Source organism: Streptomyces iranensis, from assembly GCF_017874715.1.
GTDB classification, from domain to species: Bacteria; Actinomycetota; Actinomycetes; order Streptomycetales; family Streptomycetaceae; genus Streptomyces; species Streptomyces iranensis.
The window spans coordinates 226,882-283,777 of record NZ_JAGGLR010000012.1 but is presented as its reverse complement, the minus strand read 5'-3'; the positions used below and the strand labels follow the sequence as shown (position 1 = coordinate 283,777).

At 69.8% G+C, this 56,896-nt stretch carries 50 protein-coding genes and 1 pseudogene (2 of these 51 running past the window's edge); 20 read left to right on the top strand and 31 right to left on the bottom strand.

The window, feature by feature from the left end; translation table 11 throughout:
• Positions 1-450 carry the 5' portion of a TetR/AcrR family transcriptional regulator C-terminal domain-containing protein gene (locus J2Z30_RS23500; RefSeq protein WP_044582530.1) on the bottom strand. Its footprint begins 108 nt before the window's first position, so 450 of the gene's 558 nt are visible here — the first part of the coding sequence; its start codon is at positions 448-450; its stop codon lies off the left edge, out of view.
• Positions 451-524: 74 nt separating this feature from the next.
• On the opposite strand from J2Z30_RS23500, the gene J2Z30_RS23495 reads away from it, so the two are divergent.
• Positions 525-1,772, top strand: a complete 1,248-nt coding sequence (locus tag J2Z30_RS23495; protein ID WP_044580345.1) for an FAD-dependent monooxygenase — start codon at positions 525-527, stop codon at positions 1,770-1,772.
• Positions 1,773-2,436: 664 nt separating this feature from the next.
• Here the strand turns inward: J2Z30_RS23495 and J2Z30_RS23490 are convergent.
• Entirely contained in the window at positions 2,437-3,837 is a 1,401-nt protein-coding gene (locus J2Z30_RS23490) for a WD40 repeat domain-containing protein (protein ID WP_044580347.1), read from the bottom strand.
• A 340-nt stretch (positions 3,838-4,177) separates the two neighbouring features.
• On the opposite strand from J2Z30_RS23490, the gene icmF reads away from it, so the two are divergent.
• Both icmF and J2Z30_RS23480 read left to right on the top strand, forming a co-directional pair.
• Positions 4,178-7,408 (top strand): fused isobutyryl-CoA mutase/GTPase IcmF, encoded by a 3,231-nt coding sequence (icmF, locus tag J2Z30_RS23485; RefSeq protein ID WP_044580348.1) that lies wholly within the window; start codon positions 4,178-4,180, stop codon positions 7,406-7,408.
• 43 nt (positions 7,409-7,451) lie between these two features.
• On the top strand, positions 7,452-8,312 hold the full coding sequence (locus J2Z30_RS23480; protein WP_044580349.1) for a 3-hydroxybutyryl-CoA dehydrogenase: 861 nt from the start codon (positions 7,452-7,454) through the stop codon (positions 8,310-8,312).
• Between the two features lie 48 nt (positions 8,313-8,360).
• Here J2Z30_RS23480 and J2Z30_RS23475 read toward each other — a convergent pair.
• The 10 genes and pseudogenes from J2Z30_RS23475 to J2Z30_RS23430 all read right to left on the bottom strand — a co-directional run.
• A pseudogene (locus J2Z30_RS23475) lies at positions 8,361-8,643 on the bottom strand (TetR family transcriptional regulator); the annotation flags it as partial.
• Between the two features lie 271 nt (positions 8,644-8,914).
• Positions 8,915-9,760 carry a prephenate dehydratase gene (locus tag J2Z30_RS23470; RefSeq protein ID WP_044580350.1) on the bottom strand — a complete coding sequence of 282 codons (846 nt, stop codon included), beginning with the start codon at positions 9,758-9,760 and terminating at the stop codon, positions 8,915-8,917.
• Positions 9,761-9,883: 123 nt separating this feature from the next.
• The gene (locus J2Z30_RS23465) at positions 9,884-11,857 is read right to left on the bottom strand and encodes a glycoside hydrolase (RefSeq protein WP_245388360.1); all 1,974 of its coding nucleotides are present in this window, start codon (positions 11,855-11,857) and stop codon (positions 9,884-9,886) included.
• Between the two features lie 372 nt (positions 11,858-12,229).
• Positions 12,230-12,700, bottom strand: coding sequence for a hypothetical protein (locus J2Z30_RS23460; RefSeq protein ID WP_044580352.1), 471 nt, complete (start codon positions 12,698-12,700; stop codon positions 12,230-12,232).
• 115 nt (positions 12,701-12,815) lie between these two features.
• Entirely contained in the window at positions 12,816-13,706 is an 891-nt protein-coding gene (locus tag J2Z30_RS23455) for a 3-hydroxybutyryl-CoA dehydrogenase (protein ID WP_044580353.1), read from the bottom strand.
• Positions 13,707-13,776: 70 nt separating this feature from the next.
• A complete protein-coding gene (locus tag J2Z30_RS23450) occupies positions 13,777-15,276 on the bottom strand; it encodes a purine-cytosine permease family protein (protein ID WP_209468801.1) in 1,500 nt (499 codons plus the stop codon).
• A gap of 80 nt (positions 15,277-15,356) precedes the next feature.
• A complete protein-coding gene (locus J2Z30_RS23445) occupies positions 15,357-16,115 on the bottom strand; it encodes an enoyl-CoA hydratase/isomerase family protein (RefSeq protein WP_044580354.1) in 759 nt (252 codons plus the stop codon).
• A gap of 161 nt (positions 16,116-16,276) precedes the next feature.
• Positions 16,277-17,449 (bottom strand): acyl-CoA dehydrogenase family protein, encoded by a 1,173-nt coding sequence (locus tag J2Z30_RS23440; protein ID WP_044580355.1) that lies wholly within the window; start codon positions 17,447-17,449, stop codon positions 16,277-16,279.
• Positions 17,450-17,503: 54 nt separating this feature from the next.
• Positions 17,504-19,579: an acetate--CoA ligase family protein gene (locus tag J2Z30_RS23435; RefSeq protein WP_044580356.1), complete on the bottom strand. Its 2,076-nt coding sequence runs from the start codon at positions 19,577-19,579 to the stop codon at positions 17,504-17,506.
• Complete coding sequence (locus J2Z30_RS23430; protein ID WP_044580357.1) at positions 19,576-20,439, bottom strand: SDR family NAD(P)-dependent oxidoreductase; 864 nt, start codon at positions 20,437-20,439, stop codon at positions 19,576-19,578. Before J2Z30_RS23430 ends, J2Z30_RS23435 begins: the two co-directional genes overlap by 4 nt.
• A 237-nt stretch (positions 20,440-20,676) precedes the next feature.
• Here J2Z30_RS23430 and J2Z30_RS23425 point away from each other — a divergent pair, with 237 nt between their 5' ends.
• The 3 genes from J2Z30_RS23425 to J2Z30_RS23415 are packed head-to-tail and all read left to right on the top strand — an operon-like array spanning position 20,677 to position 21,786.
• On the top strand, positions 20,677-21,297 hold the full coding sequence (locus J2Z30_RS23425; RefSeq protein ID WP_044580358.1) for a TetR/AcrR family transcriptional regulator: 621 nt from the start codon (positions 20,677-20,679) through the stop codon (positions 21,295-21,297).
• A 12-nt stretch (positions 21,298-21,309) separates the two neighbouring features.
• Complete coding sequence (locus J2Z30_RS23420; protein ID WP_044580359.1) at positions 21,310-21,570, top strand: hypothetical protein; 261 nt, start codon at positions 21,310-21,312, stop codon at positions 21,568-21,570.
• Positions 21,571-21,600: 30 nt separating this feature from the next.
• On the top strand, positions 21,601-21,786 hold the full coding sequence (locus J2Z30_RS23415) for a hypothetical protein (protein ID WP_209468800.1): 186 nt from the start codon (positions 21,601-21,603) through the stop codon (positions 21,784-21,786).
• Between the two features lie 169 nt (positions 21,787-21,955).
• On the opposite strand, the gene fumC is transcribed toward J2Z30_RS23415, so the two are convergent.
• Positions 21,956-23,434 (bottom strand): class II fumarate hydratase, encoded by a 1,479-nt coding sequence (fumC, locus tag J2Z30_RS23410; RefSeq protein WP_044580361.1) that lies wholly within the window; start codon positions 23,432-23,434, stop codon positions 21,956-21,958.
• Positions 23,431-25,104, bottom strand: a complete 1,674-nt coding sequence (locus J2Z30_RS23405; protein WP_044580362.1) for an NAD-dependent malic enzyme — start codon at positions 25,102-25,104, stop codon at positions 23,431-23,433. The genes fumC and J2Z30_RS23405 overlap by 4 nt, the downstream gene beginning before the upstream one ends.
• Before the next feature lie 299 nt (positions 25,105-25,403).
• On the opposite strand from J2Z30_RS23405, the gene J2Z30_RS23400 reads away from it, so the two are divergent.
• Entirely contained in the window at positions 25,404-26,141 is a 738-nt protein-coding gene (locus J2Z30_RS23400; RefSeq protein ID WP_044580363.1) for an SDR family oxidoreductase, read from the top strand.
• A 42-nt stretch (positions 26,142-26,183) separates the two neighbouring features.
• On the opposite strand, the gene J2Z30_RS23395 is transcribed toward J2Z30_RS23400, so the two are convergent.
• Complete coding sequence (locus tag J2Z30_RS23395) at positions 26,184-26,630, bottom strand: MarR family winged helix-turn-helix transcriptional regulator (RefSeq protein ID WP_044580364.1); 447 nt, start codon at positions 26,628-26,630, stop codon at positions 26,184-26,186.
• A gap of 100 nt (positions 26,631-26,730) precedes the next feature.
• On the opposite strand from J2Z30_RS23395, the gene J2Z30_RS23390 reads away from it, so the two are divergent.
• From J2Z30_RS23390 to J2Z30_RS23380, 3 genes are all read left to right on the top strand, one after another.
• Complete coding sequence (locus J2Z30_RS23390) at positions 26,731-27,147, top strand: nuclear transport factor 2 family protein (protein WP_044580365.1); 417 nt, start codon at positions 26,731-26,733, stop codon at positions 27,145-27,147.
• Positions 27,148-27,436: 289 nt separating this feature from the next.
• Positions 27,437-27,721: a hypothetical protein gene (locus J2Z30_RS23385; RefSeq protein WP_044580366.1), complete on the top strand. Its 285-nt coding sequence runs from the start codon at positions 27,437-27,439 to the stop codon at positions 27,719-27,721.
• Complete coding sequence (locus tag J2Z30_RS23380; protein WP_044580367.1) at positions 27,718-28,008, top strand: hypothetical protein; 291 nt, start codon at positions 27,718-27,720, stop codon at positions 28,006-28,008. Before J2Z30_RS23385 ends, J2Z30_RS23380 begins: the two co-directional genes overlap by 4 nt.
• 7 nt (positions 28,009-28,015) lie before the next feature.
• Here J2Z30_RS23380 and J2Z30_RS23375 read toward each other — a convergent pair whose 3' ends face one another.
• Both J2Z30_RS23375 and J2Z30_RS23370 read right to left on the bottom strand, forming a co-directional pair.
• Positions 28,016-28,975, bottom strand: a complete 960-nt coding sequence (locus tag J2Z30_RS23375) for an alpha/beta hydrolase family protein (RefSeq protein ID WP_044580368.1) — start codon at positions 28,973-28,975, stop codon at positions 28,016-28,018.
• 167 nt (positions 28,976-29,142) lie between these two features.
• On the bottom strand, positions 29,143-29,499 hold the full coding sequence (locus J2Z30_RS23370; RefSeq protein ID WP_044580369.1) for a hypothetical protein: 357 nt from the start codon (positions 29,497-29,499) through the stop codon (positions 29,143-29,145).
• A gap of 183 nt (positions 29,500-29,682) precedes the next feature.
• Between J2Z30_RS23370 and J2Z30_RS23365 the strand changes: the two genes are divergently transcribed.
• From J2Z30_RS23365 to J2Z30_RS23355, 3 genes are all read left to right on the top strand, one after another.
• Positions 29,683-30,663, top strand: coding sequence for a formylglycine-generating enzyme family protein (locus J2Z30_RS23365; RefSeq protein WP_107073450.1), 981 nt, complete (start codon positions 29,683-29,685; stop codon positions 30,661-30,663).
• A 353-nt stretch (positions 30,664-31,016) separates the two neighbouring features.
• Entirely contained in the window at positions 31,017-33,284 is a 2,268-nt protein-coding gene (locus J2Z30_RS23360; RefSeq protein WP_044580371.1) for an arylsulfatase, read from the top strand.
• A gap of 48 nt (positions 33,285-33,332) precedes the next feature.
• Positions 33,333-34,910 carry an amidase gene (locus tag J2Z30_RS23355; protein WP_052701901.1) on the top strand — a complete coding sequence of 526 codons (1,578 nt, stop codon included), beginning with the start codon at positions 33,333-33,335 and terminating at the stop codon, positions 34,908-34,910.
• Between the two features lie 622 nt (positions 34,911-35,532).
• Here J2Z30_RS23355 and J2Z30_RS23350 read toward each other — a convergent pair.
• Genes J2Z30_RS23350 through J2Z30_RS23315 form a run of 8 tightly spaced genes read right to left on the bottom strand, consistent with a single transcriptional unit; the run spans position 35,533 to position 44,217 of the window.
• Positions 35,533-36,330 (bottom strand): SDR family NAD(P)-dependent oxidoreductase, encoded by a 798-nt coding sequence (locus J2Z30_RS23350; RefSeq protein WP_044582534.1) that lies wholly within the window; start codon positions 36,328-36,330, stop codon positions 35,533-35,535.
• Positions 36,331-36,338: 8 nt separating this feature from the next.
• Complete coding sequence (locus J2Z30_RS23345) at positions 36,339-37,832, bottom strand: aldehyde dehydrogenase family protein (RefSeq protein ID WP_078957194.1); 1,494 nt, start codon at positions 37,830-37,832, stop codon at positions 36,339-36,341.
• A gap of 5 nt (positions 37,833-37,837) precedes the next feature.
• Positions 37,838-38,710: an ATP-binding cassette domain-containing protein gene (locus tag J2Z30_RS23340; protein ID WP_078957195.1), complete on the bottom strand. Its 873-nt coding sequence runs from the start codon at positions 38,708-38,710 to the stop codon at positions 37,838-37,840.
• Positions 38,703-39,782: an ABC transporter ATP-binding protein gene (locus J2Z30_RS23335; RefSeq protein WP_044580372.1), complete on the bottom strand. Its 1,080-nt coding sequence runs from the start codon at positions 39,780-39,782 to the stop codon at positions 38,703-38,705. The genes J2Z30_RS23340 and J2Z30_RS23335 overlap by 8 nt, the downstream gene beginning before the upstream one ends.
• Positions 39,779-40,657: an ABC transporter permease gene (locus J2Z30_RS23330; protein ID WP_209468799.1), complete on the bottom strand. Its 879-nt coding sequence runs from the start codon at positions 40,655-40,657 to the stop codon at positions 39,779-39,781. The genes J2Z30_RS23335 and J2Z30_RS23330 overlap by 4 nt, the downstream gene beginning before the upstream one ends.
• The gene (locus J2Z30_RS23325; protein WP_044580373.1) at positions 40,654-41,604 is read right to left on the bottom strand and encodes an ABC transporter permease; all 951 of its coding nucleotides are present in this window, start codon (positions 41,602-41,604) and stop codon (positions 40,654-40,656) included. The genes J2Z30_RS23330 and J2Z30_RS23325 overlap by 4 nt, the downstream gene beginning before the upstream one ends.
• A gap of 16 nt (positions 41,605-41,620) precedes the next feature.
• Positions 41,621-43,138, bottom strand: a complete 1,518-nt coding sequence (locus tag J2Z30_RS23320) for an ABC transporter substrate-binding protein (protein ID WP_044580374.1) — start codon at positions 43,136-43,138, stop codon at positions 41,621-41,623.
• A 5-nt stretch (positions 43,139-43,143) separates the two neighbouring features.
• Positions 43,144-44,217, bottom strand: coding sequence for an isocitrate/isopropylmalate dehydrogenase family protein (locus J2Z30_RS23315; RefSeq protein WP_044580375.1), 1,074 nt, complete (start codon positions 44,215-44,217; stop codon positions 43,144-43,146).
• Positions 44,218-44,366: 149 nt separating this feature from the next.
• On the opposite strand from J2Z30_RS23315, the gene J2Z30_RS23310 reads away from it, so the two are divergent.
• Entirely contained in the window at positions 44,367-45,827 is a 1,461-nt protein-coding gene (locus J2Z30_RS23310; protein WP_209468798.1) for an amidase, read from the top strand.
• The gene (locus J2Z30_RS23305) at positions 45,824-46,591 is read left to right on the top strand and encodes a FadR/GntR family transcriptional regulator (protein WP_044580377.1); all 768 of its coding nucleotides are present in this window, start codon (positions 45,824-45,826) and stop codon (positions 46,589-46,591) included. Before J2Z30_RS23310 ends, J2Z30_RS23305 begins: the two co-directional genes overlap by 4 nt.
• Before the next feature lie 38 nt (positions 46,592-46,629).
• Here the strand turns inward: J2Z30_RS23305 and J2Z30_RS23300 are convergent, their stop codons facing one another.
• Both J2Z30_RS23300 and J2Z30_RS23295 read right to left on the bottom strand, forming a co-directional pair.
• Positions 46,630-47,349 (bottom strand): SDR family NAD(P)-dependent oxidoreductase, encoded by a 720-nt coding sequence (locus J2Z30_RS23300; RefSeq protein WP_044580378.1) that lies wholly within the window; start codon positions 47,347-47,349, stop codon positions 46,630-46,632.
• Entirely contained in the window at positions 47,346-48,161 is an 816-nt protein-coding gene (locus tag J2Z30_RS23295; RefSeq protein WP_044580379.1) for a polysaccharide deacetylase family protein, read from the bottom strand. Before J2Z30_RS23295 ends, J2Z30_RS23300 begins: the two co-directional genes overlap by 4 nt.
• Before the next feature lie 126 nt (positions 48,162-48,287).
• Here J2Z30_RS23295 and J2Z30_RS51005 point away from each other — a divergent pair, with 126 nt between their 5' ends.
• On the top strand, positions 48,288-49,049 hold the full coding sequence (locus tag J2Z30_RS51005) for a FadR/GntR family transcriptional regulator (protein WP_044580381.1): 762 nt from the start codon (positions 48,288-48,290) through the stop codon (positions 49,047-49,049).
• A gap of 7 nt (positions 49,050-49,056) precedes the next feature.
• On the opposite strand, the gene J2Z30_RS23285 is transcribed toward J2Z30_RS51005, so the two are convergent.
• From J2Z30_RS23285 to J2Z30_RS23270, 4 genes are all read right to left on the bottom strand, one after another.
• Positions 49,057-50,403, bottom strand: coding sequence for an amidase (locus J2Z30_RS23285; protein WP_044580382.1), 1,347 nt, complete (start codon positions 50,401-50,403; stop codon positions 49,057-49,059).
• Between the two features lie 149 nt (positions 50,404-50,552).
• Positions 50,553-51,323 carry an SDR family NAD(P)-dependent oxidoreductase gene (locus J2Z30_RS23280; protein ID WP_044580384.1) on the bottom strand — a complete coding sequence of 257 codons (771 nt, stop codon included), beginning with the start codon at positions 51,321-51,323 and terminating at the stop codon, positions 50,553-50,555.
• A complete protein-coding gene (locus tag J2Z30_RS23275; RefSeq protein ID WP_044580385.1) occupies positions 51,320-52,642 on the bottom strand; it encodes an MFS transporter in 1,323 nt (440 codons plus the stop codon). Before J2Z30_RS23275 ends, J2Z30_RS23280 begins: the two co-directional genes overlap by 4 nt.
• Positions 52,643-52,748: 106 nt before the next feature.
• Positions 52,749-53,210 carry an Lrp/AsnC family transcriptional regulator gene (locus tag J2Z30_RS23270; RefSeq protein ID WP_044580386.1) on the bottom strand — a complete coding sequence of 154 codons (462 nt, stop codon included), beginning with the start codon at positions 53,208-53,210 and terminating at the stop codon, positions 52,749-52,751.
• Between the two features lie 179 nt (positions 53,211-53,389).
• Here J2Z30_RS23270 and ilvN point away from each other — a divergent pair, with 179 nt between their 5' ends.
• The 4 genes in view from ilvN to J2Z30_RS23250 are tightly spaced (at most 32 nt apart) and all read left to right on the top strand, a layout consistent with a single transcriptional unit that may run on beyond the window.
• Complete coding sequence (gene ilvN, locus J2Z30_RS23265) at positions 53,390-53,932, top strand: acetolactate synthase small subunit (RefSeq protein ID WP_209468797.1); 543 nt, start codon at positions 53,390-53,392, stop codon at positions 53,930-53,932.
• Entirely contained in the window at positions 53,929-55,020 is a 1,092-nt protein-coding gene (locus J2Z30_RS23260; protein WP_044580388.1) for a thiamine pyrophosphate-dependent enzyme, read from the top strand. Before ilvN ends, J2Z30_RS23260 begins: the two co-directional genes overlap by 4 nt.
• 32 nt (positions 55,021-55,052) lie before the next feature.
• Entirely contained in the window at positions 55,053-56,051 is a 999-nt protein-coding gene (locus J2Z30_RS23255; protein ID WP_044582539.1) for an alpha-ketoacid dehydrogenase subunit beta, read from the top strand.
• Positions 56,052-56,080: 29 nt separating this feature from the next.
• Positions 56,081-56,896, top strand: the 5' portion of a protein-coding gene (locus J2Z30_RS23250; protein ID WP_044580389.1) for a dihydrolipoamide acetyltransferase family protein. The gene runs 501 nt beyond the window's last position; only the first 816 of its 1,317 coding nucleotides appear in the window; it begins with the start codon at positions 56,081-56,083; the stop codon falls past the right edge of the window.

Genomic DNA, 56,896 nt, shown 5'->3' with positions numbered 1-56,896 from the left:
GCCACCGGTGTCCGCCTGCTGCTCCAGGACGCAGCCGACCGTGAAGCGGCCGGCGGCCAGCATCGCCATCTGTGCCTCACGCTCCGGGACGCCGGAGGCCACCAGGAAGGCCATCTTGCGGGCGATGCGGTCAAGATCTGCCACGGGGCTGGTTCCGGCGTGCAGCCGTGCACCGTCACGCCGCATCAGCAGGGTGCGGCGGAAGCCGCGCGTGTTCTGTGTGAACCACTCACGCCAGTCCTCGCCGGGCGCTGGCAGCGCAGCCGCCGCATGCGGCGCCATGGCGGCCTCGGCCATCGCGCTGAGCAGCTCCTTCTTGTTGCGGAAGTGGTAGTAGAGCGACGGCTGCTCGACGCCCAGCCGCTGGGCGAGCCGTCTGGTGCTGACGGCGTCCAGTCCGACCTCGTCGAGCAGGTCGAGCGCCTCGCCCACGACGGTCTCGCGGTTCATCTTCACTTTGACAATCTATCGGTGATAGGCCACGCTGGCCAATCTACCTATCACCGATAGAAAAGGCATGCGCGATGGCACACCGAGCAGGAAATGACGCGCTGAAGGTCCTCATCTGCGGCGGCGGCGTCGCGGGACAGGCCCTGGCCTTCTGGCTGGCCAGGGGTGGCCACCGGGTGACCGTCGTCGAACGCTTCCCGGCGCTGCGCGCCACGGGTGCCCAGGTCGACCTGCGGGGCCAGGGCATCGACGCCGTCAAGCGCATGGGGCTGTTGGGCGTCGTGCGGAGCAAGCTCGTGGACGAAGCCGGCGTCGCCTTCGTGAACGCGAAGGGCAAGGCGCGGGCGACGATCATGGCCAATACCTCGGGGCGGGGCCGGCAGACGCTGACCTCGGAGTACGAGATCATGCGCGGGGATCTGGTGCGCATCCTGCACGATGCGGCGAAGGACGATGTGGACTACGTCTTCGGCGTGAGCGTGGAGAGCTTCGACCAGGTCGACAAGCGCGTCACCGCCCACTTCTCAGACGGCTCCTCGGATGATTTCGATCTCCTGGTCGGCGCGGACGGGCAGGGCTCGCGCATCAGGCGGGCCATCCTGCCGCCGGGCACCGCTGACCCGTACTGGCGGCTGGGTATCCACATGGCGTACTGGTTCGTCCCGCGCACTGCGACGGACACCAACATCCGGGACACCTACAACGCCCCCGGCGGCCGGATGATCATGCGCAGGAGTCACAACCCCGCCGAGACCCAGGTCTACTTCGTGCTGCGGGAGGACTCCGCGGAAGCCTCGGCCATCCACCGCGAGCCCGTCGAGCGACAGAAGCAGTTCTGGGCCGACCGCTTCCGCGACGCGGGATGGCAGACCGGGCGGTTCATCGACGGCATGGAGACGACCGGGAGCTTCTTCTCCCAGGAGGTCGTGCAGGTGCGCACCAACACGTGGTCGAAGGGGCGCGTGGCCCTGGCCGGGGACGCCGCGCACTGCGCGTCCCCCTACAGCGGCATGGGCGTCTCCGGCGGCCTGGTCGGCGCCTATGTGCTGGCCGGTGAGATCAACCGGCACGCCGGCGACCTGCCCACCGCGCTGGCGAACTACGACACCACGCTGCGCCCGTTCGTCGACGAGATCCAGGGCGAGGTGAAGCCGCATCTGCTGCGGCTGGGCATGCCCCAGCACCAGCTGGGCATCGACGCCTTTCACTCCGTCACGGCGCTGGCCTGTTTCCTGCGCGTCCCCGGTCTCGTCGCGCGGTTCTCGAAGGAGGACCGGGGCGGCGACTGGCGGCTTCCCGTATACCCGGAGGCCGCCGCCTGAGCGCGGTGGCCTTGTCTGCGGGGCCGCGGGCCGCGGGCCGTGGTGCAGAGAGCTCGACGGGCGGCCCCGGCCGGTCCGCTGCCTGCCCGTGCACGGTGCGAGGCCGTCAAGGGTGCCGTCGAGCATTATGTGTGTGACCGGCCGCTTTCGCGCGCTCGATGACCTGCTCCAGCGTCGGGGCCTGGTCGTTGAGTACGGCGATCCCCCCCCGGGGCTTTGCTCTTGTCCGGGGCCGGGGTGCTGATCCGGCAGACGCGGCTACCTCTGTGACTGAGCACCCTGGTTTGCCAGGCTGAGCCTCACAGTGAGCCGCAGCGGCATCGACCAGCGGCTGCGGCCGCTCGCCTCGATGCCGATCCCGTCTGGCGACAAAAGGGTGAGCGAGCGGGGACTGTGACCGGCGCCCAGCCGGTCCAGGACCGGGCACACACCGTCCTGGATCACCTTGCCGGAACGGTGCGCATCTCGCGAGGCAGGCGTGCCCGTCCGGCGCGTGCGGTCCCGATCGCCCGGCCGTCGCGCGCAGTGGCGATCCGGACAGCAGATGCCCGACCGTCGGCCGCGGCATGGATCAGTACCCGCCGACGGATGTCACTTGGGCGGTGGTCAGCAGGCCCTTTCAGGCCGCCCCGCGCGCACGGGAAAGGGGCGCCGTCCGCGGTCCTCACGCGTCGACCGGGCCCATCGGAAAGATGGCCAGCTCGGCCTTGCCGCGGTGGAAGCCCTTGTCGGAGAGGGGTTCCAGGGCGGCGGCGAGCCAGCGGTCGTCCGGGGACCAGCTGAGGGCGTCGACGTAGGTGCGCATCTGACGGCCCAGGATGATCTTCTTGTCCGCCGTTCGCCAGACGCACAGTTCGTGCGGACGCCTCTCACCGAACTCCAGATAGCTCAGCTTGCGGCTGAAGCTGCCGACGGCCAGATAGCTGCCGTCCTCGTTCGAAGCGAGGGTGAACAGCCGTTCCGAGGCATCGTCGACCTTGTCGATCACCTCGCCCGTCGCCGGGTCGACGACATAGAGGTTCTGCTGCGCGCCGAGGAAGAGCCGCGACGAGCCGCCGGAGAAGGCCGTGCACTGGATCGGGTCCCACTCACCGGCGTGGGAGATGCGGCGGAAGGGCTCACGCTCGTCGCCATGCAGGTCGAAGCCGCCCTCGCCCGCGCGGTTCGGGCTGATCCGGTACGCGCCGTCGCGTGAGCGCAGATGCCCGAGCTGGAATGGAGCCTCGGTCTCCGCCCGCCGGTCGACGTCGTAGGCCCACTGCTTCCGCTCCTCCGCTCCGTCGCCGGTGCTGTAGCCCTTGACCACGAGGACGTGACCGCCCGGTACCCACATCATCAGCGGCACGATCCAGTCACCGGCGTGGGTGTGCACCACCTCGCTCCAGTCGGCGGTGTCATAGACCCACACCCGCCCTTGATCACTGCAGACGGCCAGGTACTTGCCGTCGTCGGAGAAGTCCATCCCGTTGACGTGGTCGTACTTGACGCTGCCGGCCGTGGTCTCGAACGGCCGCAGGGTGACGGCCGGTCGGGCCAGATCGGGTATGTGCGGGGAGTCCTCGGCCGTCCAGCTGTCGCCATTGAGCGGAAAGGCCGCCGAGCCCCAGCCGTCGCCCACGCTCAGCGGCTCCAGCCACTTGCGGTCGGTGACCCGGATCTCGTATTCGGCCTGGATCAGCAGGTCCTCGTCCTGCCAGGCCCCGTCGCGCTCGTAGTAGAAGTCGTGCATGTCCTCCCACCGGTCGTCCGCGAGCGGGTAGTTGCGGAGCTCCACACGCTCGACCCGGGAGATGAACCGGCGGGCGTTGGTATCGGCCCATTCGTAGTCGAGGAGCCGGCTGGTGCTCACGGCGCGCCCGAGCGGGCCCGTGCGGTCGTCGCCGTCGCCCAGATAGCCGGACGCGGCCTCCCAGAGGAAGTGCAGGAAGGTGTTGGGCTCCTCGTCCGGCAGCGGGATGTGCGTGCGCGAGCCGACGTCGTAGTAGACGACGAACACCTTCAACCGGGCGCGGAGCTCATCCGGATCCACGGCTAGAACCCGTACGCCGTACATGTCGGTCGACATTCGTCGTCCCCCTCTGGACATGGTGGTGCGGACCACCTTGGACCCACCGGCCTGGTCGGCCCATCGCTTCGTACCGGAACGCCCCTGATACTTCCAGAGGGGTCTGACAGCGCTACTCCGAGGAACACCTCCGCCGTGCTGATCATCGACCCGTCGGCGTCACCGTCGAAGGGCGAGGAGGCGATGGTGATGTCGGTCATGGCGGACTCGCCCCGATGGCTTTGCGGGATCACTCGCACTGCCTCTGTGCTCCTCTTCACACTCTCCCCGCTTCCAGTAATTTACTAGGACGTCCTAGTATCTCTTCAGTCGGCGCCTCTGACCTGTCTGGAAGGCCCTCATGAGCGATCTACACCGTCCCGTGCACCCCGTCCGCCTGGTTACCGCCTCGGCGCTGTTCGACGGGCACGACGCGTCGATCAACATCATGCGACGGATCTTCCAGTCCCAGGGCGCGGAGGTGATCCACCTCGGTCACAATCGGTCGGTGCGGGAGGTCGTGGACGCGGCGCTGGAGGAGGACGCGCACGGTGTCGCGGTCTCGTCCTACCAGGGCGGCCATGTCGAATACTTCGAGTACCTCGTGGAGTCGCTGCGCGCGCAGGGCGCGGAACACGTCCGTGTCGTGGGCGGTGGGGGCGGTGTGATCGTGCCCGAGGAGATTGACCGGCTGCGCGACAGCGGAGTGACCATCTTCTCTCCCGAGGACGGGCAGCGGATGGGCCTGGCCGGGATGGTCAACTCGGTGGTGAAGGACTGCGACTTCGATCTCTGGGATCGGCAGCCGGCCGATGTCGCCGCCGTGCTGTCGGGCGACCGGTTCGCGATCGCCCGCGCCATCACCGGCGCCGAACTCGGGCGGCTGCCGCAGGACTTCCTGGAGCAGCTGCGCGCCGCGGCCGGGGCGCGGGTCACTCCGGTGCTCGGCATCACCGGCACCGGCGGTTCGGGCAAGTCGTCGCTCACCGACGAGCTGGTGCGCCGCTTCCGCGTCGATCAGCAGGACAAACTGCGGATCGCGGTGATCGCCGTCGACCCGACCCGCCGCCGCGGGGGAGGGGCGCTGCTCGGCGACCGCATCCGCATGAACTCCCTCGACGGCAACCGGGTGTTCTTCCGGAGTCTGGCCACCCGCGGCAGCCGTGAGCTGCCCGAGCACCTGTCCGACGTGATCGATGTGGCGAAGGCCGCCGGGTTCGACCTGGTGGTCGTGGAGACGCCGGGCATCGGCCAGGGCGACGCGGCGATCGTGCCGTTCGTCGACACCTCCATGTACGTGATGACTCCCGAGTTCGGCGCCGCCTCGCAGCTGGAGAAGATCGACATGCTCGACTTCGCCGACGTCGTGGCGATCAACAAGTTCGAGCGGCGCGGCGCCAAGGACGCCCTGCGCGACGTGGGCCGTCAACTGGTCCGCAACCGCGAGGCGTTCGCCATGCGGCCCGAGGACATGCCGGTGTACGGCTCCTCGGCGGCCACGTTCAACGACGACGGCGTCACCGCGCTCCACCAGCACCTGAAGACCGCGCTGGCCGAGAAGGGCCTGCCGCTGTCCGAGGGCACCCTGGCGCCGGTCGACGTGCGTCACTCCTCCGGCATCCGGCGGGTGGTCCCCGCGGAGCGGGCGCGCTACCTCGCCGAGATCAGCGAGACGGTCCGCGGGTACCACGCCGAGACCGGTCAACTGGTCGAAGCGGCAAGGCGCGTGCAGCGTCTGGAGGCGGTCACGGCCGAGCTCGTCGAGGCGGGGTCCGACGCCGGGAACGTGCGGCCGCTGCTCGAGGACGCCCGCAGGCAGCTCCCGTACGACATCACGGAGCGGATCGGGAACTGGCCCGCCGTCATCGCCTCCTACTCCGGCGATGAGCAGGTCGTGAAGATCCGGGACAAGGAGATCCGCACCAAGCTGACCCGCGAGTCGCTCTCCGGCAACAAGATCCCCCGGGTCGCCCTGCCCCGCTTCACCGACCACGGGGAACTGGTGCGGTTCTGGCGCGGGGAGAACCTGCCCGGCCACTTCCCCTTCACCGCGGGGGTGTTCCCCTTCAAGCGCGACAACGAGGACCCGGCGCGGATGTTCGCCGGCGAGGGCGGCCCGTTCCGCACCAATCGGCGCTTCAAGCTGCTCTCCGAGGGCCAGCCGGCCACTCGCCTGTCCACCGCCTTCGACTCCGTCACCCTCTACGGCCGCGACCCCGACGAACGCCCCGACAACTACGGCAAGGTCGGCACATCCGGCGTCTCGGTGGCCACGCTGGAGGACATGAAGGCGCTCTACGACGGCTTTGACCTCGTCGCGCCCACCACCTCGGTCTCCATGACGATCAACGGACCCGCCCCGACCATCCTGGCCTTCTTCCTCAACACCGCCGTCGACCAGCAGGTCGACCGGTTCCGGGAGACCGAGGGCCGCGAACCGTCGCCCGAGGAGACGGCCGAACTCCGTGCCCACGCCCTGGGAAGCGTGCGCGGCACGGTGCAGGCCGACATCCTCAAGGAGGACCAGGGCCAGAACACCTGCCTGTTCTCCACCGAGTTCAGCCTGCGGATGATGGCCGACATCCAGGAGTGGTTCATCGCCCACAAGGTTCGCAACTTCTACTCGGTGTCCATCTCCGGCTATCACATCGCCGAAGCCGGCGCGAACCCCATCAGCCAGCTCGCCTTCACCCTGGCCAACGGCTTCACCTATGTCGAGGCATACCTCGCCCGGGGCATGCACATCGACGACTTCTCCCCGAACCTGTCGTTCTTCTTCTCCAATGGCATGGACCCCGAGTACTCCGTCCTCGGCCGGGTCGCCCGCCGCGTCTGGGCCGTGGGGATGAAGGAGAAGTACGGCGCGAACGAGCGCAGCCAGAAGCTGAAGTACCACGTCCAGACCTCCGGCCGCTCGCTGCACGCCCAGGAGATGGACTTCAACGACATCCGCACCACTCTGCAGGCGCTCATCGCGATCTACGACAACTGCAACAGCCTGCACACCAACGCCTACGACGAGGCGGTCACCACCCCCACCGAGGACTCGGTCCGCCGGGCCCTGGCCATCCAGCTGATCATCAACCGGGAGTGGGGGCTGGCGATGAACGAGAACCCCCTGCAGGGGTCGTTCATCATCGACGAGCTCACCGACCTGGTGGAAGAGGCCGTACTCACGGAGTTCGAGCGGATCAGCGAGCGCGGCGGCGTGCTCGGCGCCATGGAGACCGGCTACCAGCGCGGCCGTATCCAGGACGAGTCGATGCTGTACGAGCAGCGCAAGCACGACGGCACCCTCCCGGTCATCGGCGTCAACACCTTCCGCAACCCGCATGCGGACACCGCCGAGCCCGACGCGATCGAGCTGGCGCGCGCCACCGAGGAGGAGAAGAAGTCCCAGCTTTCGCGCGTACGGGATTTCCAGGCCCGCCACCACGAGACGGCCCACGCCGCACTGGCCGCCCTCAAGGACGCGGCCGTGACCGACCGCAATGTCTTCGCCGTCCTCATGGACGCCGCCCGGGTCTGCTCGCTGCAGCAGATCACCGACGCCTTCTTCGAGGTCGGCGGCCAGTACCGGCGCAACGTCTGACCAGCCCAGGCACACACCACCTACGCACCGGATAGGACCTCAGATGGATCCCGTTAGCCGTCTCGGCGTCGTCGGCTGTGGCCTCATGGGCTCCGGCATCGCCGAAGTCGCCGCCCGCCACGGCATCGATGTCCGTGTCGCCGAAGCCACCCCGGACGCCGTCGAGGCGGGCCGCCGCCGTCTGACCGCCTCCCTCGACGAGGGCGTACGGCGCGGCAAGCTCGGCGAGGAGCAGCGAGACCAGGCCCTCGCCCGGCTTTCCTTCAGCCACGACCTCAGCGACCTGGCCGACCGCCAGTTCGTCATCGAGGCCGTCGCCGAGAACCGCGACATCAAGACCGACGTCCTGCGCGCCCTGGACAAGGTCGTGGAAGACCCGGCGGCGATCCTGGCCACCAACACCTCCTCGATTCCCATCGTCGACCTCGCCGTCACCACGGAACGGCCCACCCAGCTCATCGGCATGCACTTCTTCAACCCGGTGCCCGTGCAGCAGCTGGTCGAGGTCATCCCCGCTCTCACCACCAGCCAGGAGACCGTGCGGCGCACCCGCGATGTCGTCCAGCGGCTCGGCAAGCAGGCCATCCAGGCAGCCGACCGCTCCGGCTTCGTCGTCAACGCCCTCCTTGTGCCCTACCTGCTGAGCGCGGTGCGCATGGTGGAGTCGGGCTCGGCACGGCCGGACGACATCGACCGGGGCATGGAACTCGGCTGCGCCCACCCCATGGGGCCGCTCCGCCTCCTCGACCTCATCGGCCTCGACACCGCCCAGGCGGTAGCCGAGTCGATGTACGAGGAGTTCAAGGAACCCCTGTACGCACCGCCCGCCCTGCTGCGCCGCATGGTGGCGGCAGGTCACCTCGGCCGCAAGAGCGGCCGTGGCTTCTACACCTACGATGGCTGAAAGCAACGCAGGTCAGCCGTAGATATGGAACTCAGTATCACGGGCGAGGGCGGCCACCACGGAGGCGGCGATCACATCGGCGCGCAGCGTTCCCTCGGGTCTGCGCGCGAAGCGTCGCCGCAAGTAGTCGGCGAGGGTGCGTTCGTACCGCCACACCACGGACAAGGCGTGCGGCATCGCAGACCAAGGCCACCGGGTCCTCCGCGTCGTTCCCCTCCTGCAGGAAGGTTGTCATCTCCGCCAGGCAGCCTTCATGGTCGGGGAAGACCACGTCCTCCTTGGAGGGGAAGTACCGGAAGAAGGCGCTCCTGCCCACACCCGCGGCGATCAGGGCGTTCCGCTTCGAGCGCTTCGCGGAGCCGGTGACTGCCGGGCCGGCTCGATCATCTCGGCAAGCTTGTCCGGACGGTCGGCAGCGATGTCATGGGCTTGGCTCCAGTCCCCCGGAGCGTAGAGTTCCCACACATCGTCCTGGTCACAACGACTTCGTCGTCGCCCAGATGCCTCCGCTTCGGCTGACCGCTCGTGTCTTCTCTCCGTTCGCACTGCTGGAAGTGGGGACGGCGGCAAGGGCGATCGAGGTCTGCGGTGAACGCTCCGTGTCAGCGGCTTCGCTCTCGCAGCCGGTGTGGATGAGCCGGATACACGCCGAGGACTCGCACCTCCGAAGAGAAGAAGTGCAGTTCCTGAAGGGCGAGGTCCACACGCGGATCGTCGGGATGTCCCTCGACCTCGGCGTAGAAGCCGCTGGCGTTCAGGCCGGCGCCCATCTGGTAGCTCTCGATCTTGGTGAGGTTCACGCCACTGCTCGCGAACCCACCGAGGGCTTTGTACAAGGCGCTGGGGACGTTGCGCACGCAGAAGAACAGACTCGTCATGGTCGGTTCCTCCGTGTGCGGTGGCACGGTGGAGTTTCGGGAGAGGACGACGAATCGGGTGGTGTTGTCGGGATCGTCCTCGACCTTCGACTTCATGACCTCCAGGCCGTGGAGAGGGGCCGCCGCGGGTGGGGCGAGCGCCGCGTGCCTGGCGTCGCCCAGCTCGGCCACTTCACGGGCCGCGCCCGCCGTGTCGTCACTGACGACAGTGCGCCAACCGCCCTCGCGCAGAACTTTTCGGCACTGCCCCAGGGCATGGATGTGGCTGCGGACGTACGCCACCTCGTCGAGGGGCGTGCCAGGAACGCCCATGAGGTCGAAGCGGATGGGCAGGAAGTACTCAGCGACGATGAAGAGGCCCGACCCGGGAAGCAGGTGATGTACGTCGGCGACACGGCCCGCTGCCGAGTTGTCGATGGGAATCACCGCCATGTCGGCGGTGCCGAGCGTCACGCTGTCCAGGACTTGCTCAAAAGTGGTGCACGCCAATTCCACGGCTCCCGGAAACAGGGTGAGGGTCACGGTCGCAGAGTTGGATCCCGGCTCGCCCTGGTATGCGACGGTCGTCACGTTGTCACTTTCTGCGTGGAGATCGGTTGGTACACCTCAGGCCACATCCTAAGCCACGGCATCGGGCCGTTCCCGCCCAGCGGGAGGAACGGCCCGGTCGACTTCCGCTCTCCACCGATGGTGTCAGCAGGTGGAGTTGGTCTGGGTGAGCAGGCCGAGGCGCCACGGGAGGGTGTTGTAGTCGCCGCTCGCGGCCGGATCCTTGCCCTGGTACAGGTACTGGAGTCTGCAGGAGGGGATGGTCAGCGTCTGGTCGTAACCGGCGCGGAGCATCTCCCCGTGGCTGATGTCCTTCGTCCAGGCGCCGGACGGGAAGGTGGTGTTGTTGGCCCGTGCGAAGGGGTTGCCTTCGGAGGCGGCCAGCGGTGTCCACGAGCCCGCGATGCTCGCGGCGGTCCAGGACCGGAAGTAGCGCCGGCCGTCCGAGCCGATCGCCTCGACCATCAGCAGATACTGGTTGCCGCCCTGCACCTGGTAGACATTGCTCGCTTCGAACAGGGCGTACTTGTTGGAGTCCCGGGCCGCGATGACGGTGTTGGTGAATCCGTTCGGGAACTGGGCCAGGGTCGTCTGCGAACGGTACAGATGGCCGTTGTCGTCGGAGGAGAACAGGTAGCAGTCGGCGCTGTCACAGATCACCCACATGTCCACCCAGTAGCCGTTGCCGATGTTCTGACGGATGATGTCCGGCATCGACGAGTAGAAGTTGCGCGGGGCGCTCCAGCCGTTGGGGTTACTGATGTCGGTGTTCGTGGAGTACGAGGCGTTGCCGGTCTGGTAAACGAGGTACCACGTCTTCTGCGGTGCGAAGTAGAACACCTGTGGCGCCGCCCGGTACCCGGTGCCGATGGCGCCGCGGTCCAGGTAGTGGTGGGTGGCCGAGTTGGCCTGGGACCAGTCGGTGAAGCTCAGATACACCAGACCGTATCCGGAGGAGCTGGCGACACTGGCGAACACGTGGTACTTGCCGTTGTAGTGGACGACCGACGGGTCCTTGAGCCCGGCGATGTTGTGGGTCGAGTCCGGCTTGGGGGACATCAGTACGCCGCTGGAGCTCCAGGAGAAGGCGGACGGCAGCGCGTCGGCCTTGGTGGCGGACGTGGCGGAGGTGGCGGACGTGGCGGACTTGGCCGCCGTGCCGCCCAGCGCGGTCAGTACGGATTGATAGGCCGGCTTCTTGTTGCCGCCGCGGTCGAACAGCAGCGGGTTCTCCCCGGCGCGCCAGGAGTCGCTGTCCCGGATGCCCCAGACGGTGATGCCGGTGCAGCGCGAGACGTTCATACATGCCCTGACCGTGTTCGCGTACGCGGTCGTCGGCGCCTGCGCGATGTCCAGTTCGGTGATCTGCACGTCCACACCGAGGGCGGCGAAGTTGGACAGGGTGGTCTGGAAGCTCGCGGGCGGGCTGCTGGTGCCGAAGTGGGCCTGGAAGCCGACGCAGTCGATGGGCACACCGCGCGTCTTGAAGTCGCGCACCATCCGATAGACGCCCTGGGTCTTGGCGTCGCTCCAGTTCTCGATGTTGTAGTCGTTGTAGCACAGCTTGGCCGACGGGTCGGCCGCCCGAGCGGCGCGAAACGCCTCCTCGATGAAGCCGTTGCCCAGCAGGTTCTGGAACACCGAGGGGCGGTGCTGGCCACTGCCGCCGTCGGCGAACGCCTCGTTCACCACGTCCCAGGCGAGGATCTTGCCCTTGTAGTGGTTCATCGTGGTGGTGATGTGGTTGTTCATCACGCCGCGCAGGGTGCTCGCGTCGGCGATGGAACTGACCCAGCTGGGCAGCTGGGAGTGCCAGACCAGGGTGTGTCCGCGTACGCGCTGTCCATGCGAGGTGGCCTGGCCCACGATCTGATCGGCGGGGCCGAAGTTGAACGAGCCGCGGAACCGCTCGATGGTGTCCCACTTCATCTCGTTCTCCGGGGTGACCGCGTTGAACTCCCGGTTCAGGATCGTCGAGTACGTCGCGTCGCCGAGCTTGCCCGCGGCCACGGCGGTGCCGAAGTACCGGCCGGACTGGGCGGCTTGGGCGCCCAGGGTGGTGGCCCGGGTGGTATCGGGCGCGGCGGTCGCGGCGTTCGCGGTTCCGGGCACCGCCATCGCGACTGCGGCCAACAGCCCGAGCGCCCACGCCCGGGGTCGGCGACGAGGGCCACATCGGCCACATCGGCCACGTCGGTTCGGAAGGTTCATCTCTCTCCTCGGGGATCAGGGCTCCCGTGGGAGCGCTCCCAAAATTGGCCCCATGAGTGCCAGTGCCTGGAGTGCCTGGGTGGTACCGGTGCGGACGGTGCGGGTGCTGTCTGCCGTGGTGGTGCCCGGTTCGTGCGGCACACACAAGCCGCCTCGGCCAAGCCTTCGTTCGGATGGTCGAACGTCAACTGGCCTGTCGGATGCCATGGGATGATAGACGCCTCACGCGGAGCGTCAACGCCTTTGGCGCCATGACGTTTTCGCCGACGGCGCGCGGTATCAGTGGATCAACGCGCGCTTTCTGGCCCGGAGTTCGGTCACATAGCCCGCGCCGATGGCGAGCAACGCACCGGACAGCGCGAGGAGCAGGGCCATCCAGTTCATCCATGCGTAGCGGGGATCGCTGGAGTAGGCCGTGCCGTCGTCGAGGACGCAGTCGAAACGAAGCGGCAGGTAGGAGGACCGGTGATGGGAGAGGTGCTGAACCGTGTCCGGATCGAAGCCCTCGCGGCATGCCGGAGCCGGCACTGAGCCGGCGCCGTCGTTGAACTCCTGCTCGGACGTGAGAACGGCGAAGAGCCCCAGGACATAAATCGCCGCCGCGGAAGCGGCGGCCAGTAACGCGCCACGCTGCATCAGATGCACCGGCCACGGCTGGGGCCGCCCCGGAAGCGCCATCGCGATGACGCCGACCAGGGCGATCAGCGCGCCGAAGGCACATAACGCGGAAATGCCGAGACCCACGATCATGACCTTTGCCCTCCACCTGCCAACCCTGAGACGTCATTGGAGACTACTCGCCTGGGGGATGGGTGTATCCGCCGCCGGTACGGCCATCGCAGATCGCCGTTCTGCCAGCTGCCGTCTATGCGGACTTCAGAGGATGCGTGTGGAATCCGTGTCCCGTCTTCCGGCCGAGGAGCCCGGCTTCGACCATCCGCAGCAAGAGGGGCGGCGGAGCGTACAGCGGCTCCTTGTACTCCTCGTAGAGGGACGTGGCGATGGCCGCGACGGTGTCGAGTCCGATGAGGTCGGCGAGGGCCAGCGGACCCATGGGATGGGCGCAGCCGAGCGTCATACCGTTGTCGATGTCCGCGGCGGTCGCGGCGCCCGACTCCAGCATCCGCACGGCGGCCAGGAGGTAGGGGATCAGCAGCGCGTTGACCACGAAGCCGGCGCGGTCGGTGGCGAGGATGACCTGCTTGCCCAAGGCGCCGGAGACGAATGCGCGGGCGCGTTCCTCCGTCTCCTCTCCCGTGAGCAGCGAGGGCACCAGCTCCACCAGTGGCAGCACCGGCACCGGGTTGAAGAAGTGGATGCCGATGACCTGCGCGGGCCGGGTGGTGGCCGTGCCCAGCCGCATGAGGGGAATGGAGGAGGTGTTGGAGGCGAGGATCGCGTCGGGCCGCCGCACCACCTTGTCGAGCGTCGCGAAGACCGAGGTCTTGACCTCCTCGCGTTCGGCGACGGCCTCGATGACCAGGTCACGGTCGGCGAAATCCCCCAGGTCCGTGGTCAGCCGGAGCCTGGCCAGAGCCGCTTCCGCCTCTTCGGCGGTGAGTTTGTGACGGTCGGCCGCCCGGAGCAGCGAGGTCTCGACGCGGATGCGGGCCGTGGCCGCGGCGTCGGTGCCGGACTCGGCGACGAGGACGTCGAGTCCGGCGCGGGCGCACACCTCGGCGATACCCGAGCCCATCAGCCCGCCCCCGACGACGCCGACGCGCTGGATGTCGTGGTTGCCGTGGGTGCTTGTCATCAGAGAGATCTCCTCGGGACCCGCCGGGCAGGATTCGTGGGAACCCGCCCGGCGGGAGGTGACTTAAGGCTCATGCGTGATGTCCGGGCCCCGCCTGGTCTCCGGTGTGGTCCGGGTCGAGACCGGCGTCGGCGGAGGTGACGATGGCGCGCTCGGCGTCGATGTCGAGTGAGCGGCACAGCACCAGGTAGAGCAGGGACGATACGGCGAGTCCGACCAGCATGGTGACATCGGCGCCCTTGACCCAGTGCGCGAGCGGCCCCTCCAGGCCGCCGATCACGGCGAACGGCAGCATCGAGACGAAGCCGACGCCATAGGCGGTCAGCCCGCGCCAGTTCCAACGGCCGTAGATGCCATAAGGGTTGAAGATCTCGCGGATCGAGTAGCGGCCACGCCGCACCACATAGAAGTCGATCAGGTTGATCGCCGTCCACGGGGTGAAGAGGTAGCCGAGGACGATCAGGAAGTCCCCGAAGGTGGTCAGGAAGTCATCGTTGGCGCTGAAGGCCAGGCCGGTGGAGACCACGCCCAGGGCCACCAGTGTGGCGACACGGGTCCCCAGGGTCAGCGGGATCCGCTTCACCGAGTCGATGCTGGAGAGCAACGTGAGGCTGCCACCGTAGAAGTTGAGGGTGCCGATGGTGAACAGCGGAATCACCGACAACAGCAGGAGCACCACACCGAAGCCGTCGAACAGCTGGTCACCGGCGCCGACCACGGCGTCCACCAGGCCCAGCTTCGGGAACAATCCCGCGGCCACCGCCCCCACCAGCATCATCCACGCGCCGCCGAAGCCCGCGCCGAGATACGTCCACCAGAACGAGGAGCGCACCCCCACCGTCGGCGGAAGGTAGCGGGAGTAGTCGGAGACGTAGATGGACCAGGAGAGCTGGTAGACGGCGGCGTGGAACAGCTGGATCAGGAAGGGGGCGAGGGCGAAGGCGCTCAGATCGAGCTGGTCCGCGCTGAAGGGGGCGGCCACCACGATGCCCACGGAGAAGACGGCCAGGCCCGCACCCGTCAGATACGTAAGCCACCGGGACGCCTTGTGGATGAAGTCGTATCCCACGATGGCGAGCACGATGCCGATCACCGCGTAGGCGATATAGCTGACCGAGGGGGGAGTGTCCGCCAGATGGTCCATCGTTGAGCCGACCAGTACCTGGTTGAAGGCCGTGTAGCCGATGTACGTCACCAGCGCCACCACCCACACCAGCAGCGCGCCGACGAACCCGAACTGCGGCCGGGACTGGACCATTTGGGGCAGCCCCAGCTGCGGGCCCTGCGTGGAGTGGAAGGCCATGAAGAAGGTGCCCAGGGCGTTGCCGAGCACGATGGCGATGGCCGTCCAGATCAGATTGCCGCCGAGCGCCACCCCGATCGCGCCGGTGGCGATGGTGGCGAGATGCGCGTCCCCGGCGAACCAGACGGGGAACAGATGCCAGACCTTGCCGTGGCGTTCGGCGAGGGGCACATAGTCGATCGACCGGCTCTCGATGACCGGCCGGTGGTGCCGAGTGGCGCCCGGCGTGTCCGGTGAACCGGTCGCCTTGGTGGTGCTGACTGCCATGCGGTATCTCCTGGGCGCGAGCGTGGACGGGCGTGTGGTGCGCGGATCCCCCCTGACGGTCGTGGTCGCGGCCGACCGGTTCAGCCGGTCCGGTTGAGCGCGGCGTACGCGAGCTGCTCCAGCAGCAGCGCCGCCTCGCGCGGAGCGTCGGTGGCGGCCGTGATCACCTGCTTGGCGACCGAGACGGCGAGCCGCGGCTGCCCGGCCAGCTCCGCGGCGATCTCCATCGCCTTCTCCCGGACGGTGCCCCCTTCGGCGATCTCCCCGACCAGCCCCCAGGCGTACGCCTCCCGCGCGCCGAAGCGGCGGCCGCGCAGCACCAGATCGCGGGTGCGGGCCGGTCCGACCTCTCGTACCAGCCGGGTCACCCCGCCGGAGCTGGGCAGAATGCCGATGCCCACCTCGGGGAGGCCGAAGACCGTGTCCGGGTCGGCCACCCGGATGTCCGCGGCCAGCGCCAGTTCGAGGCCGCCGCCGAGGCAGTAGCCCGACAGGGCCGCCACCGTGGGCTGGGGGAGGGCGGCGAACGCCTCGTACACCGCGCCGGACGAACGGTAGTAGTCGGCGATCGCCTCGGGGGTCATCTCGCGCAGCTCGCCGGTGTCCGCCCCGGCCGAGAAGGCGCGCGGTACTCCGGTGACGACCACGGCCCGGCTGGTGCGCACCTGCGGGCCGCGCAGGGCGTCGAGCAGGGCGGACTCCATATGGGTGGAGAGCGCGTTGAGCTTCCGCTCCCGCCGCAGCGTGAGGACGGCGATGTCCTGGTGCTCGCCGGTGCGCTCGATCTCCACGGTGCCGGCCTCCGGGGAGGCGGCGGGTGTTGTGTCGGTGACGGTCATGGCGCTGGTGCTTCTCCTGCCTTGGTGCTTGGGGAACGTCGCAGGTCGTTGCCGCGCCGGGTGCCCGGGTGACCGGGTATCCGGGTGGCGCGGCGGTGGGGTGCCCCGGCGGCAGGGGCCGTTCGGCGTGGCCGTACGGCCCCTGCCGCCGGAGGCGCCGGTCAGCTCCCGGCGGTGAAGGACAGCAGGTCGTCCAGGCCGCGCTTGCCGACCTCGTTGGCGATGACCAGCCGCTGGATCTCGGAGGTGCCCTCCCAGATCCGGTCCACCCGCAGCTCGCGCCACAGCCGCTCGACCGGGACGTCCCGCATATAGCCGCGGCCGCCGAAGATCTGCACACAGCGGTCGACGATCCGGTTGGACGCCTCGGAGGCGGCGAGCTTGGCGGTGGCGGCCTTGGCGTGCAGGGTCTTGCGGTCGCCACCCTGGTCGAACTCCCAGGCCACCTGGTGGGTGAAGGCGCGGTTGGTGGCGATCTCGGTCACCGAGTCGGCGATCATGCCCTGGATGAGCTGACGGTTCATCAGCACATCCCCGCCCTGCTCACGCTCCTTCGCCCAGTCGACGGCCAGCCGCAGCGCGCGCTCGGCGGCGCCGATGGTGCGCGCGGCGATCATCAGCCGCTCCTCGGTGAACCAGTCACGGGTCAGGTCGTACCCCTCGCCGATCCTGCCGAGGACGGCGTCCCTGCCGACCCGGACGTCCTGGAAGAGGAACTCGGGGTGTTCGTAGACGAAGGTGTGGGTGTAGCGCGGGGTGCGCTTGACCGAGACACCGGGGGTGTCCTTGTCGACGAGAAACATCGTCGGCTCGTTGTCGGGCTGTACGTAGGCCAGGACGATGAGGAAGTCCGCCGCGTCGCCCACGGTCACGAACCACTTCTCGCCGTTCAGGACATAGCCGTCGCCGTCCCGGGTGGCCGTGGTGCGGATCCGGGAGGGATCGGAACCGGCGTGTTCCTCCGTGATGGCCACGGCATCGCGGCGGCGGCCCTCGATGTCCGGGACGAGGTAGCGCTCGCGCTGCTCGGGAGTGCAGGCACTGAGGCAGTTGGCGGGACGCCACACCGCGTCCCACAGGGCGTTGGTCAGCTTCCCCAACTCGTCCTGGACGACGACCTGTTCGAGGATGGTCAGGCCCGCGCCGCCCCACTCGGCGGGCATGTTGATGGCCTGCAGGCCATGGGCCAGCACCTCCTCGCGGATGGCGGCGTGGGTTTCGGGCGGCAGACCGTTGTTGGCCTCGCACTCGTCCTCGAACTGCATGATCTTGCCGGTCAGGCCGGCGGCACGCTGCTTGAGTTCGAGCAGACGGGGGCTGAGGGCGAATTCCACGGTGTTCCTCCTGTTGACGTGGCGCGGGTGAGTGCTCTTGTGCGATGGGGTGGGTCAGCCCAGGACGATGCGGGCGTCCAGGCCCTGGCATCCGCGCGGAGTGGCGAGCAGCGGATTGACCTCCAGCTCGGCGATCTCCGGGTGGGCCGCCGCCACGTCGGTGATGGCGGCGATGGTGTGGACGAGTGCGTCGAGGTCGACGGCGGGCCGGCCGCGTACGCCGTGCAGCAGGGCGGCGGAGCGCAGCCGGTCCAGCAGCTCACGGGCCTGTCCGGGGGTGAGCGGGGCGAGGGCGAAGTCCACGTCGCGCAGCACCTCGGTGGTGACCCCGCCGAGGCCGAGCATGGTGACCGGCCCGAAGCGGGGGTCGCGCCGGACACCGACGATCAGCTCGACACCGTCGCGCAGATCCGCCATGGCCTCGACGCAGTACCCCGGCGGGGACAGCCGCTCGGCCATGTCGGCGACGGCGGTACGGACCGCCGTGTCGCCCTCCAGCCCGAGCGCGACACCCCCGGAGTCGGACTTGTGCAGCAGGCCGAGCGCCTTGACCACGACCCCGCCGCCGATCTCACGGGCCGCCGCCACGGCCTCGTCCACCGACGTGACCAGGCGCGCCGCCGGGAAGTCCACGCCCGCGGCGCGGATCAGCTCGCGTGCGCTCCAGTAGCCGTCGTCCGTGACCGGTGGCGCCGGGTCGGGGAGGGGACGCAGCGCGGGGTCGGCGGCGGTGCGCCCGGCCAGCATCCCGAGGCTGCGGGCCGCCTCCTCGATGGCGCGGAAGACCGGGACGCCGCGCCGCTGCAGCTCCTCGGCGGCATCGCTGTAGGGATACATGGTGTGCACGGCCACCGGCTTGCAGCGGTCGCGCACCAGCTCGCCCATCTCGGCCGCGGTCTCGACCTCGGCCGTGGCGAGGGCGGCGCTGTACTCGCCGTAGCCGCCGAAGTATCCGGTGATCAGGACCGAGTCGGTGTCCGGCGCGTCGAGCAGATCGCCCAGCACCCGGGCGAAGGAGGTGACGTCCTTCTCTCCCATGCCCGCCAGGTCCACCGGGTTGCCCACCCCCGCCGACGGCGTCAGATGGTCACGCAGCCGCTGTGACAGCCCGGCGTCGAACTCCGGCACGGACAGCCCGTACCGCTCGGCCAGGTCACAGGCGACCGAGGCATGGCCGCCGCCGTCGGCGAGCACCGCCACCCTGCGGGCGGGGGCCGCGCCGAACAGATGCAGCGCCTCCAGCAGGCCGGCCATCTGCCGGGGGCTGGCCACCCGGTCGATCCCGGCGGCCCGGCAGGCCGCGTCGATCACCGAGCTGTCGCTGACCAGCGCCCCGGTGTGCGACTTGGCGCCGCGTACGGACGCCTCGCTGGCGCCGACCGTGAGCAGCACCACGGGCTTGCCCATGGTGGTGGCCTCGGCGGCCGCGGCCACGAAGTCCCGCCCGTCGCCGAAGTCCTCGCTGTACACCGCGATCAGCTTGGTCTCCGGATGCACGGTGTACGCACGGATGAGGTCGGCCACGGTGAGATCGGCCTGGTTGCCGAGCGAGGCGAAGCGGGAGAAGCCGAGCCCCCGCTCGGAGAGGATCCGGCTGAGCTCCAGGGCCATGTTGCCGCTCTGCGAGATCAGGCCCACCGAGCCGGGCGGCAGCGGATTGGAGGACAGATAGAGCTCACTGCCGCTGTCCAGGACGCCCAGGCAGTTCGGGCCCAGCAGCACGGCCCCCGCCTCGCGCACCCGCCGGGCCAGCGCCGACTGCCGCGCCTCGCCCTCCGTGCCGAGCTCCGCGAAGCCCGCGGTGATGCCGACGATGGCGCGCGCCCCGGCGGCGAGCGCGTCCTCGACGGCCGACTCGAACCCGGCCGCCGGGACGGCGATCACCGCGAGGTCGGCGCACTGGGGGAGTTCGGCCATGGAACGGTAGGCGCGTTCGCCGAGTACCGGTTCACCACGGCGGTTGACCAGGTACACCGGGCGGCGCCCCCGCATGCGCAGCGCCTGCACACTGATCCAGTTGCCCCACTTGGTCTGGTCGTTGCTGGCTCCGACGATGGCGACCGCGTTCGGTGCGAAGAGTGGTCCCAGGTCGCGTTCGGGAACGCGCCGCTCAGTGGCGGAGAGGCTCATGGGTTGTCCTTAGGGGACGAGTCCGGCGTGGTGAGGTGGTGGGGTACGTCGGGTACGGGGTGACCGGCACCCCAGGCATCGGCCCCGCCGTCGACGACGACGGTCGTGCCGGTGATGTACGAGCCCTGGGGGGAGGCGAGGAAGGAGATGAGGCCGGAGACGTCCTCGGGCCGGCCGAGCCTGCCGAGCGGCACCGACCTCTCCCAGCGCTCCCGGTCCTCCGGTGTGTAGTGGTCGTCCAGGCCGCCGGTGGCGATGGTGCCGGGGGCCACGCACACGGTACGGATGCCGTACCGGCTCCACTCCAGGCTGAGCCCGGCCGCGAGGTTCTCCACCGCGGCCCGCGCGGAGGCGGCATGGGCGAAGCCGGGGATGCCGCGGCGCGGGGAGAAGGCGATGAAGAACACCGCGCCCGAGCGCTGCGGAATCATCGCCCGGCGGGCGACCTCGCGCGTCATCGCCCACGTGGCGTCGACGGCGAGCCGGTGCACGGCCCGCCAGCCGCCGGGGCTGATCTCCTCGGCGGGCGCGGAGAACTGTCCGCCCGCGTTGTTGACCAGGACGTCGACGCGTCCGTACGCCTCGAGCGCGCGGTCGACGACCGTGGTGACGTGGGCCTCGTCGCGGATGTCCGCGGACACCGTGACGCAGGAGCCGCCGAGGGCCTCGATCTCCTTGGCGGCCTCCGCCAGGGGCTCCGGGCGGCGCCCGCAGATCACGACGCGCGCGCCGCCGGCGGCCAGGTCCAGGGCGGTGGCCCGGCCGATGCCGGTGCCCCCGCCGGTCACCAGCGCGACCTTGCCGGTGTGGACATCCGGCCGTAGTCCGCCGACCGGCGGCACGGGTTGGTCTGTGTGCACAGAGCCTCCTCGATCTGTGGGCGAAGGTATGGGTGCGAAAGGTTTGACTGATGCGTCAGTTAGCCCTCTCGTCGAGACCGACGTCAAGGGGTAACCACTAGAAAATTCCCGTGGCAGAAGGGAGGTCTCACCGTGGCCCCGGGACTTGCCGAGGAACTGACGCTTCAGTCAGAATGGCCGGATGCTGAGCGCCGGCGCAGACAGGGGAACCAGGACCGAGGACCACGGGGAGACGATGTGACCACCGGGACGAAGGCGGAGCCCAGGAGCGATGAGGACCGCAGGGCGAGGATCCTCGACGCCACGTGGCAGCTGATCGCCGAGCGCGGCTTCCATGCCGTGCGCATCGCCGACATCGCCAAGGTCTGTGGCACCAGCACCGGCACGGTGCACTACTACTTCCCGGGCAAGAACGACGTCCTGGCGGAGGCCCTCAAGTACTGCGTCGACCGGGCGTTCGCCCGCCAGTCCACCCAGCTGCGCGCCGTCCACAACGCACACGAGCGGCTGCTGAAGCTGATCGACATGCAGCTGCCGCGGGTCGGCCAGGTCCGGGACGAGTGGGCCATCTGGCTCCAGTACTGGGCCGAGGCCACGATCCGCCCCGAATTCCGCCCGGCCCACAACGAGTACTACGCACGCTGGCAGGAGACCGTCCGCCGGATCGTCCAGCGCGGCCAGCGGCAGGGCATCTTCCGCGCGGACGCCGATCCGCACGTCGTCGCGCTGCGCCTGACCGCCCTCACCGACGGCGCGGCCATCCAGGTGCTGACCGGAGTCCCCGGCATGACCATCGGGACCATGCGCGAACTCCTGGTGGATTTCGTCCACCAGGAGCTGGTGGCAGGCGCGCGCTGAGCCGGACACGGCATGACGCCGCACGGCATCGGCGGGGCGGGATCGGCGGAGGCGGGATCGACCGGGGCGGGATCACCGGATCAGTGTTCGCAGGACGGGAGCGCCGGCGCCCGCGCTGGTCGGTCCGGCAATCACGGCGGCGGGCACCGGCACGCCGGTAAGGGCGGTGAGGCCACCGATGACGAGGCCGATGACGAGCGCGGTGAGCAGGACGACGGTGGTGTGAACGGACAGGAACGGCTCCGCTGGGGCGGCGGAATCGTTCGGCGATGAATGGGCCGGCTGTGGCGGCTGAGTGGTGCCATGCCTCAACTCCGAAGGCGCTCGCCGCCTTCACCGCTGCTCGGATCGCTGGTCGATCACACGGGCCTGTCCCCGCGGGAGGTCATCGGCCAGGCCATCGCCAAGGCGCAGGCCCACCCCGCCGGGCCGTGGTACGTCCGCCGCGATCTCGGGTCCGCGGCGGCAGCCCAGACCGACCTGACGTAAGGGGCCCTCACCGACGGGGGATGCGGTGAGGGCCACCCACAGTGTGGCACGACATAGAGGCGGAAGCGCACGTTCCGAGCGAGACAGGCGCATATATCTACAACCGGAACTCGACGGCCCGCACGACGGCGGCGGTCCCGGCCACTGGTGGTCTGGGGATCGTGTCCCTTCACCCACGCCGCTCGGCCGGGCCGACCATGACGGCCGGGTCGGCGATGCGGTCGAAGTCCTCCGCGGTGACGTCGCCGGAGGCCAGTGCGGCCTCGCGCAGGGTGGTGCCCTCGTCGTCGGCCTTGTGCGCGATGGCCGAGGCCTTGTCGTAGCCGATGACGGGGGAGAGGGCGGTGACCAGCATGAGGGACCGGTTGACGTCATCCTCGATCTGGTATCGGTTGAGCCGGGCGCCCTCGACGCAGTACTGACGCAGCTTGGCGCAGGCGTCGGCGAGGATGGTGGCCGCGTGCAGGAAGTCGTTGATGATGACGGGGCGCATGGCGTTGAGCTCGAAGTTGCCCTGTGAGCCCGCGAAGGCGATGGCCGAGTCCTCGGACAGCACCTGGATGCAGACCATGACCATCGCCTCGCACTGGGTGGGATTGACCTTGCCCGGCATGATCGAGGATCCCGGCTCGTTGGCCGGGAGGTGAAGTTCACCGAGGCCGCAGCGGGGCCCCGAGGCAAGCCACCGGATGTCGTTGGCGATTTTCATCAGCGGCACGGCAAGGGCCCGCAGCCCGGCCGAGGCGCCGACCATGGCGTCAAGGCCGCCTTGCGCGGCGAACTTGTTGGCGGCGGTGGTGAACGGGTAGCCGGTGGCCGAAGCGATCTCGGCGGCGATCCGTTCGCCGAACTCCGGTGGCGCGTTCAGCCCCGTGCCGACCGCCGTGCCGCCCGCGGCGAGTTCGTGCAGTCCTTCCGCGGACCGGGTGGCCCGGTCGGCGGCCTGATCCAGTTGACGGGCGTAGCCGGACCACTGCTGTCCGACCGTGAGCGGCACCGCGTCCTCCAGGTGGGTACGGCCGATCTTCACCACATCGCGCCACTGGTCCGCCTTGGCCTCGATCGCCCGCCGGAGCGCCCGCACGCTGGGCAGCAGACGTTCGTGGACCGCCTTGACCGCGGCCACGTGCATGGCGGTGGGGAAGGTGTCGTTCGAGGACTGCCCCATGTTGACGTGGTCGTTGGGGTGGATGGGCGACTTGCTGCCCAACTCGCCGCCGACCAGCTGGATCGCGCGGTTGCTGATCACCTCGTTGGTGTTCATGTTGGACTGCGTCCCGGATCCGGTCTGCCACACGTACAACGGGAAGTGGTCATCGAGCCTGCCCGCGATGACCTCGTCGGCCACCCGCTGGATCAGGCCGGCCTTCCAGGCCGGCAGCCGCCCGGCCCGCCCGTTGACGATCGCGGCGGCCTTCTTGACGTGGCCGTAGGCGTGGTAGAGGGCCTTCGGCATCCGGTCGTCCCCGATGGAGAAGTGGATCAGCGATCGCTGTGTCTGCGCGCCCCAGTACCGGTCCGCCGGGACGTCGATGGCGCCCATCGAGTCGGTCTCCCGGCGGCTGCCGGCCGCGTGCAGACCGATGGGCAGGTCGAGGATCTCCGGGGTGTCGTCGCCCCCGGCCGAGGCGGGGTGCCGCGCGGTCATGACGCCGCTCCGGCGCCGTAGACGGGCTCCCACATGGCCTGGCGGACGGCCCGGACGGGATCGGCGGGCTTGCTGGTGGCGACACCCTCGCCGACCGCCGCCTTGACCACCGCCGTCGCGGTGGTCGCCGAGGACTCCCGCAGGTTCTCCACCGGCGGCAGCAGGGAAGCGCCCGGTTGCCCGAGGTCGACCTGGTCGGCCACCGCTTGAGCGGCCGCGAGCAGCATGCCCGCGGTCACCGTGGACGCTCCGGAGACGATCGTGCCCAGGCCCAGTCCGGGGTACAGCAGCGCGTTGTTGGCCTGCGCGATCCGGTAGGTCACACCGTCGTGTTCCACGGGTGGGACGGGGATGCCGGTCGCTATCAGGGCCTTGCCCTTCGACCAGGCGATGATGTCGTCCGGCATGGCCTCGATGCGCGAGGTCGGGTTGGAGAGCGGGAAGACGATCGGGCGCTCGGTACCCGCGGCCATCGCCTCGACGACCTCGCGGGTGAACGCCCCGTGCACGGTGGAGGTGCCCAGCAGGATCGTCGGTTCGACCCGTCGCACGGTCTCCAGCAGTGAGATCGCGCCGCCGTCGGCCGCCCAGTCGGCGACCTCCGACCGGTCCCGCGCGTAGGGCCGCTGGAAGTCGCGCAGGTCGGTCATGTCGCGGGTGAGCAGGCCCTGCTTGTCGATCAGCCACACCTGTGCGGTGGCCTGCTCGGGGCTCGCGCCGTCGCGGATCATGGCATCACGGAGCTGGTCGGCGATGCCCACCCCGGCGGTGCCCGCACCGAAGACCACGAGCTTCTGGTCGCGCATCCGTACCCCGCCGACCTTGACCGCCGACAGGGCCGCGGCCAGGGTGATCGCGCCGGTGCCCTGCATGTCGTCGTTGAAGATCCGGTAGCTGCGGCCGTACGTCTCCAGGATCCGCCGGGCGTTGCTCGGGCCGAAGTCCTCGAAGTGCAGCAGCGCGCCCGGGAACATCGACGAAGCCGTGCGCAGATACGTCTCGATGAACGCGTCGTAGTCGGCGCCGCGGACCCTGGGATGCCGATTGCCCAGGTACAGCGGGTCCTCGAGCAGCGATTCACGGTCCGTGCCCACGTCCAGCGACACGGCGACGACACGGCGCGGATCGATACCGGCCGCCGCGGTGTAGACCGCCAGCTTGCCGACCGAGATCTGGATCCCTCCCACGCCCCAGTCGCCGATGCCCAGGATCTCCTCGGCGTCGGTGCACACGATCAGGTCCACGTCCTCGGGCCCGAGCCGCAGCGTGGCGAAAGCCTTCTCCATGTCCTCCGGGTCGTCGATGGAGAGGAAGACCCCTCGGGGGCGGCGGTACTCATGGGAGTACTTCTCGATCGCCTCGCCCACCGTGGGGTCGTACACGATCGGCAACAGCTCGACGAGATGCTCGGTGAGCACCTTGAAGTACAGGGTCTCGTTGCGGTCGTGCAGCTGCTCCAGATACACGTTCTTGGCCAGGTCACCGCCCTGAGCCCGCAACTGCTGGTGGGCGCGCCGAGCCTGCTGCTCCAGCGTCAGCACTCCGGACGGCAGCCGCCCGGTGAGGCCCAGCTCGTCCCGCTCCGGCCGCGTGAACGCCACGCCACGGTTGAGGAGTGGATCCATCAGGGCGTCCGGAGTGGCGGGAGTCCGCACGGTGCTCTCGGCCATGATGCCTCTCCCCAATGTGCGTCTGCGTGCAGGTGCGCGTGCGCCGCCCGGCGAACGCAGGTGCGCGTGCGCCGCCCGGCGAATCCGGACCGGGAGCGTCCCGCGACGCCATCTCTACCGTGCGCACAGAGCTCCCACCCCCGCTCGTCGATCTTCGAGCGAGGCGAATCGGTGCCCCGGAAGCCGTCCCCGCGGGCGCGATGGACAGCTTTGGAGAGAACGTGTTCGAGGTCGCTGCATGCAATGCCTGGATGGGGTTACACACCTCATTGCGGACATACCTCGACGAAAGGCATGTCATGAAGTTCGCGATTATCGGCGGCACCGGTCTGATCGGGTCGCAAGTCGTCAAGATTCTGAACGCCGCCGGGCATGAGGCGGTGCCGCATTCGCCCTCCACGGGAGTCGACGTCCTCAGCGGCAAGGGGCTGGACGAGGCCGCGGCGGGGGCCGACGTCCTCGTCAACCTGACGAACTCCCCGACCTTCGACGAAGACTCCACGGCCTTCTTCCGGACCTCGATGGACAATCTGCTGGCCGCGGCCCAGAAGGGCGGCGTCCGGCACTTCGTGATCCTCTCGATCGTCGGCGTGGATCAGGTGCCGGAGCTGGTCTACTTCCGTGCCAAGGTGCTCCAGGAGGACATCCTCGCGGCCGGGCCGATCCCGTACTCGATCGTCCGGGCGACGCAGTTCATGGAGTTCGTGGACGCGGTCCTGTCCTGGACCGCCGACAGCGAGAGCGTCCGGCTGCCCGCCACGCCGATCCAGCCGATCGCCGCCAAGGACGTGGCCGCCGCGGTGGCGGATGTGGCCCAGGGCCCCCCGCTGCGCGGCATTCGCAGCATCGCGGGCCCCGAGGTCTTCCCGCTGGACGAGCTGGGCCGGATCACCCTGTCCCACAAGGGCGACAACCGCACCGTCGTCACCGACCCCACCGCGGGCATGTTCGGCGCGGTCAAGGGCGACGTCGCCACCGACACGGGCGCCGACCTCGCCCCCACCCGCTACGCCGACTGGCTCGCCTCGCCCGCGTAACGCTCGACGAGATCGCCATCGAGACGTTCGCGACCGACCGGCCTATCCGGTGAAGGGCCCGTGGTTGACGAAGCGGTGCAGCCGGCGGGCGAAGGTCTGCGCTTCGCCGGGCGGCCAGGACGCGAGGGAGTCCTCGATATGCGCGGCGAGGCGCTGCCGGGTCGTTTCGATCGCCGCCCGCCCGGCTTCGGTCAGGGCGAGCAGTGTGGCGCGCCGGTCGGCGGGGTCGGGCTCGCGGCGTAGCAGACCGGCTTCCTCCAGGCGGGTCGCGCGGCGGGTGACGCCGGAGCGGTCCAGGCCGATCTCGTCGGCGAGACCGGCGGCGCTGCGCGGGCCGGTGCGGGCGAGCCCGCTGAGCACGGGGTAGGTGACCTCGTCCACGGCCTCGCCCAGGCCCTCGGTCAGGCGTCGGTAGATCTGTTCACGGGTGCTGCGCTTGAGCAGCGTTCCCAGCGCGTCGGCGATCTCGTGTCCCACGTCGGTCGGCATGGCCTCAAGTCTAGCGTGCGCGACGCACGCAATATGCGGTACAGTGCAACTGCGTGCTCGACGCACGCAGTTTCGACCTCCGAAACCGAAGGGCACCGTCATGGCCACCTCCACCCCCACCCCCACCTCCCGTACCGACATCGCCACCGCCCTCACCGACCTGCTCTTCACGCCCGGTCTCGAACTGGCCGAGGCCGCCGACCGGCACTTCGCCCCCGACTACCGCCAGCGCACCGACGGCCGCTGGGACGACCGCGGTGAGTTCATGGCCCACATCGCCCATCTGCGCACGATCGTCGCCGACGGGTCGGTCCAGGTCCTCGACGAGCTCGCGCAGGGCGACCTGTACGCGGACCGTCATGTCATCGACGTCGTCAAGACCGACGGCTCCACCGTGCGCACCGAGGTCTACCTCTTCGCCGAGTTCGCGCCTGACGGGCGGTTCCGCCGCATCGAGGAGACCACCCTCATGCTCGAGGGCGCCGAGGCCGACCGAGACCTGGGCAGCGCTCGCTGAGGCCGCGGGCCCCGTGCCGCCACGGTGCGGTACGGGGCCGCTTCTCCTCTGTGGGCGAATGTGGGCGAAGCGGTGGCCGGGGCCGCCCCGGGCCGTACGGTGCCGCGGCCGAGCCGTCCGGCGGGGGAGCGGGCCACGAGCTGCGTCAACGGCGGAGCGGCCCACCGGCTAACCTGATCTCCCACTACGCCCCATAGAGCACGCGTCCTGCGAGAGAATGGCCCGAGCGAAGGCGTCTCGACCGGGGGTCGCCGACCGTCACACCCGATGCGGGAAAGGGAACTCGGAGATGAGCGCACAGCCCGAACACCCCACCGACCGCAGGATCCCGGCGATCCCGAACACGATCAACGGCATCGGCGACGCGCTGACCGGAGCGAACCGGGCCCAGTTCTATGCCGAGGTGCTGGCGGCCGAAGAGGAAACCGTTCCGGGCGTCATGCGCAAGTGGTGGAAGGCGGCCATGCTCGACCGCGCCCCCGGCGCCGCGGAGAGCCGCTCCAACGCCGCCGCCGGCACCCGCCTGGTCTCCGTGGACGACCTCGCCGACCGGCTGGAGGGAATCACCCGATGAACCCCCGGCCGCGCGGCGGCTGGACGGCGTGGACCGAGGAGATCCCCGCCCGGACGCTGCTCGACATGCCACCTGACCTCTCCAAGAAGGTGGTGAACTTCCTGAGCGCGCTCGCTCTCGAAGTCGGCGGTGCGATCGACCGCGACCGACAGCCCCCCGGCGACCCCATGGACGACCTCGGCGCCCGGTACAGCCTGCAGATCGGCGGCGAGCCGGTCGTCTTCGAGTACGTCGTCCTCCCCGAACTCCGCGAGATCCGCGTCCCCGTATTGGTCTGGTTCCGCTGATCCCGGCCTACTTCGATTCGACTCGTCCGAGCGGGCTGGGGCCGGCCGCCAGCGCGTCGCACGCCGTCTGCCACGCGGAATCCCCGGGGCTGAGCTGTGTACGGAGGTAGGCCCAGGTGAGCCGCTGGACCGCGGACACGCGCTCGGGGCTCTCGTCGGTGGTCTCGGCGACGTCATAGCCGGAGACCCCGCCGAGCCCGTGCTCCGCGTCGTGCAGCGTGAGCAGGGACTTGGGGCCGGGGGAGAGGAAGTACGGATCGGTGTGCCACTCCGGGCCCCGGACCGTCAGGTGGGGAGAGGCGTCCTTGTCGCCCGCGACCACGAGCGCGGGCGTGGTCATCTTGGCGAAGTCCGTGGTCAGGAAGAAGGGGAAGTTCTCGGCCGTGGACTCGGTGAGGGCATCGCCGCCCCTGCCGGGCGCGGCGAGCAGCACACCCGCCGTGATCCGGGGCTCGGCCAGGTTCACTTCCGTTCCGTCGTCCGGATCGGTGAGCCGGGCGCCCAGCAGCAGGCTCGCGGTGTGCCCGCCCATCGAGTGCCCGGCCACGGCCACCTTGCTCCGCTCAACGCGCCCGAGGAGCTGTGGAACGGCGGCCTCGATCACATCGAGTTGGTCGAGGACGCGCGTCATGTCCTCGGCCCGCGATCGCCAGAACAGCGGCGCGCCCGGGGTGTTGGGGTCCAGGGCCAGCGTCCGCGAGCTCAGATGGGTGGGCTGGATCACGACGAAGCCGTGTGCGGCCCAGAAGTTGGCGAGAGGGGCGTATCCGTTCAGTGAGGAGAGGTGGTTCGAGTAGCCCTGACCGTGCGACAGGAGGATGACCGGCAGATCGCCCCCGGTCACGGGCGCGGAGACGCGCACTTCCAGGTCTACGGCGCGGCCGGGAGCGGGTAGCACCACCGGGCTGACCGAGAGGACGGGAGTGGGCGAGCCGAATGCGCCGGCCGCGTACGTCGATTCACTCATGAGGTGTGCGTATCCCTTCGATGGCCTCTGCCGCCGGTCTCGTTCGGCCGGGGCGGATGAGGCGGTCAGGAGCGTCCGGCTTCGGGCAGCGCCGAAAACGGATCGTCGTTCCGATTAATGTACGGAGCGGCGTTCCGTTTTGTCAAAGCGGTTGGCCGTGAAGCGGCTCAGGCGGCCATCCAGGGAACACGGCAGACGTGCGGCGCCGTGCCCTCCGGGCACAAGGCCTTGATCACTGTCTTGCGGATCGCCCGCCACGTCCGCAGGGAACACACCAAGTGGACGCGCAGCTCGACCGGTTCCCGCGCCCCACTGCTCCGACCAGGGTGCTCCACGGCCCACTGCTCCGCCAGCAGGTCGTACACGTCGGCGGTCGTCAGCTCGCTCCCGGGAAAGGTGTGCGCGACGGACTCACCGACGATCCGGGCGCTACGGGAGCCCACAGCCGCCTCGACGAGTTCCCTGACCCATGCCAGTCCCTGCTCGTCCGCGTACAGGCCGAACCTCAGGGTGCGCGTCCTCATCGATCGTCGGGGCGCGGGCTTCCTGCCGTTGTGAGCCATCCGCAGATGCTAACCGCACGGCCCCGGGGGCAGGCCGTCCAAGCCTGGTCCTCCCGCCGGTCCGAGGCGGGCACGGCGGGTCGTACGCTCGATCCGACAGAGAATGTGTGGTCAGCCGGGTGAGGAACAGCGGTCGGAGGAACGATGTCAGGCGCATGTTGTGCCCCCGCGTCCGGGGGCGGCGAGGAGATTCCCGGAGCGTCCGCCGTGCGGGTACGGGCCCCGGAGCGGGACCGGGCGCAGGGGCTGCGCGCCATGCTGCGCATCCCCGGAGGGACGTTCTCGATGGGTGGTGACGACGCCGACGCGTTCCCTGAGGACGGTGAGGGCCCGGTCCGGGAGGTGCGGCTGTCGCCGTTCCTCATCGACGCGACCGCCGTCACCAATCGGCAGTTCGCGGCGTTCACGCGCAGCAGCGGCTACCGGACCGACGCCGAGCGCTACGGCTGGTCCTTCGTGTTCTATGCGCTCGTCCACCCCGATGCCCGGCGCATGGTGCGCGAGGGCACGGTGGCGGAGGCGCCCTGGTGGCTCGCGGTCGACGGTGCGTGCTGGCGGGCCCCCTACGGACCGGGGTCGTCATGGACCGAGCTGTCGAACCACCCCGTCGTCCACGTCTCCTGGCGCGACGCGTCCGCCTACGCGGCGTGGGCGGGCAAACGCCTGCCCACGGAGGCGGAGTGGGAGATGGCGGCGCGTGGCGGTCTGGAGCGCGCCCGCTACCCCTGGGGGGATGAGCTCCTGCCTCGGGGACAGCACCGCTGCAACATTTGGCAGGGGCAGTTCCCGCAGGTCAACACCGGTGACGACGGGTATCTGGGAACCGCGCCGGTCAAGACCTACCGAGCCAACAACCTCGGCCTGTACAACACGTCGGGCAATGTGTGGGAATGGTGCTCGGACTGGTGGAGCGCCACATGGCACGCGGCCGACCGGCCGGAGACCCGCCGGGACCCGGCCGGACCTCCCACCGGCGAGGCGAAGGTGATCCGCGGCGGCTCCTATCTGTGCCACGCGTCGTACTGCAACCGCTACCGCGTCGCCGCGCGCACGTCCAACACACCGGACAGCAGCACCGGGCACATGGGGTTCCGCTGCGCGGCGGACCTTCCCCCGTCACCCTGACGGATCGCTCTCGACCGCCTCCGCCCTCAGGGGGCGGGGCTGCGGCGGGACGGCGCGGTGATCGGCCCTGGTGAGGGGCGGGTCGGCAGGCGAACCGCCACCCGGAGAGGGACGCTCAGACATCGGGTGGTTGTGGTCGACACATGGTTGACACCGGGGCATGAGCAGGCCAAACTTGCACCCAACCTACTGGTAAGACCAGTTAACTGGAGTCTTCTTCGGGACGGCCTGTCGGCCGCGTCAAGTCTTCGGACTCCGCCTGTCCGACCGCCGCGCCGCTCAGCAGATGTCATGAGTGCGGACCGCTGCCGGCACAGCGCACGTCCGAATCTCCATGCAAAGGAGCGTCCTGGATGACCAACGCCTCTCCGCGTCCGCCGTCCGCGAACGGTACTTTCCAAGGCAAGATCGGCACGACCTACGAGGAGTCGACCCCGTGGTGGCCCGATCAGCAGGCGCCCCCCGAGGACACGCCCAATGTCGTGGTGATCGTGCTCGACGACGTCGGCTTCTCCGACCTCGGCTGCTTCGGCTCGGACATCGACACCCCGGCCATGGACGCCCTCGCGACCGGCGGCCTTCGCTACGCGAACTTCCACACCACCACGCTGTGCTCGCCGACCCGTGCCTCCCTGCTGACCGGCCGGAACCACCACTCCGTGGGTATGCGCATGCTGTCCAACTTCGACACCGGCTTCCCCAGCGGCCGCGGTCAGATCACCAAGTCCGCCGCGATACTGCCCGAGGTGCTGCGCGACGCCGGCTTCAACACCATGGCCGTGGGCAAGTGGCACCTGGCGCCGATGGAGCAGACCACCGCCTCCGGGCCGTACACCCAGTGGCCGCTGTCCCGCGGGTTCGAGCGCTACTACGGATTCCTGGAAGCCGAGACGGACAGTTTCTATCCGGAGCTGTTCCACGACAACCACGCCGTGGATCCGCCGAAGAGCCCGGAAGAGGGCTATCACCTCAGTGAGGACATCGTCGACCGGGCGATCGAATTCGTCAGGGACCAGACGTCGGTCACTCCGGAGAAACCCTTCTTCATGTATATGGCGTTCGGTGCGGCGCACGCCCCGCACCAGGCCCCCCAGGAATACCTGGAGAAGTACCGGGGCCGGTTCGACCACGGCTGGGACGCCGAGCGCGCCACCCGGCACGCCCGCCAGATCGAACGGGGGATCCTGCCGGCCGGCACCGAACTGGCGCCGCACAACCCCGGGGTCCTTCCCTGGGACGAGCTGCCGGACGACGAGAAGAAGCTGTCCGCACGCCTTCAGGAAGCCTACGCGGCGATGGTCGACCACACCGACCACCACATCGGCCGGTTCATGGAGTTCCTGGAGCGGATAGGCCGGATGGAGAACACCATCACCATCCTGCTCTCGGACAACGGGGCCAGCCAGGAGGGCGGGCAGCAGGGTTCGCTCAACCCCACCGCATATCAGAACGGTTTGCCCGAGGACTTCGAGGAGATGCTCGCGCGGATCGATGAGATCGGCACCACACGCGCCCATGCCAACTACCCCTGGGGCTGGGCACAGGCGGGCAACACGCCGTTCAAGCGCTACAAGCAGAACACCCACGAAGGCGGCGTCCGCTGCCCGCTCATCGTGCAGTGGCCCCGGGGGCTGCCGCGTACCGGCGAGATCAGGCAGCAGTTCCACCATGTCACCGACATCGCCCCGACCCTTTTCGAACTGCTCGGTCTGGAAGCTCCCGCGGTCTACAACGGCGTCCCGCAAATGCCGATCCACGGTGTCAGCATGGGCTACACCTTCGACTCGCCGACCGCGCCGACGCGCAAGGATGCCCAGCACTTCGAGATGTTCGGGCACCGCGCGATCTGGCACGACGGCTGGAAGGCCGTCGCCTACCACGAACGCGGAACGTCCTTCGACGCGGACCAGTGGGAGCTCTATCACCACGACACCGACTTCTCGGAATGCAACGATCTGGCGCAGACGCGGCCCGAGCAACTACAGAAGATGATCTCCCGCTTCTGGGTGGAAGCGGGGAAATACGATGTGCTGCCGCTGGACGACCAAGGATTCGCCCCCCGGGCGAAGATTCCGCGTCCCGGCTCTCCGCGCAAGCGCACCACCTTTACCTACTACCCCGGGATGGCCCATCTGCCCGGTGCCGCGGTGCCACCGGTGATGAACCGCGCACACCGCATCACCGCGTCCGTCGACAGGGCCACCGCGTCGGACGAGGGTGTCCTGGTGTCCCTGGGCAACATCAGCAGCGGATACGTCCTGTACGTCAAGGACAACCGGCTGGTCTACGAGTACAACTTCCTCGGCACCCGGTACACGGTGACCTCGGAGGAAGAACTCCCGACCGGCCCGGCGGAGCTGACCTTCGAATTCGTCAAGACCGGTGACATGCAGGGCGTTGGACACCTGTACGTGTCAGGAAGGCCGGTCGGCGAGGAGGTCATTCCGCGGGTCCTCCCGCACTTCTTCGGATGGCAGGGCCTCGACGTCGGCCGGGACACCCTGTCGCCCTCCTCACCGAGCTATGACGGCGAATTCGCGTTCACCGGAAGGTTCGAGAAGCTCGTCTTCACGGTCGCGCCGGACGAAGAGGGCGAGGAACCCTTCGAGCGAATCGACTGATTCGCCCCCGCTCACCTCCTCCAGTTCCAGCCATCCAAAGGAGCAGCGATGACACTTGCGCCACTTTCCCTCGACGCGGTCAGGCGAGCCGCGGAGAACGCCGGGCTCACCATGGACGACGACGAGCTTCGGATGATGCTCACCCTCGGACAGGGCGCGCTCCGGGCGTGTGAGCGGCTGGATGAGGTGAGCGGCCACCAACCGCCGGTCCGCTACCCCAGGGCGGGTTCGCAGCGGCCGGACGCGAAGGACAATCCGCTGAACGCGTGGGCGGTCCGCTGCGATGTGCGAGGGGCTGCCACCGGGCGGCTGGCGGGCCGGACCGTGGCGCTGAAGGACATGATCCCGGTGGCCGGCGTTCCGATGGGCGGTGGGTCCCGGCTGCTGCGGGGACATACACCCTCCTACGACGCGACCATCGTCACCCGGGTACTTGACGACGGCGGCCGGATCACCGGCATCGGGACGACAGAAGACCTGTGTCTGTCGGGTGCGAGTGTCTCCTCCGCCGACGGGTTCGTCCGCAACCCGTGGGACACCTCCCGATCCGCCGGAGGCTCCTCCAGCGGCGTCGCGGCACTGGTCGCCAGTGGTGCCTGTGACATCGGAATCGGCGCCGACCAGGGCGGTTCGATCCGGATCCCGGCTGCGCAGTGCGGTATCTACGGGCTGAAGCCCACCTACGGCCTGGTGCCGTACACCGGCTGCCTGCCGATTGATCCCAGCGTCGACCACGTCGGGCCGATGGCGAGGACCGCCCGGGACCTCGCGGCGCTGCTCGAAGTGATCGCGGGTTTCGACGGCGGTCTCGACCCGCGCCAGCGGTCGCAGACCGCCGTACCGGCATACGGCGAAATGCTGGGGGATTCGCTGCGGGGGCTGCGCGTGGGCGTGCTCGCGGAGGGATTCACCGCCGATGAGGCGCAGAGCGCCGTTGATGAGACCGTACGGGCGCGCGTGGCGCTGCTGGCCTCGCTCGGTGCCGAGATCGTCGACGTCTCGGCGCCGCTGCACTCCTACGCGATGGACATCCACTCCTCGGTGCTGTTGCAGGGTGGGGCGCAGTTCATGCTGAAGGGCAACGGGATCGGGCTGCCCGGCAAGGGTTTCTACGACGCCGAGGTGGCGTTGACGGCGGCCCGCGGCCGGGCGCTCCACTCCGATCTGCTGTTCGCCAGCGTCAAATACGCGGCGACCGTCGGCGGTCACCTGTGGGATGTCTACGGCGGCCACTACTACGCCAAGGCGCAGAACCTGGCGATACGCCTGCGTCACCAGTACGACCAGCTGCTCGAGGACGTCGACGTCCTCGTCCTGCCCACCGTCCGCACCACAGCGCCGCCGCTGCCCGATGCCGACGCCTCGGTGGTCGAGCTGACCGAACTGGCCCTCGACCCCGAACTCATCGCGAACACCTGTGCGTTCAACCACACCGGGCACCCCGCGTTGAACGTCCCCGCCGGTCTGGTCGACGGTCTACCGGTCGGCATGATGCTCGCGGGCCGCCACGGTGATGACGGGGTGGTCATCCGCGTGGCGCACGCACTGGAGCTGAACCACGGTCTGGCCGACGTTCCCCCCGGGCGAGCGGCGGACAGCGCCGACGCCCCGCTCGCCCGAGCCTGACGCTGCGACCCGCGGGAGGAATCAGCGTTCCCGCCGCTCGGCGGACAGCCCGCCCCCGGCCGACGGTGCCTTGCCCCTGGCACCGCGGCCCGCGGGCGTTACGGGAGGGGGTCCGTCGCGGCAGGACAGCCGCCTGCCTTTCGTCGAGCACCACTTCGAACATCTCGGTGTGCTGATCCCCGGCCGGTACCCGATCCGGTGACTCATGAGCCTGCCCAAGGCCGTCGTGCCGACGCTGGGTGTGGTGCCGCTGCGCATCCGTCGGCCCACCCGCACGCCACCGCCGCCGGCATCGCTGGGGTGCCTGCTGATCCCGGGCTCTCTGACGGTGACGGGGACCTTGATGCCGGCGGGCGGCACCCTGTGTCGTCGGGCTCGTGCACGGAGAACCGTCCGATTTCACGCCACGGAGCGTGCGCCAGGGAGAGCAGACCGTGCCGTTCGCGCCGAGTCCGATTTCGCGGTGCGCGACCTTCACCCTCGCCGCTGCGCGGCGTCGTCGACCGTGGGCCGTCAAGAGGAAGCTCTGCCCGTCGAAGGCAAGAGGACCCTTGACGGCTTCCGGCTCTCTTCCGGGGGTGAACCGCGCCGGATCGGCGGGCAAGGGCCCTTCGGCGTCCGGTCAGTTGGGCGGCGTGAAGCGTCCGTCGATCGCCGTCCAGCCTCCGTCCACGAAGAGCTGGCTCCCCGTGACGAAGGAAGACGCGTCCGACGCGAGGTAGACGACGGCGCCGGCCAACTCGTCGGCGCGGGACCAGCGGCCCAGGGCGCTCTTGCTGGCGTAGGCCTCCGACCACTCCGGCACCGCCCGGATCTGCGCGGTCAGCGGGGTGTCCACGACACCCGGGGCGATGGTGTTCACCCGCACACCCGACGGGCCCAGCTCGGCCGCAGCGGTCCGCAGCAGCTGGACGAGGCCGGCCTTCGTGGCCGCGTACACCCCCTGCCCCGGCTCGACGGCCACCGCGCGGATCGAGCTGAAGCCGATGATGCTTCCCCCGCCACGCTCGGCCATGCCACGGCCGAACGCCCGCACCAGGTCGAAGGACGCGCGCAGATTGAGCGCCACGACCCGCTCGAATTCCTCCGCCGTGTAGTCGAGCAGGGGCTTGCGCACATTCGTGGCGGCGGTGAAGACGAGCACGTCGACGGGCCCGATCTCCTCGGCGGCCCGTGCGACCGCCTCGTCGTCGAGCACATCGAGGGTGTATGCGACAAGGCCGGGGCCCATCGACGCCGACTCCTCGGCCGCCGTCGGATCGCGGTCGGCGCACACCACCGTGGCGCCGTGTGCGGCGAGAGCCAGGGCGCTCTCGCGGCCGATTCCGCTGCCCGCGCCCACCACGACGGCCTTGCGGCCGTCGAGCCGGAACAGGCGTGAGTAGGCGTCCAGCGCATCGGTGTGGTCCTGTGCTTGCAAGGTGGTCCTCACGGCTTCTTCGTGGTCGGGCGAATCACTGCCATACGGGTGACGGTGAGCTCTTCGATGGCGAACCTCGGGCCCTCCCGTCCGGCCCCGGAGTCCTTCACACCGCCGTACGGCATGACATCGGACCGGAATCCGGGAACCTCGTTGATGACCACTCCGCCCACCTCCAGGCGGTCGAGAGCGGCGAACGCGGTGTCGAGGGCGCTGGTGTAGACGCTCGCGTGGAGTCCGTAGCGCGAGTCGTTGACCAGGTCGAGGGCGGTGTCCAGATCGGGGACGGACCGCACCGCGACCACGGGGCCGAAGACCTCCTCGTCCCAGACGGCGAGGGCGCGGTCCACGTCGACGAGCACGGTGGGCTCGATCACCCCGTCGGCGACCCCGCCTCCGGCCGCCAGGGACGCACCCGCCTCCACTGCCTGCTCCACCCACGCGCACACGCGCTCGGTCGACCGCTTGTCGATGAGTGCCGAGACTCTCGTCGCCGGGTCGCGGGGGTCGCCCACGGTCACCTGGGCCACTCGTTCCGTCAAGCGGGCCACGAACTCCTCCCGCACCGAGTCCACCACGATGACCCGCTGCACGCTGATGCACGCCTGGCCGGACCCGTAGTACCCGCCGCGTACCACCGCGTCGGCGGCGGCGTCGAGGTCGGCGTCGGCGGCCACCACCAAGGCGGCGTTGGAGCCGAGTTCGAGCAGAACCTTGGTGGGTGCCGCGTCCCGGGCGATCTGGTGGCCCACAGCGGCGGAACCGGTGAAGGAGACCGCCCCGATCCGGCGGTCGGTGGTCAGCGCGACGCCCACCTCGGGGCCGCCGGTCACCAGCTGGACGGCGGCCTGCGGCGCGCCGGCGGCGCGCAGTGCCTCGCGGAGGAGGTGCACCAGCCACAGGGTGGCCAGCGGGGTCTGCGGGGCGGGCTTGGCGATGACCGGGCAGCCGGCGGCCAGCGACGGCGCGAGCTTGTGCGCGGCGAGCAGCAGCGGGTAGTTGAAGCCCGAGATGCCCACCACCACGCCGATCGGTTTGCGGGTCCAGAAGCCGAGCAGCCCCTCACCCGACGGCAGCAGGTCCAGCGGCACGGTTTCCCCGTGCAGCCGGGCCACTTCCTCGGCCGCCGTCAGCAGTGTCAACAGGGTGCGGTCCACCTCGACCCGGCAGTCGACCAGCGGTTTGCCGGTCTCCAGGACCAGGAGCCGTTCGAAGTCCGCGCGTCGGGAGGCGATTGCCTCGTGCGTGGCGAGCAGCGCCGCCCTGCGGGTGTGCGAGGGGAGCCGTCCGACCTGTTCGCGGATCGCGAGGGCGGCGTCCACCGCCTGCCGTGCGAGACCGGTGTCCCCGACGGGGGCACGGGCGACGAGCGTCCCGTCGTAGGGGAAGCGGACGTCCTCGGTGGCCGGTGCCTCGACCCAGTGGTCGCCGATGGGAAGACCTTCGGGGAACTCCCCCACCACGGGGGATTCGCCGACGGCGGGTTTGACATGGGTGGTCACGGTCGCTACTCCCGGTTGAGGTCGGCCGCCGACACTCCGGACAGTGCCCTGTCCAGAGTCGGAGCGGCGGCGATCAGCCTGCGTGTGTAGGAATGCTGTGGGTCCTCGTACACCTGCTCGGTGGACCCGGTCTCCACGATCTGCCCGTCGTGCATGACCGCGACCCGGTCGCACACATGGCGGACCACGGACAGATCGTGGGAGACGAAGACCAGCGTGAGGGACAGCTCGTCGACGAGGTCGGCGATGAGGTTGAGCACCTGGGCCCGTACGGACACGTCCAGGGCGCTCACCGGCTCGTCGGCCACGATGATCTTCGGACGGGGGGCGAGGGCGCGCGCGATCGAGATGCGCTGCCGCTGGCCACCGGAGAACTGGTGCGGATACCGGTTCGCCGCGTCGGCTCGCAGGCCGACGGCCTCGAGCAACTCGGCCACCCGCTCCTTGCGGTGCCGGTGCCCCTGCGCGACGAGCGGCTCGGCCACGATGTCGCCGACGCGCATCCGCGGGTCCAGCGCACTCATCGGGTCCTGGAACACGAGTTGGAGCCGCTCGCGGACGAACCGCAGCTGTCTCTCCCGGAGCCCGGTGATGTCCCGGCCGTCGATCGCGACGCTACCGCTGGTGGGTTGGTCGAGGCCGGCGAGGATCCGCAGCAGGGTCGACTTGCCGCACCCCGACTCGCCGACGATGCCGAACCGTTGCCCCTGGGGGACGGCGAAGCTGACGCCGCGCAGGGCGTGCACCGGCGGGCTGGGGCGGCGCACCGAGGCACGGGGCCGCCGGTAGTCGCGTGTGACGTCCCGGACGCTGATGGCGTCCACCGGGCCGGTCTGCGGTCCGGGCGCGAGGGGAGCGCTGGTCGGCTGCTCAGCCACGGCCGGCCTCCTGGTTCGTAGGTACGGCGGTCCCGCGTACGCCGCTCTCGGCCACCGGGTGGAAGCAGGCGTAGCCGGAGTCCGGTCCGGTCGGCACCCAGTCCGGCCGGGTGGCGCATGCCTCGGTCGCGTGAGCACACCTGTTTCTGAACACGCATCCGGCGGGGAACCGGCCCGCCGGCGGAACCGACCCGGGAATCGTGGCCAGCCGGCCGCGGTCGTCGACAGCGGTCAGGTCCGACGCGCCGATCAGACCCCGGGTGTAGCGGTGCCGGGGGCGCGTGAACACCTCCTGGACCGGCCCGGACTCGACCACCCGCCCGCCGTACATGACCATGACCCGCTCGCAGGCGGTGGCCACCACGGCCAAGTCGTGGGTGATGAAGAGCATGGCCGACCTGCGGTCCTGGACGCCCCGCACGATCAGGTCGAGCACCCGCGCCTGCACCGTGACGTCGAGCGCGGTGGTCGGTTCGTCGCAGACCAGGAGCGCGGGGTCGTTCGCGAGGGCGATGGCCAGCACCACCCGCTGCCGCTGGCCTCCGGAGAACTGGTGCGGATAGGCGTCCACGGCGGCCGCGGGATCGGGGAGCCCCACCTGGGCGAGCAGGTCCACGGCGGCGGCACGGGCGGACGCGCGGTCGGGCCTGGTCCGGTGGACCAGCAGCACCTCGGCGATCTGCCGCCCGACCTTCATCGTGGGGTTCAGGGCGGTCATGGGCTCCTGGAAGACCATGGCGATCTCCTTGCCCCGCACCCGGGACATCCGCGCCTCATCGGCATCCACCAGGTCGTGGCCGACTCCGGCGAGCCGTACCGAACCCGTGGCCCGGAGCCCATCGGGGAGCAGGCCCATGACGCTCAGCGCGGTCAGCGACTTGCCCGACCCCGACTCACCGATCAGGCCCACCCGTTCGCCGGCCCGGATGGTGAAGTCGACATCTTCGACGAGCTTGCGGCCGCCCACCGTGACGCCGAGGTTCCGAACGGTCAGTACATCATCGGGGCGGTCGGGGGAGCCCTGCCCGGAAGCCGATGCCGTGGCAGGTGCCGTGTCAGGTGCCGGGGTCATCGGTGGTCCTCCAGCTTGGGGTCGAAACGGTCGCGCAGGCCGTCACCGAGCAGATTGAATCCGAGCACCACCACCGCGATCGCGATGCCCGGAAACACGGCGAGCCGGGGGGCGACCGACAGCATCTCCTGGCTCTCCTGCAGCATCCGGCCCCAGGACGGTGTGGGGGGCGGGGTTCCGAAGCCCAGGAAGGACAGCGCGGCTTCGGCGAGTACGGCGATGGCGAAGCCGACCGACGCCTGCACGATGACGAGACTGCTGACGTTGGGCAGGACGTGCCGCAGGCCGATCGAGAACGGCCCGCGGCCCGCCGCGCGCGCGGCGACGACGTATTCGGCCTTCATGACCTGCAGCGTGCCGCCGCGGATCAACCGGGCGTAATGGGGTATGGACGCGATGCCGATGGCGACCATCGCGACCAGGGTGCTGGCGCCGTACACGGCGGCGAACATGATTGCCAACAGGAGCGCCGGGAAGGCGAGAAGCAGGTCGTTGCCGCGCATCAGCAGCTCACCGAGCCAGCCGGGCGCCATTCCGGCGACGATACCGAGCGGCACTCCGACCACGGCGGCGACCCCCACCGCCACGAAGCCGACGAACAGCGTGGTGCGCGAGCCCATCAGGATCTGACTGAACACGTCGCGGCCGAATTTGTCCGTGCCGAACCAGTACTCCAGCGACGGCTTCTCCAGCCGCGCCGAGGGGTTCACCAGAGTCGGGTCGTGCGGAGTCCATACGAAGGACAGCAGCGCCAGGCCGAACACGACCATGACGATGAAACCACCCACCAAGAGGCTGCCCGTCATCGGGCGGCGCCTTCGGCGGTCGTCGGGCGCCGCGGACGCGACGGCCGCTTCCGTGTCCAGAACAGTCATGACGAGCCTCCCCTGAGCCGCGGGTCGATCATCAGATAGATGGTGTCCACCAAGAAGTTCACGAGCAGCACCGCCATTGCGATGATCATGACCACGTCCTGCACCACGATGAGGTCCCGGTTGGAGACGCTGTCCAGCAGCAGGCTCCCGAGCCCGGGGATGACGAAGACCCGTTCGATGACGACGGCGCCCACCAGCAGCGTGGCGAGCTGCAACGCCAGGACGGTGACCACGGGCACCGCCGCGTTCCGCAGACCGTGCCGCACCAGCGCCCGCATCGGGCGAAGTCCCTTGGCGCGAGCGGTGCGCAGGTAGTCCTCCCGGAGGACATCGAGCACAGCGCTGCGGATATAGCGGGTGAGCACTGCCCCCTGCACCATTCCGAGGGACAGCACGGGCAGCACCAGCTGTTTGAGGAACAGGACCGGATCCTGCGCCGGGGGTGTCCAGCCGTTCGCCGGAAGCCACCCGAGCCCCACCGCGAACACGGTGATCAGGAGGATGCCCGCGAGGAAGGCCGGGACGGCCACGCCGGCTTGGGACAGGGCCGAGAGAATGAGCCCGGAGGGCCTGCGGTGCCGGACGGCCATGAGGATGCCCATGGGGACCGCCAGGATGCAGGCGAGCACCATGCCGGCGCCGACGAGCCACAGGGTGACCTGGAGGCGGTCGGCGAGCTGTGGGCCGATCTCCGTGTGGGAGATGTAGGAGGTGCCCGGGTCGAAGGTCACCAGTCCGTGTACCCAGCTGAGGTACTGGGCCACGAACGGCCGGTCGAGCCCGAACTGCTCGCGAAGTTGCGCCACCGCCGTTTCCGAGGCGCTGGTGCCGAGGGCGACGCGGGCCGGATCCCCTGGCAGCACCGCCATGAACGCGAACACCAGCACGGAGCTCACGACAAGGCTGACCAGGAGGACCGCGATCCGCTTGACCAGACGGACGATCATCGGTTGAGGCCGCCTTTCATGACCGGCCCAGGCCGGTGAGATCCATTGACTCGGAGACGTAGTTCACCGGCAGGCCGGTGATGTCCTTGTCCGCCACCGTCAGCATCGGCAGCAGGAACAGCCAGTCGGCCGCGGCGTCCTTGGACAGAAGCCGGGCAGCCGCCCGCATGTAGGTGATCTGCTCCTTCTTGGTGCCCTGGTCCGCCTTCTGCAGCAACGCGCGGAATTCAGGGTTGTCGTAGCCGGTGTAGTAGCCCTTGCCCCCGAACACCGTCTGCATGTCGCGGGGCTCCAAATGGCCGATGATGGACATGTCGTAGTCGGCGTTCTTGAATACGGTGCTCAGCCAGGCGGCGGGGAACTCCAGTTGGTCGAGCTTGACCTTGAAACCGGCCTGTTCGAGCTGACTCTTGACCACGGTGCCGCACGCGATGGCGTAAGGCAGCGTCGGAATGCGCAGCCGCAACGTATGGCCGGCTTCGCCGGACTCCTTGAGGAGCTTCTTGGCCTTGTCCCGGTCGTACGGATACTGGTTCGTGAGGTTCTGGTACCACGGGTCGGTCGGAGGGACCATGCTGCCGATGAGCTTGCCTCGGCCTGCCCAGCAGGTGTCCATCAGGGCCTTGTGGTCGATGGCGTAGCGGACTGCCTGACGGGCCTTCCGGTTCCGCATCGGGCCCGAGCTGTTGTTGAGGGAGAGGACCACCTCGGAGTTGGTCGAGCCCTCGATGACCTTGTACTTCGGATTGTTCTGGAACCGGTACAGCGTATCCGGGGACTGCATATCGTTGATCACGTTGATGGTGCCTGTGAGCAGCGCGTTGTTCAGGGCCGTCGGATCCTTGAAGTACTTGAGGGTGACCGACTTGAAGTGCGGTTCGCGCCCCCAGTAGCCATCACGGCGGGCCAGCGTGATCGAGTCGCCGCGGTTCCACCTCTTCACCACATACGGGCCGGTGCCCACGGGCTCAGTGGCCAGCTTGCTCACGCCGGTCCGGCTGAACATCGCGCCGACGCGGGTGGTCATCCGGTACAGCCAGTCGTTGCTCGGCTTTTTCAGGGTGACCTTCAGTTCGGTGGGCGACACCGCCCGCGCCGTGTCGACGACGTCCATCTGGGACTTCTGCGCCACCGTCCAGTCGGAACTGACGCGTTCGATGGAGAACTTGGCGTCCTCGGCCGTGAACCGTGCGCCATTGCTGAACGTGGCGTTCTTCACCAGATGGAACGTGTACGTCCTGCGGTCCTTGGACAGCCTCCACGACGTGGCCAGCTGGGGCTGTATCCTGCCGGACTGGTCCAGCTTCACCAGGTTCTGGTAGACGTTGTAGAGCAGTGCCTGCGGAATGGCGTTACCCGCGGTTTTGGTGAAGTCGAAGTTGGCCGGCTCGGCGGTGAGGCCGATGTTCAGGGAATTCTTCCCCGCACTGCCGCCGGTTGCCGTGGAACCGGCCGAGCAGGATGCCAGCAGCAGGCATGCGAGCGTGGCTGCGATCGCCCCGGTACCTCGCGTCGGCCGCCTGTGATGTCTCATACGTTCTATTCCTGGCCTTCCATCGCGTGCAGAACGGCTGATGCCACGTCCGCCGTGGTGGCGTTGCCGCCGAGGTCGGCCGTGTGGTGCTTGGTATCCCGCAAGGCGTCCGCCACCGCGTCGCGGACGCGGCGGGCCGCGCCGGTGTGTCCGAGGTCGTCGAGCAGCATCGCGCCGGAGAGCATGCAGGCCACCGGATTCGCCAGGCCCTTCCCGGCGATGTCGGGAGCGGAGCCGTGGACGGGTTCGTAGATGCCCGGCACATCCGCGCCCGGCAGGACGTTGGCGCTGGGCGCCATGCCCATACCGCCGGCCAGCACCGCGGCGAGATCGGAGAGGATGTCGCCGAACAGATTGCTGGTGAGCAGTACGTCGAGGGAGCGCGGAGCCTGGATCATACGGGCGGCCATGGCGTCGACCAGCACGGTCTCCAGCTCGACCTGCGGGTACTGCTCGCCGGCCTCGCGCACCACCCGGTCCCACAGCGGATAGCCGTACCGCATCGCGTTGGACTTGGTCACCAGGCACAGCCGCCCCGACCGGCGGCCGGCCAGGGCGAAGGCATGGTGTGCCGCCCGCTCGATGGCGCGACGGGAGTGCACGGCGACCTCGATGCCGAGATCGTGTCCGCTCCCGGCGTGCGCCACCCCGCCGGCGCCGACGTACTCGCCCTCGGTGTTCTCGCGCACGATCACCAGGTCCACGCCATCGGTGTCGCGCACCTTGGTGGGAACGCCGGGGAAGGCGCGGACCGGGCGGAGGTTCACGGCGAGGTCGAGTTGCTGCCGCAGGCCGATGATCAGGCCCCAGATCAGTTCGTGCTCCGGCACATCGGGTCGTCCGACGGCGCCGAACAACACCGCGTCCGTCTGCTTGACGAGGTCGGCCGCGTCGGCCGGCATCGCCGCGCCCTGCCGGAGGAACCGCTCACCTCCCCAGTCCAACGAGGTCACGTCGAGCCGGTGTCCGTCGGCCTCCAGCGCCGCCCGGAGCGTGGGCACGGTCGCCGCGACGACCTCCGGGCCGATTCCGTCTCCTGGAATGACCGCGAGCCGCACGACTTTGGTGTCCCGCGTCATGGACGCCACCTTCCGTTATCACTGGCCTGACCAGTAAGCTCACTTGCCAGGTACCGTGACGACTGAAGTTGTTCCTGTCAAGGGTTCGAACGCCGCGGGAATGACGAGGGGCACCGCCCAGCGGCAGCTGGGGGAGGAGGAGGGTGAGAGTGCGCACGGAACAGGACCTGGCCACCATGCCGGCCGTCGAGATGCTGGCCGGATTCGCCGACGGCACGTTGTCGCCGGTCGAGGTCCACGACGCCGTCCAGTCGGTGATCGAGGCGCGGGAGGGTGTGCTCAACGCGTTCTGGGCGCGGGATCCGGACGCGTCCCGCAAGGCGGCCCTGGCCAGCGAGGCCCGATGGGCGGCGGGGGAACCGCTCGGGCTCATCGACGGCGTGCCCGTGACGCTCAAGGAGAACGTCGCCCGCAGGGGCGTCCCGATGCCCTCGGGCAACGCGGGTACCGAACCGGTCGTGCCCGAGGCGGACGCGCCCATCACCGCGCGGGTCGTCGAATCCGGCGGGGTGATACTCGGGTCGACCGTGATGCCGGACTGGGGCATGCTCTCCTCGGGTGTCTCCAGTCGGCACGGCATTACCCGCAGCCCCTGGAACCCCGGCTGGACGACGGGCGGTTCCAGCTCCGGCGCGGGGGCCGCGGCCGCCGGGGGATACGGTCCGCTCCACGTCGGCACCGACATCGGGGGATCGATCCGGCTGCCGGGCACCTGGCTGGGCCTCGCCACGCTCAAGCCCAGCTATGGCCGGATCCCGCTGGACGCCCCGTACCTGGGGCGTGCCGCGGGTCCCATGACCCGTACCGTGGCGGACGCGGCCCTGTTCATGCGTGTCCTGAGCCGGCCCGATCCCCGGGACTGGACGAGCCTGCCGCCACAGGACATCGACTGGTCGGCGCTGGACGGCGAGATGCGCGGACTGCGGGTGGGAGTGCACCTGGACGCCGGCTGTGGGGAGTCGTGCGACGCCGAGATCCTCGCCGCGGTGAACCGCGCGGCCGCGGTCTTCGAGGCGGCGGGAGCCATCGTGGAGCCGGTCGGGCGGTTCATGACCCAAGAGCTCCTGGACGACCTGGATCTGTTCTTGCGGGTGCGGTCCTGGAACGACTTCCGCGCCCTGGAGCCCGAGGCCCGGCTGCGCGTCCACCCCCACATCATCCGGTGGTGTCAGGGGGGCGCCGATGTGCCGGGCACCAGGGTTCTCCAGTGCTACCAGCAGATCATGGGCATCCAGGCGCGGACGGTGGCGGCGACGCTGCCGTACGATCTGGTGCTCTCGCCGGTGGCGCCGGTGGCGGCGTTCGCCGCCGAGCAGCCGATGCCCTTCCCGGGGGACGAGAAGACCATGGCCCACATCGGCTTCACCGCGCCGTACAACATGTCGGGCCAGCCCGCCGCGACCGTCAACTGCGGCTTTACGGCGGACCGCCGTCCCATCGGGGTGCAGATCGCGGGCCGGCGTTTCGACGATCTCGGCGTCCTGAGGGCGGCGGCATGGTACGAACGGAACCGGCCTGCCGAGGCGGTCCCGCACTGGCCGGACGACGCCGATGGGGCGCTCACGGAGGAGAAGACGACATCGACCACGCCCGAAGGGGAGAAGCCTTGAGCGACGGGGCACAGTTCCGGCAGGTCTCGCCGGTACGGCTCTACCAGCGGATCGTCGAGCAGATCGAGCAGGCGATCGTGCGCGGTGACCTGAAGCCCGGCCAACGGCTGCCGAGCGAAAGGGAGTTGGTGACGCAGTTCGGGGCCAGCCGTCCCACGGTGCGCGAGGCGTTGCGCGTGCTGGAGAGCGACGGCCTCGTCCGCTCGCGCCCCGGTGACCCGAACGGCCCGGAGATCCTGCCCTACTCGTCGGCCGGCCTGACCAAGCAGATGACCCGGCTCGTCCAGTTCGACAATGTGTCGATGGCCGAACTGATCTCGTTCCGCATGATCCTCGACGGGTCGGCGAGCTCGCTGGCGGCCCGGCTGCGGTCCGAGGAGGAGCTGTCCGCCATGGAACGGACGATCGCCGTCATGTCGGAGGCGATCGAGGAGGGGTACGAGGAGTTCAGCAAGGCCGACGTCGCGTTCCACGAGGCGGTGGCCGTGGCCAGCCGCAACTCCCTCATCGAGGTCTGCAACCAGGTGGTCAGGGGCGCCGTCCTCGCGCTGATCTCGGACAAGGTCGCCCATGCGCACAACAGCGCGGCGCTCATGCGGGAGTCGCTCCGTCACCACCAGGAGGTGCTCGAGGCGATCCGCACGGGGGACGGCCTGGCGGCGGCACGCATCTCACGGCGCAAGCTCTACGAGTACTACGCCGGCTACGTCCCCGAGAACGAGCGGGGGCCGCTGCTCGCGCTCGTGGAGGACGAGGAGAGCTGACCCCCGCTGCCGCCCGCCCGGCGCGGGAGCCGCTTCCCTCAGTGCAGCGACCGGCCGCCGTCGACGGCGAGGGTGGCTCCGGTGAGGTAGCCGTTGGTCCCGGCCAGCACCACCGCTTCGGCGATCTCCTCGGCCGTGCCCGCCCTGCCGATCAGGTAGCCGCGCCGCTCGTCGACGTGCTCGCGCTCGCTCGGCGAGCGCTGCTCCTGAGCCGCCCTGGCCAGAGGGGTGTCGACCAGCCCTGGGCACACACAGTTCACCCGGATGCCCCGGGGGGCGAGGTCCAGGGCCATCGAGCGGCTCAGTCCCACGGCCGCGGACTTCGACGCGACATAGGCGGCCATCTCGGGGATCGGCCGCACCCCGGCGGCCGACGAGACGACCACGATCGCCCCGCCTTCGCCCATGAGGGGCAGCAGTGCCCGGCTGACCGTCCACACCCCGGTCACGTTCACGGCGAAGGCCCGGTGCCAGTCCTCCTCCGCCGTCCCGGCCGCGGTGTCGACCGCTCCGACGGCGACCGCCCCGGCGCAGTGCACCAGCAGGTCGAGGTGGCCGTGGGCATGGGCGACCCGCTCGGCGAGCGCGTGGACGGACGCGCCGTCGGTGACGTCCACCGGCTCTTCCCCCGCGGCCGGAGCCCGGTCCGCCACCACCACGGCGGTGCCTCCCGCCCGCAGCCGGGCGGCCACGGCGGCACCGATTCCACTGGCGCCCCCCGTGACCACCGCGACGCCCGGAGCGATCCCGGCGCTCATGTCGCGTCCCGCTCGGCGAGGAGCCCCGGACGAACGCGCTCGGCGTAGTCGGCGCAGGACAGGAACTCCGCGCGCCCCGAGGCCAGCGCATGTTGGATGGTCTGCTCCAGGACCCACATCCGGGACGGCCGTCCGATGATCTGTGGGTGCATGGCCAGCATGAAATGCGTCCCCGGCTCCTCGACCAGGCCGTCGAACTCCCGGGTCCAGGTCTCGAGCACCGCCGAGGGCGCCGACATCACCCGCCCCGCCACGCGGTTGGTGTACATGAAGACCGGGGTGTCGACGAGGGCCCAGGCGAACGGGAGCTCGACGATGCCGGTCGTGCGGTCGCGCGTGTCCAGCAGATGGGCCGAGTCGGAGTCGAAGAGGTTGGAGGAGAACCGCATGCCGTGCTTCTCCATCAGCTTCACCGAGTGCGGGGTCAGCTCCGCGGCGGGTGAGCGCCAGCCCTGGGGCGCGCGGCCCGTCGCCCGCGTGATGGCGTCCGCGGCGAGCTGGAACTCCTCGGCCTCCTGCTCCTCGCCGAGCTGCTCCGACCAGGCGTGGGTGTGGCTGTGGTGCTCGATGGTCAGCCCGGCTTCCAGGATCGCCTCGATCTGGGCCGGGTAGCGCTCCACCACCTGGCCGGGGACGAAGAAGGTGGCCGTGATGTCGTAGCGGCGCAGCAGAGCGAGGATCCGGGGCAGTCCCACCTTCGGGCCGTAGTGTCCCTGGGACACCCAGACCGGCTTGTCCACTCCGGCGGGGTCGCGGGCCGTCCAGAGGAGTTCGGCGTCCATGTCGAAGGTCAGCAGAACGGGCGTGGTCATCGATGTGCTCCTGGCTGGATCCGCGCGGGACGTCCGTCCCTGCTGGGAATTGTGGTCTGAACAGCTGCTAGGTTGAGTATGTGGCCGTGTGGGGCGCGGCCCGGGGGACGACGGGACTGGGGAGCGATGTTCACGCCGGTAGACAAGAAGCGGGCCTTCGAGGCGGTCGTCCAGCAGATCGAGTCGGCGATCTACGCCGGCGAGTACGCCCCCGGTGACTTCCTGCCGCCCGAGCGGACGCTGGTCGAGGACTTCGGGGTGGGCCGGTCCACGGTCCGTGAGGCGCTGCGGATCCTGGAGAGCATGGGCCTGGTGCGGACCAGTCCGGGCAGCCGGAGCGGGCCCGAGGTCTGCGGCTCGGTGACCCCGGGCCTGACCCGGATGCTGCGGGGCGCGGTACGGATGGAGGAGATCCCGGTGGTGGACCTCGTCCAGTACCGGATCATCGCCGGAGCCGCCGCCAACCGGCTCGCGGCTCATCTGCGGACGGATGAGCACCTCGAGCGGATGGAGGCGGCGATCGAGGCGATGGAGGCCGCCACCGACGCCGCCACCTTCGCCGCGGCGGACGACGGCTTCCACGTGGTCGTCCGGGAGGCGGCCGGGAATCGCGTGCTCGGCATGGTGGGCGGCGTGATTCAGGACGCCACCCTCGATCTGGTGGCCGGGGCCGTCGGCCCATCCGGCGGTGCGTCGCGGATGCGGCGGGAGTTCATCGCCGACCACCGCCGCATCCTCGCCGCGATCGCCGGGCACGACGGCGACACCGCGGCCCGACTGGCCAGCCAGACCCTGTACGACGCCTACTCCGGCGCCCTCGACGAGGAGCAGCGGCACCGACTCGCGGTGTTGCTCGAGCCGGACGTGCGGAACTCGCGCGACCACTGAGCCCACCTCACCCGGCCGTGGCCGAACGCGTCGGCCACGGTGCGGCGCGCGGCGGGAAGACGTGGTTCTGCACCGCGTCGGCCACGTCCAGGAGCCGGTCCTCGGCCCCCGGGCGGCCCAGCACCTGCAGCCCCACCGGCATACCCGCCACCGTTCCGCACGGCACCGTGATCGCCGGATAGCCGGTGTAGTTGGCCAGGAAGGTGTAGGCGACCAGCTCGCGGCGGGCGACCTCGGGCAGCGCGTCGGGCGGACCGCCCGCGCCTTCCGGCGCGATCACTCCCGTGGTGGGCGTCACCAGGAAGTCGACGCCGTCGAGCAGCGTGTCGAGGTGGTCCGCGGCGGCGTCCGCGCGGCCCAGCGACTCCGAGTACCGCGCGCCGCTGACCTCGGCCGCCCGCTCGAAGTGGTGGCGTGCGTAGCCGGAGAGGAGCCGGCGCGAGGCCGCGTCGGCCATCATCCGGTCCCCTCCGGTGGCCAGCCGGTCGGCCATCATGGCGTCGTAGAAGGGCTCGGCGAACCGGGGGGTGTCCAGGCCGAGCCGGCTGTCGTCGACCTCGACGTCGTCGAGGAGGGCGAGCCGTCCCACCGCGGAGCGGACCGCCCCGACCACCTCGGGGGCGGCGTCCCGGCCGCTGTCGGCGACCCAGCGCAGCCGCCACCCGGGGTGCGCGGACCGCATCAGGGCATCGCGGTCGACGAAGGTGCGCGTGCTCCGCTCGGCGTCCCACGGCCCCCGCATGGCCTGCCACATCGCACGGGCGTCCGCGACCCGCAATGCCAGCGGGCCGGGGACGGAGAACCGGCGGGTGCCGATGAACCCGCCACCGGCCGGCGTGGCCCCGCGGGACGGCTTGAGCCCGACCACACCGCACAGGGCCGCCGGAATGCGCACCGATCCTCCCCCGTCACTGCCCAGGGCGACCGGGGTCAGACCGGCGGCGACGGAGGCCGCCGCGCCCCCGCTGGACCCGCCGCAGATGCGGGCCGGGTCCCACGGGTTGAGCGTCTCCGGCTGGAGTTCGTTGACCGTGCGGATGTAGATCGCGAATTCGGGGGTGTTGGTCTTGCCGACGAGGATTCCCCCCGCGCGCCGGATGCGAGCGACCACGGGAGCGTCCCGCACCGGCACGTGCTCGGCGAACACCGCGGAACCGAATGTCGTACGGACGTGGCCGGTCGCGTAGGTGTCCTTGACCGAGAAGGGGATCCCGTGCATCGGCCCCGGGCGATCCGGGGCCGCGTCGGCCGCCTCGGCATCGGTGAGCGCCCGCTCGGGACAGACCGTGAGGAAGGCGTGCAGTCGGGGATCGTGGTCGCGGATCCGGTCCAGGCTCTCTCGAGTGGCCGTCACGGCGGACCGGGCCCGGTCTATTCGCTGTGAGTCCCGCTGTGCGTCCCGCTGTGAGTCAAGCTGTGCGTCCTGCGGTGCGTCCTGCTGTGCGTCAGGGGCGCTCGCCAAGGTGTTCACTCCGATCGTGGTTCGGGAATGACCGGGGGCGGTCATGACCAGCCGCCGAAGATCGACCAGCCGCCGTCAACGGCGAGGGTCTGGCCCGTGACGTAGGACGCCTCGGCCGAGAGCAGGAAGCGCACGACGGACGCGACCTCGCCGGGCGACCCGAGGCGGCGCAGCGGGGTACGCCCGAGGACGCCCTGTTCGTCGAGCAGACCGCGGGCGAAGTTGCGCTCGACCAGCGGTGTGCGGATCGTGCCCGGGGCGACCGCGTTCACCCGGATCCCGGCGGTGGCCCATTCGGCGGCAAGCTGGCGGACGAGTCCCTCGAGACCCGCCTTCACCGCGCCGTACCCCGTCCGGCCGTGCAACGCCCGGCCCGCGGCCAGGCTCGACATCGCCACCACCGCGCCCCCGTCGGCGGCCAGCAGCGGGTGGGCGGTGCGCAGCAGCCGGGCGGCGGCCTCGACGTGCACCGCCCACAGCTCCTGCCAGCCCGCGTCGTCGATGTCGAGGAACGAGCGGGTCATGCCGGTGCCCGCGTTGCTGACCACCCCGTCGACGCGTCCGAAGGCCGACTCCGCGGCCTCGACGAGCGCCCGGGTGGTCGCCGGATCGGCGACATCGCCCGCCACCGCGACGCAGCCACGGCCCTCGGCCCGCACCTCCGACTCCACCCGCGCCAGGTCACCGTCCGCGTCGAGACCGTGCACGACCACGTCCCAGCCGGTGCGTGCGAGTGCGAGGGCGCAGGCCCGCCCGATGCCCGACGACGAGCCGGTCACCACCGCGGCGGGCCCTCCCTTCCCGGTGCTCATCGGTCCCGCAGCGGTTCGAAGGCCGTCTCGCGCATCCGCAGATAGACGATCAGCGTCGGAATCGCGGCGGCCATCGCCCAGAACGCCGGTGCGAGCGGGGTGCCGAGCCATGCGATCAGACCCGTCGCGATGAACGGGGCGGTCCCGCCGAAGATCGCCGAGCTGAGGTTGTACGGCAGGGCCATGCCGGAGTAGCGCAGCCGGGTCGGAAACAGCTCGGTCAGGCCCGCCGTCCCCGGACCCGAGTAGCACGCCATGATCAACATCGCCGGGAGCTGGGCGACCAGCGCGGCCCAGAACGAGCCGTGGGACATCAAGAGGTAGATCGGGATCGCCGATACGAAGAACACGGCGGCGTGGGCGATCAGGATCGGCCGCCTGCCCACCTTGTCCGACACCCGTCCCATGACCAGCGTCAGCGCCGCGTAGGCGACCATCCCGACGACATTGGCCAGGTAGGCGTCGCCGAGGCTCAGACCGGCCTCGTTGTGCAGGAACGTCGGGGTGTAGGTCAGGAACGTGTAGAAACCGATGTTCGGCAGAGCGGTGTAGAAGAACGCGGTGAACATCGCGCCGCGCTGCGTCCGCACCGCCTCGGCGGCCGGTCGCTCGGCCACCTCGCCGGCCTCCCGCAGGGCCTGGAAGTGGGGTGTGTCCTCCATCCGGAACCGGATGTAGAAGCCGATCGCGCCCAGTGGAAGCGACAACAGGAACGGGATGCGCCAGCCGCCGTTCTCCAGCGCGTCGGCCGAGCCGAGGTTGGTGATCGCCGTGACGACCAGGACGCCGGCCAGTGTCCCGGTGATGACGCTGAACTGCTGCCAGCTCGACACCCGGCCGCGCCGGCCGACCGGGGCGTTCTCGGTCATCACCGTGGCCGAGCCGGTGAACTCCCCACCGGCCGAGAAACCCTGGAGCAGACGCAGCAGCACCAGGAGGGACGGCGCCGCGATCCCGGCGGCGGCGTACGTGGGCAGCAGCCCCATGCCGAGGGTGCTCGCCGACACCAGGATCAGGGCCCACGCCAGCGCGGTACGGCGGCCACGCCGGTCGCCGAGCTGCCCGAAGAACAGCCCGCCCAGCGGCCGGACCACGAAGCCGACGCCGAACACCGCGAACGTCGACAGCGTCGAGGCCACGGTGGACTCGCTCGGAAAGAACAGCGACGAGATCACCGGACTGAGCGCGGCGTAGACGCCGTAGTCGTACCACTCGATGAAGTTGCCGATACCACCGGCGACGACCGCACGGCGTGCGCTGTGGCCGGACGGCACGGTATCGGTCTGCGCCACGTTCGGGGGTCTGGCGGTCGTGGGCATGTGGGCCTCCCTGAGACGTGGTTTGTGCGACCTAGCTACTGGTCGGACCAGTAGAAAAGTAGGTCACTGCGCCGGGAGTGTCCAGGGCCGCGGTTCTCCGAATACTTCAGGGCATGGGCGCTCCGCGCTGCCAGGAGTCGATGACGATCAGCGTCTTCGTCTGGAGCACACCAACCCCCTTACGGCGCAGACGATTGACCACTTTCTGCAGGTCATCGACGCTGTCGACATGCAACCTGACCAGCGCGTCCACATCGCCGGTGAGCGTCAGCACCTCGTCGACCTCCGGCAGGGTCGACGCGAACTCCACGATGTCGTGGATATCGGTGTCACCCGTGAAACGCAGCTCCGTGACCGCCTGAAGGCCCTGACCCAGCTTGGCCTGATCCGTGGTGATCGTGTAGCCGGTGATGATTCCCGACTCCTCCAGGCGTGCGATGCGCCGGCGCACCGGCGCCGGGGAGAGCTGCACCAGGCGTGCGATGTCCCGAACGGTGCGCCGCCCGTCGGCTCGCAGCAACTCCAGGATCTGCAGATCGACCGAGTCGAGATGTACGGGTGCCGACATGCCAAAAGTGTAAGCAGCACTTCCCCCAACACTCACTCCCGCCCCGGCCGGACTGCCCAGGAGGAGCGTGTTCCGCATCGCTGCGCACACTTTCGTTGTGGACGGACCGGGCCCCTGAAACGGTGTCCCGCATGTCAGCGTCGACACAACCGGCAACACACGTTGCCCCCTCCGAAACCGTGAAGCCAGGCAGGCACCAGGCCGGTGCCGTGCTGCGACTCGATGTCCTCGCCACGCCCCTGGCGGTCGCCCGGATCGCCTCGATCCTGGCCCATCGCCAGTTCGACGTGGTCACCATGGACATCGCCGCGCCCGTCGACGGGCTGCGGAGGATCACCATCGAGGTGGACACGGCGGACGACGTCAGGTTGCAGCAGCTCGTCAAGTTCCTGAACCGCTCATCCGACGTCGTCAAGGTCATCCGCCTCTCCGACGACACGTCGCACAACCGGCGCGGGGCGTTCGTCACGGTCGCCTTTCCCGAAGGCCGGCTCGCCGAAGCCGTCGCCATCGCCCGTGCGTTCTCCGCCGAGATCGTGGAAGCCGACCGGACCCGCTGCACCGTCTTCACCGCGGCGGAGCCCGCCCGTGTCGATGACCTCGTCAAAGCGCTTTCCGGCTTCACCATCCGGGAACTCGTGATGGCGGCGCCGCTGCGGATTCCGCGTCCGCTCCGGAAGCACACCGCCACGGACCGTGGCCACACCTGGGGGCAGCGATGAGTACGGACACGGCACCCGCGGCGGCCCGCGCCGACGACGGCCTGCGGTTGGTCGATCCCGCCGGGACGCTGAACGAACCGGCGGCCGCGGACATGCTCGACGTGACCGGCGAACTGGTACGCGGGCTGTACCGCGACATGGTGCTCGGGCGCCGCTTCGACCAGGAGGCGTACTCCCTGCAACGCCAGGGTGAGCTCGGACTCTGGCTGATGTCCCTCGGACAGGAAGCGGCCCAGGCCGGGTCGATCCGCGCTCTTCGAGCGGACGACCGGGTCTTCCCGTCCTACCGTGAACACGTGGCGGCCCTGTGCCGCGGGATCTCACCGACGGAACTGCTGTCGCAGTGGCGCGGCGCGAGCCATGGCTCATGGGACCCCGAGCGATATCACTTCCACATCTACAGCCTTGTGCTGGCCACGCAGACACTGCACGCGGTCGGCTATGCGATGGGCGTACGGTACGACGCCGCCGACAGCGTCGTGCTCACCTACTTCGGTGACGGTGCGTCCAGCCAGGGGGACGCCAGCGAGGCGCTCAACTGGGCGGCGGTGACATCGGCACCCATCGTGTTCTTCTGCCAGAACAACGGATGGGCGATCTCGACACCCGCGAGCAGGCAGTACGCCGGCCCGCTGAGCGAACGTGCGAAGGGGTTCGGACTCGACGCGGTGTCCGTGGACGGCAATGACGTACTGGCCGTCCACGCCGCCACGCGAGCCATGGTCGAGCGGGTCCGGGCGGGGGGAGCACCCGGGCTCATCGAAGCGCACACATATCGCATGTCAGGACACAGCACGTCGGACGATCCCAAGCGCTATCGCGACCAGGCCGAGCTCGCCCGGTGGGAGGCACACGACCCCGTGGAACGCGTGCGCCTTCTGCTCACGGCGCGCGGCTGGGCCGACGAGGACTACTTCGCCACGGTCGCGTCCGAGTCCGAGGAGCTCGCGGCGCGGACGCGCGAGGAGTGCCGTGCGCTTCCCGAGCCGTCCCTGAGCGACACCTTCCGCAACACCTTGTGTGAGGAGACCGAGGCCCTGCGACGCGAACGCGAGGGTTTCGAGACGTATCTGGAGTCCTTCCTGTGACCACGACGGCCACCACGACCACGACGGCCACCATGACCACGACGGCCACCACGGCCACCACGACCACGCTCGGACGCGCGCTGAACGAGGGCCTGCGGCAGGCGATGCGCGACGACGAGCGGGCGGTTCTGCTCGGCGAGGACATCGCCTCCCTGGGCGGGGTGTTCCGGGTGACCGATGGCCTCGCCGCCGAGTTCGGCGACCGTGTCGTGGACACCCCGCTGGCCGAATCGGGAATCGTCGGGACGGCGATCGGCCTGGCCCTGCGCGGGTACCGACCGGTGTGCGAGATCCAGTTCGACGGTTTCGTCTACCCTGCCTTCGATCAGATCGTCAGCCAGCTGGCGAAGATGCGGGCCCGCTCCCGCGGGCTGCTGCGGCTTCCGGTCACCATCCGGATCCCGGTGGGCGGCGGGATCGGCGCGGTCGAGCACCACAGCGAGTCGAATGAGGCGTACTTCTGCCACACGGCCGGCCTGCGCGTCGTGGCATGCGGCCATCCTCAGGACGCGTACGACATGCTCCGCGCCGCGATCGCGTGTGACGACCCCGTCATCTTCTACGAGCCGAAGCGCCGCTACTGGGACCGGGCCGAGGTCGACCTCGCCCGCCCCGTGGACGGCGACACGCTGGGGCGCGCCCGGATCCTGCGCGAGGGCACCGACGCCACCGTGGTCGCGTACGGGCCCGCGGTCGCGGTCGCGCTGGGCGTGGCCGAGGTCGCCGCCACCGAAGGCCGTTCGCTGGAAGTCCTGGACCTCCGCTCGCTGTCGCCGCTCGATACCACCGAACTGTGCCGCTCGGCGTCGAAGACGGGACGCGTCGTGGTCGTCCACGAGGCGCCCGTCAACGTCGGTCTGGGCGCGGAAATCGCCGCGACGGTCATGGAGCACTGCTTCTACGACCTCGAAGCCCCCGTGGAACGGGTCGGTGGCTACAACATCCCCTATCCGCCGGCCCGAGCGGAAGGTGACTACCTGCCCGATCTCGATCGAGTTCTCGACGCCGTCGACCGGGTGTGTGCCCCGTGAACTGTCCGGCGAACCTCCCGGAGGACGCGATGCTCGTTACCAAGCACTTCCATCTCCCCGATGTCGGCGAGGGCCTCACCGAAGCCGAGATCCTCGAATGGCGCGTGGCACCCGGTGACCGGGTCGGCGTCAACGACATCATCGTGGAGATCGAGACGGCGAAGGCGGCGGTGGAGCTGCCCAGCCCGTACGCCGGGACCGTCACCGGGATCCTGTGTGCCGCCGGTGAGGCGGTGGCCGTCGGCGCGCCGATCATCGCGTTCCAGGTCGAGGACGACACCGCCCCGCGTACGGGGCTCGAACCCGACGCCACGTTCCAAGAGCCCGCCGATCCGCCCGCCCCGGACGGTGCCCGGGACGAGCAGCCGTCCGCCCCTGCCCGCGAGCCCGTCCTGGTCGGCTATGGGCCGGCCCACGCCCGGACGGCGCGCCGCCCGCGCAAGAGGAAGCCCACGCCGCCGGCCGTCACACCGCCCAGCGGGAAATCCCTCGCCGCCCCACCGGTGCGCAAGCTCGCCCGTGACCTCGGAGTCGACCTGGCCCTGGTGACTGCCACGGGTGCGTCGGGACGCATCACCCGCGAGGATGTCCACCGCCTCGCCGAGAAGCGGGCAACCCCGTCGAACGCCCCTGACCCCGCCCGTGACGAGGTGGTGCGCACACCGATTCGCGGAGTGCGCAAACACATCGCGGAGGCCATGGTCAAGAGCGCTTTCACCGCTCCGCACGTCACGGAATGGGTCACCGCCGACGTGACGCGGTCCCTCAAACTGCTGAAGCGGGCACGCGCCGACAAGGCGTTCGACGGGGTACGCCTGACACCGCTGTGTCTCGTCCTCAAGGCA

What these genes read in the sequence shown, in the direction of transcription:
- J2Z30_RS23495 (WP_044580345.1), top strand. Translation starts at nt 525, where the DNA reads ATGGCACACCGAGCAGGAAATGACGCGCTGAAGGTCCTCATCTGCGGC.
- J2Z30_RS23490 (WP_044580347.1), bottom strand. Translation starts at nt 3,837, where the DNA reads ATGTCGACCGACATGTACGGCGTACGGGTTCTAGCCGTGGATCCGGAT.
- icmF (WP_044580348.1), top strand. Translation starts at nt 4,178, where the DNA reads ATGAGCGATCTACACCGTCCCGTGCACCCCGTCCGCCTGGTTACCGCC.
- J2Z30_RS23480 (WP_044580349.1), top strand. Translation starts at nt 7,452, where the DNA reads ATGGATCCCGTTAGCCGTCTCGGCGTCGTCGGCTGTGGCCTCATGGGC.
- J2Z30_RS23465 (WP_245388360.1), bottom strand. Translation starts at nt 11,857, where the DNA reads ATGGCGGTGCCCGGAACCGCGAACGCCGCGACCGCCGCGCCCGATACC.
- J2Z30_RS23460 (WP_044580352.1), bottom strand. Translation starts at nt 12,700, where the DNA reads ATGATCGTGGGTCTCGGCATTTCCGCGTTATGTGCCTTCGGCGCGCTG.
- J2Z30_RS23455 (WP_044580353.1), bottom strand. Translation starts at nt 13,706, where the DNA reads ATGACAAGCACCCACGGCAACCACGACATCCAGCGCGTCGGCGTCGTC.
- J2Z30_RS23450 (WP_209468801.1), bottom strand. Translation starts at nt 15,276, where the DNA reads ATGGCAGTCAGCACCACCAAGGCGACCGGTTCACCGGACACGCCGGGC.
- J2Z30_RS23445 (WP_044580354.1), bottom strand. Translation starts at nt 16,115, where the DNA reads ATGACCGTCACCGACACAACACCCGCCGCCTCCCCGGAGGCCGGCACC.
- J2Z30_RS23435 (WP_044580356.1), bottom strand. Translation starts at nt 19,579, where the DNA reads ATGAGCCTCTCCGCCACTGAGCGGCGCGTTCCCGAACGCGACCTGGGA.
- J2Z30_RS23420 (WP_044580359.1), top strand. Translation starts at nt 21,310, where the DNA reads ATGACGCCGCACGGCATCGGCGGGGCGGGATCGGCGGAGGCGGGATCG.
- J2Z30_RS23415 (WP_209468800.1), top strand. Translation starts at nt 21,601, where the DNA reads ATGCCTCAACTCCGAAGGCGCTCGCCGCCTTCACCGCTGCTCGGATCG.
- fumC (WP_044580361.1), bottom strand. Translation starts at nt 23,434, where the DNA reads ATGACCGCGCGGCACCCCGCCTCGGCCGGGGGCGACGACACCCCGGAG.
- J2Z30_RS23405 (WP_044580362.1), bottom strand. Translation starts at nt 25,104, where the DNA reads ATGGCCGAGAGCACCGTGCGGACTCCCGCCACTCCGGACGCCCTGATG.
- J2Z30_RS23400 (WP_044580363.1), top strand. Translation starts at nt 25,404, where the DNA reads ATGAAGTTCGCGATTATCGGCGGCACCGGTCTGATCGGGTCGCAAGTC.
- J2Z30_RS23395 (WP_044580364.1), bottom strand. Translation starts at nt 26,630, where the DNA reads ATGCCGACCGACGTGGGACACGAGATCGCCGACGCGCTGGGAACGCTG.
- J2Z30_RS23390 (WP_044580365.1), top strand. Translation starts at nt 26,731, where the DNA reads ATGGCCACCTCCACCCCCACCCCCACCTCCCGTACCGACATCGCCACC.
- J2Z30_RS23385 (WP_044580366.1), top strand. Translation starts at nt 27,437, where the DNA reads ATGAGCGCACAGCCCGAACACCCCACCGACCGCAGGATCCCGGCGATC.
- J2Z30_RS23380 (WP_044580367.1), top strand. Translation starts at nt 27,718, where the DNA reads ATGAACCCCCGGCCGCGCGGCGGCTGGACGGCGTGGACCGAGGAGATC.
- J2Z30_RS23375 (WP_044580368.1), bottom strand. Translation starts at nt 28,975, where the DNA reads ATGAGTGAATCGACGTACGCGGCCGGCGCATTCGGCTCGCCCACTCCC.
- J2Z30_RS23370 (WP_044580369.1), bottom strand. Translation starts at nt 29,499, where the DNA reads ATGAGGACGCGCACCCTGAGGTTCGGCCTGTACGCGGACGAGCAGGGA.
- J2Z30_RS23365 (WP_107073450.1), top strand. Translation starts at nt 29,683, where the DNA reads ATGTCAGGCGCATGTTGTGCCCCCGCGTCCGGGGGCGGCGAGGAGATT.
- J2Z30_RS23360 (WP_044580371.1), top strand. Translation starts at nt 31,017, where the DNA reads ATGACCAACGCCTCTCCGCGTCCGCCGTCCGCGAACGGTACTTTCCAA.
- J2Z30_RS23355 (WP_052701901.1), top strand. Translation starts at nt 33,333, where the DNA reads ATGACACTTGCGCCACTTTCCCTCGACGCGGTCAGGCGAGCCGCGGAG.
- J2Z30_RS23335 (WP_044580372.1), bottom strand. Translation starts at nt 39,782, where the DNA reads ATGACCCCGGCACCTGACACGGCACCTGCCACGGCATCGGCTTCCGGG.
- J2Z30_RS23330 (WP_209468799.1), bottom strand. Translation starts at nt 40,657, where the DNA reads ATGACTGTTCTGGACACGGAAGCGGCCGTCGCGTCCGCGGCGCCCGAC.
- J2Z30_RS23325 (WP_044580373.1), bottom strand. Translation starts at nt 41,604, where the DNA reads ATGATCGTCCGTCTGGTCAAGCGGATCGCGGTCCTCCTGGTCAGCCTT.
- J2Z30_RS23320 (WP_044580374.1), bottom strand. Translation starts at nt 43,138, where the DNA reads ATGAGACATCACAGGCGGCCGACGCGAGGTACCGGGGCGATCGCAGCC.
- J2Z30_RS23315 (WP_044580375.1), bottom strand. Translation starts at nt 44,217, where the DNA reads ATGACGCGGGACACCAAAGTCGTGCGGCTCGCGGTCATTCCAGGAGAC.
- J2Z30_RS23300 (WP_044580378.1), bottom strand. Translation starts at nt 47,349, where the DNA reads ATGAGCGCCGGGATCGCTCCGGGCGTCGCGGTGGTCACGGGGGGCGCC.
- J2Z30_RS23295 (WP_044580379.1), bottom strand. Translation starts at nt 48,161, where the DNA reads ATGACCACGCCCGTTCTGCTGACCTTCGACATGGACGCCGAACTCCTC.
- J2Z30_RS51005 (WP_044580381.1), top strand. Translation starts at nt 48,288, where the DNA reads ATGTTCACGCCGGTAGACAAGAAGCGGGCCTTCGAGGCGGTCGTCCAG.
- J2Z30_RS23280 (WP_044580384.1), bottom strand. Translation starts at nt 51,323, where the DNA reads ATGAGCACCGGGAAGGGAGGGCCCGCCGCGGTGGTGACCGGCTCGTCG.
- J2Z30_RS23275 (WP_044580385.1), bottom strand. Translation starts at nt 52,642, where the DNA reads ATGCCCACGACCGCCAGACCCCCGAACGTGGCGCAGACCGATACCGTG.
- J2Z30_RS23270 (WP_044580386.1), bottom strand. Translation starts at nt 53,210, where the DNA reads ATGTCGGCACCCGTACATCTCGACTCGGTCGATCTGCAGATCCTGGAG.
- J2Z30_RS23260 (WP_044580388.1), top strand. Translation starts at nt 53,929, where the DNA reads ATGAGTACGGACACGGCACCCGCGGCGGCCCGCGCCGACGACGGCCTG.
- J2Z30_RS23255 (WP_044582539.1), top strand. Translation starts at nt 55,053, where the DNA reads ATGACCACGACGGCCACCACGGCCACCACGACCACGCTCGGACGCGCG.